Consider the following 56267-nt stretch of genomic DNA (forward strand, 5'->3'; position numbering starts at 1 on the left):
AGTGGTGACGAATGGACGGGTCGCTGCGGCAATGCCGACTCAGGCGACGGTTACGCAGCAGCCCGCGATCTGGACCACAGCCAGACCTTTGTCCAGAACGACCTCAAGACCTGGATCGGTACCCGGCTCAAGAACATCGGCTTCAAGGGCCTGCGCTTCGACTACTCCAAGGGCTACGGCGCGAACTACGCCAAGGTCTATCACGATGCGATGGCGCCAAGCTTTTGTGTCGGTGAAATCTGGACTGATCTCAACTTCAACAACGTGGATGCCCATCGCCAAGGCCTGATGAGCTTTGTGGACGGCACGGGCGGTACTTGTGGTGCCTTTGACTTCACCACCAAGGGTCTGCTGAACCAGGCACTGAGCGCCAACGAGTACTGGCGCCTCAAAGCCGCCGATGGCAAGCCGCAAGGCGGCATCGGCTGGTGGGCGCAGAAGATGGTGACCTTCGTGGACAACCACGATACCGGTCCGTCAGAAAGCTGCGGCAATGGCCAGAGTCACTGGCCAGTGCCGTGTGACAAGGTCATGCAGGGTTATGCCTACATCCTCAGCCACCCCGGCATCCCCACGGTTTACTACCCGCATGTGTACAACTGGGGCCTGAAGAACGACATCAAGGCGCTGATCGATGCCCGCAAGGCAGCAGGCATTACATCCACCTCCGCCGTCAGCATCCAGAAAGCCGAAACCGGCCTGTACGCCGCCATCATCACCGGCACGCAATACCAGCTGGCAATGAAGATCGGCCCCAATAGCTGGAGCCCCGGCGCAGGCTGGACCGTGGTGACCTCGGGCAGCAATTACAGCGTGTGGAAGAAAGGCGCGGCCGATACCTGTCTGGTCAATGTCAGCTTCAGCATCGCCAATGCCAACACCAGCTTTGGCGAGAACCTGTACGTGGTGGGCAATGACGCCGCGATTGGTGGCTGGGTTACCGGCTCCGCCTATCCGCTGACGATTCAGGGTACGGGCGCCAATGCCACCTGGAGCGGCACCACCAAACTGCCTTGCAGCACGGCCATCCAGTACAAGTACATCAAGCGCAACCCGCCGACGGGTGCCGTGATCTGGGAAAGCAACCAGGCCACCGCCAGTGGTAACCGCGAGTTCACCAGCGGTGCCAGCAATGGCAGCAGCCAGACGCGCAACGATGGCAGCTTCAAGTTCTAAGCCCGCCTGAGCGGCAAGACAACGGCCCCTGTGGGGCCGTTGTTGCTGGCGCATCCGCATGGCGCACAATGCGCCGCTGCACAGGATGTAACCCTGGTTTCATTGCAGCCCGCTTATCGTCATTGCCCATTCGCGGGCGCAGTCTTGCAGGCAATTGGCCGCATTGGATTGTGCTTTCTCGCTGGGGTATCGATCAGTCAGTGCGTGCAAATGAGTGAATCGATGCGCCAGTTCACCCCTGGCCGCCGTGTCGATATCCCCTGACAGCAACACGGCCGGCACCCCGCACGCAGCCGCATGCTGTGCGAGGCGCCAAGGCAGCTTGCCTTGCAGGGTTTGCGCATCGCTGCGGCCTTCGCCGGTAATCAGATAGTCCGCCCCCGTCAGCAGGGCATCGAGGCCCAGCAGATCAGCGAGCACCTCGGCACCCGGCTGGATTTCCGCACCCAGCAGGCGCAAGGCCCAACCCAGACCGCCGGCTGCGCCACTACCGGGCATCGTCCTCAAGGCACGGCCTGCCGATGCATCCCCCAGCGTGCCCAGATAAGCCACACTGCGATCCAGGGCTGCGGCATCTTCGGCGATCAGCCCCTTCTGCGGGCCGTATACCGCGGTGGCACCCTGCGGGCCACTGAGAGGATTGCTGACATCCGCCAAGGCCAGCAATCGGATTCGGGCCAGCCGGCTATCGAGACCCGTCAGGTCCAGTCGATATAGCCGATGCAACGTGGCCGGTGCCGGTGACAACAGCTTACCGGCGCGGTCGAGCAGGCGCGCGCCCAAGGCCACCAGCAGGCCCGCGCCACCATCATTGGTACCAGTACCGCCCAGGCCCACGATCACGCGCGGTGCGCCACTCGCCAGTGCGGCGCGCAGCAACTGGCCCAAACCCATGGTGTGGCGCTGCATCAGCGGGCTCTGCCCCACCAACCCCAACCCCACCACCTCGGCCGACTCGATCACGGCAGTACCATCGGCCAAGCTGAGCCATGCCGCACCGACCGGCTCGCCTTCCATGCCCCGCACCACGTCCGTATGCCAGTGCACACCCGGCAGCGATTCCAGCGCGGCCAGGGTGCCTTCGCCACCGTCGGCCATGGGCAGACAGTCGCACTGCGCCTCCGGGCAAGCCTGCCGGATACCCGCGGCGATAGCCTCGGCGGCGGCTTTGGCACTCAGGGTGCCCTTGAAGGAATCCGGTGAGATCAGAACGCGCATGCGCTCAGTGTAAAGCTTGGCAGGCCAGCTTGCCGCTCATCAACAAAGAGAACGAAAGTTCTCTGTTTGTATTTAGAATGGTGGCATGTCAGCACCTGTTCATGGCCGCGGTACGGGCGCCTTGCCCGACAACCGCTTTGCACAGCACCAGCGCGAAGCGGTCGATGACGGCTGGACCACGTTCGGCCAGGAAGACGACAAACCGCGCACGGTGATTCAACTTCACCCGGCCAAATCCATCATCAGCCACAACCAATCGCCCGATGTGCCCTTCAGCCAATCGATCAATCCCTATCAAGGTTGCGAGCATGGCTGCATTTATTGCTATGCGCGGCCCAGCCACGCCTATTGGGGCTATTCGCCAGGTCTGGATTTTGAAACGCAGATCATCGCCAAGCCCAACGCCGCAGCGCTATTGCGCACGGAGCTGGCCAAACCTACCTATCGCCCCTCACCCATCTGCATAGGTAGCAATACCGATTGCTACCAGCCCGCCGAGCGCGGGCTGGCGCTGACTCGTCGTTTGCTCGAAGTCATGGTTGAAACACGTCACCCTGTTCAGCTCCTGACCAAGAACGCCCTGATCGAGCGGGATATCGACCTGCTTGCGGATCTGGCCAGGGATGGACTGGTCCACGTGATGGTCAGCGTCACCACATTGGATCGGGATCTGGCGCGGCGCCTAGAGCCGCGCGCCAGTCAGCCGCTAAGGCGCCTCGATAGCATCTCGGCCCTGGCTCGCGCCGGCATCCCGGTAGGCGTGCTGGTGGCGCCCATCATCCCGGCGCTCAACGATCATGAGCTGGAGCGCATCCTGCAACATAGCCGCGACGCAGGTGCCTGCTCGGCAGGCTATGTGCTGTTGCGATTGCCGCGAGAGTTAGCTGATCTGTTCGATGACTGGCTGCAGCAACACTACCCGGATCGACGCCAGCATGTGCTGAGCCTGTTGCGACAATCACGCGAGGGGGCGTTGAATGATCCGGCGTTCGGCGGGCGCATGCGGGGCAGTGGTCTATTCGCCGAGCTGCTGCGGCAACGGTTCAGACTCGCCACGCAACGACTCGGCCTGGCCAAGCGTAGCCGGCCTCCCAGCAGTCAGCATTTCCGGCCACCGCGTAGCGATGGTCAGCTCGGGCTGTTTGATTGAGGACGCGGTCGTGGCGCCCGCGTGGTGTCCGCATTGTGCCCCTGCGCCACCGCCTCGCGCTGGGCGGCGTCCTGCGCCTGTGCTGGCTCACCATGCCGTTCCAGTTCCGCCAGCATGGCCACGCCGAACAGCGCTACCAGCCCCAATACCAGCGCCGGTTCCAGACCCAGATCAGTGCTTGGTTTCATGGACTGGGTATCCGCTCACGGCGAGGGTGCAGGCTGAGGGACACGTTTATCCGGCAAAGGCCGGACGCGAATGCGTGTGGTCGCCTGGCCAGCCACGGCAAAGTGTACGGCTACCTGGCGATCCTTGACCGATACGGGAGTCGGGCGGATCGGCGGGGACAGGTCACCACTATCGGCTTGGGTAAGCGGCCTTGGCTTGGCGGCAAGGCTGAAGAGTCCGAACATGGTCAGCCTCCTCAGAATTCGCCGCGAACCACGCGGTAGTTGAGCCGGGCATAGCGGGCGACACCAATCGCCAGCCATTTGGTCAGCCACACATCAATCGCCACCCACACCAAGCCCACGCAGAACACCCCGATCCCCGAGAGGCCCATGCTCAACGGCTGGGTCAGCTCGATGCCACCGAGGTCGACAGTAATGAACTGGGTCAGCCCGGAACCCGGCACGCTGGCCGCCACGAGCCCGACACCCGCCACCACCATCGACAAGCCGCCGGCAAAGAATCCCAGCAACAAACCGGCCACCAGCAGCAAGGGGATCAACAGCATCAGATTGACGAGGCCCAAGCCCACCACGGCAACAAACATCCGCGCAAAACTGCCGGGCGAACGGCTCTCTTCCCAGTCCTTGATGCGGGCTTCGGCACGCAGTTCACGGGCCAGTTGCCGCGGTGCGCCCAGCGAACGGGCAACATCTTCCTCGGTACGGCCTGCGGCCAGTGCGTCGCGGAAGTATTCCTCGTAATCGGCCAGGATCTCCTTGCACTCCTGGGCATCCATGACGCGCAGCTCATGCTTGAGCGTATTGAGAAACTGTTCGCGGTTCATGCTGCGGCCCCTTCGAGTATCTTGTTCACCTCTTCCAGGAATCCCGACCACTCGACCTTCATCTCGGCGAGTGCATCGGTGCCCTTGGCTTCCAGACGGTAGTACTTGCGCGGTGGCCCGGCATCAGATTCCACCAGATAGGTACTCACCAGACCATCGTTCTGCAGCCGGCGCATCAGCGGGTAGATGGTGCCTTCGCTCATGTCCACGCCATCGGCGAGGGTCGACACAATTTCATAGGCGTAACTGTCGTGGCGTGCAAGCAAGGCCAGCACGCACATTTCCAGTACACCTTTCTTCAGCTGCGTTTTCATCGGTTTGCCTCCATACATCCGTAAGCGGATGGGCTGATGCGAGCATGTCTGACGCAAATGTACTGCAAGGTACCTTTTTATGCAAGGTACCTTGCACAAGTTTGTACAGAGGCATTGCAAGGTAGTGCCTTGCCGGCTACTTGTGGGCAAAAGCCAAGGGCTGAGGAATCAAGAAATCAGGATATGGCGCGTCAAACCGATGGGTCCGGACGCGAGGGGTGGGCGGACCTAGGCCGGATTAAGCGTGTCGCCCGCCTGCAGGACTTCATAGTGATCACGGCCTGAGCGTTTGGCGGCATACAGGGCCTGATCGGCGCGGTGCAGCATGGATTCCACATTGGCATCGGTCTCATCGAGCACCGTCAGGCCCGCACTGAACGTCGGCGCCGGCCCGGCGGGCGCCCCCGGAGGACGAACCGCCGCGCGCTGCTGAGCCTGCAGCCGGGCCAGCACATGCTGTGCATCTTCCAGTGAGGTATGCGGCATCAACAGGACAAACTCTTCGCCGCCCCAGCGCCCCAGCCTGTCCTCGACCCTTACAGCCTGCCGCGCCAGCGAGGCGAATGCCTGGAGGACGGCATCACCGACATCATGCCCCCACTGGTCGTTGACCTGCTTGAAGTGGTCGATATCCAGAATGGCCACCGCCATGGGCAGGTGGTAACGCTGGCTGCGCACCCGCTCATCCTCCAGCATCTGCTGCAGGGCGCGGCGGTTGTAGAGGCCGGTCAGCGCATCGTGATTGGCCAGCTTTTCCATCAGATTGGCGTAGCGGCGGCGGCGCCACCATCCCACGCTGACCATGGTCAGCACCAGTACCAGACAGGCTCCGGCGGCCAGATAAAAGCGGTGGCGGCTGGCTTGTTCTGCCAGCTTGGCGTCCTTAAGAGCGCCTTCCCTTGCCAGCAAAAGATTCTGCTGGCGCGCCTGTTCAACCTCGAAGCGGGTCTGCATTTCTGCCACCACGCGGGCACTTTGTGCCTCCACATTGCGGTCATAGGCATCGTAAGACTCGGCAAGGTCGTCATAGGCCTTTGCCGGCTGTTTGAGATCGAGCCAGAGATAACTGCGGAATTCGTATATCTCGCGCAACAGCACATCATTCTTGTGCTGGATGGCCAGATCCACGACCAGATCGGCCAGCGCCATCGCCTGACGCAAGTCCTTGCCCGCATGTGCCACTCTGGCCAGGCCCAGATTCAGGTAGGACCAGGTCAAGGGATCACTGCCGTGTTCAAAGAAGGGCCGCGCCTCGGTGAAGTAGCGTTCGGCATCCGGATAGTCCTTGAGTGCCAGCGCCAGGTTACCCTGGCCATAGCGGGCATAGGCCATGCCTTGCGCGTCGCCGATCGCCTTGGCCGTGGCATGCGAGCGCTCGAACCACGACTTGGCCTCGGGATGGCGACCCGCCTGACGCAAACCGGATGCCTTGCGGAACTCGCCGATGCTGCGGCGCACACTCGGCGCCTGCCGCGCCATGGCCTTGAGCGCCTTGTCGAGATAGGCCTGCGACTCATCAGGCTGGTGCAGCAGTTGATAGGTGTAGGCCAGCGACAGATCCAGATCGGCCTGCTGCACCCGGATTGAGCCATCGTCCACGTTGCGTGTAAGCGGATAGGCACGGAACAACTGCTCCAGTGCGTCTCGATATCGGCCCAGGGTGATCAGGACATCGGCACGTGCAGCCAGGATATCGACCAGCCTGTGTGTATTCTCATCACCCTTGGGCAGGGTCTGCTCCATGCGTTGCAGCACCGGCAAGGAACGGCTTTCCTGGGATTCAGTAATCCCGCACACCTGCGCCAGATCCAGACGATGCGCTGCAGCCGAGCCCGGGGTGGCCAGTGCCAAACCCTCCTGTGCGGCGCGCAACGCCAAAGGGGGCTGGGATAGCAAACAATGGGCTTCTGCCTGCACCGCCAGCCATTCGGCCCGTTGCGGGTCTTTGGGGGGCAAGGCACGTAATGCCTTGACGGCCGACTCGATCGCCAAAGTGGGCTGGAACTGCAGGCGCGGCCACCAGCTCCGGGCTGTCTCACCCGCCTGCGCCGGCACCCAGAGCAGCGCGCACAGGGTGCCTCGCATCATGCTCGCGGCCATGCGCTGCCATGCCCAAGCGGCGCCATCAAGGGTCAGCATGGCCGACTCCGTATGATTGTTTGATCGCATCGAGCCGACCTGCCTTGAGCAAGGTCGCGGTTGCCGCACGCACACGGCGGATCTGGTCGAGCGGCACCTTGGGCGAGAAAACGATATACGCCCCCGCGCGGCGGGGATCCTTGCCGTAATCCAGTCGCCAGGGGATACGTTCCAGCATGCCCCGCGGGTCCAGCTCCGGCACGATGAACTGGCCGACTACCTCGTTGATGGCGATGAGATCGACCCGGCCGGCCAAGAGCTTGCGGATGTTCTCGGCGTCGTCCACGGCCAGATCTGTCAGCAGACGGCCCTCGGCCAGCGCATCCGTAAGCAGATCGCCGTAGCGGTCCCCCCGCACCACACCAAGACGCAGACCGGCCAGCTCCGCCAGCGTTTGGGGTGGCGGGCTAGCCTGCATGCGCCGGTAAAGTCGGGTCGCGCCGCCTTGGTCGTAGAGTATCTGTCGCGCCTCGGGGTAGTCGGGCATGAAGAAGTAGCTGCCGCCGACATCCAGCGCACCATGCAGCAACTCACGCTTTTGCCGCGCATGAGGCTTGAACCTGACATCCGCCTTGATCCCGGCCTGTGCGAGCACGGCAACAAGGAAGTCGACATCCACCCCCAGCCCCGGCACCGGTGTGATGCCTGGCTTCTCGGGGTCTAGCGCAAACGGCGGGAAATGACTGGCACCCACCCGCATGACCGGTGCGGCCAACACAACGCTGATCGCGCAACAACACAGCACGCAGAACCTGGCCATGACACGCACGATGACTTCCCCATCTCGCCCAGAATCAGGATTTTATGATACAGAATAGGCCATCAAGACAGCGTCGTCTGCCTGTGTCACCCGCAGGGCCGACAGCTCATGCCGCCCTAACCCACTCGGCGTGCGGCCATCGCCCGGCACAGCACGCGCCGTTGCCAATTGCCGCTCATGCCAGGAGCCACTGCATGGATAGTTTTCGCCACACCATCGAAGTCCGCTGGGCAGATTGCGATGCCAACCAGCATGTCCGTCACAGCGCCTATGCCGACTTCTGCACCCACGCGCGGATTGAATGGCTACGCAGCCATGGCTTTGCCTACGATCAGTTCCAGCAACGGGCATTCGGGCCGGTGATCTTCAAGGAATCGACCGAGTACTACAAAGAACTGAAGATGAGCGAGCGCGTGGAGATTGAAGTGCGGGTTGCCGCGCTCAACGCCGATGGCAGCCGCTTTACCATTCGCCACGATCTGTTCAAGCAGGATGGCCGGCTCGCTGCGCGCCACGAGATCAATGGCGCCTGGTTCGACCTCCGTGAGCGCAAACTGATTCCGCCGCCGGCCGAGCTGGCATCGATCTTTGCGGAGCTGGCGCGTACCGATGATTTCAGCGTGCTGGAGAGCAAGTCCTGAGTTCCTGCGGAGAGACGTCTATAACTGCTAAAGACGCCGCCGGAGCACATCATGAAAGTCCTGTCTGCGTGCCTGGTGCTCAGCCTGAGCCCGGCCGTCACTGCTGAAAACACCCTCACCTGGGCCGTCAGCCACCTGCCGCCGATCTATATCCAGGAGGGCCGGCCGGAACTACTGGGCACCGGCATCGGCGACCAGCTACTGGACGCACTGGCCGAACACATGCCGGGCTACCGGCATGTCAGGCAGAAAATGAACCTGCCCCGCCTGGTCGCCGAGTGGCAGGCCGGCAAGCCGGTCTGCTTTGCCAGCGGCATCCGCACGCCCGAACGTGATGCACTGACGGTGAGTACACCCAGTGCCATCTCACCGGGGCCCATGCTGGTCATACGCCGGGCCGACCGCGCCCGCTTTGGTGAGCTGCCAGTGGATCTTGCAACCCTGATGACGCGCAAGGACCTGCAAGGTGCCTACCAGCGAGGCGTGGCTTATTCACCCGACATCGCCGCGCTGCTTGAACAAACCGATGAGCAGGGCCCGTTCAAACCATCGGTAGTCAATGAAACGAACCTGATACGGATGCTCGAACTCCGCCGTATCGATTACACGCTGGGCCGGCCGCAGGTGCTGCGCTGGCTGGAGCGGGAAGGCACGATCAGCCCCGCACTGGAAAGCCTGCCACTGCGTCAATCCCAGCAGATGAGCGTTGCCTACGTACTCTGCACCCGCAACGAATGGGGGCGCAAAACCATACGCGATATCGATGCCGCCCTGCAGCGCATGGCCGCCAGCCCCATCTACCCGGCACTGTTCCAGGCCTGGCTACCCGAACAGGAATGGAAGCGCAGCCAGCCAGACATCCAGCGCTTTCTGAGCCAGCGCCGCACGCCACAGGTGCACGACCCGGACGACACGCTGCCGGATCCGGCGAAACGTGCTCAAGACACCAAGTAGCGCCAGGCAAAATAGACCACCATGCCGCCACCGATACCGGCAAGCAGATGGCGGAAGTACCAGACGATCAGGCCACTGCTGAGGCAACCGATCAGCCAGGGATTGCGCCAGTCGAGCTGCCAGTGCTGGCCATCGGGCAACAGCACCATGGGCACGGTGATGGCGGTCAGCACGGCCACAGGCACGTAGCGCAAGGCGCGCTGGACCCAGGGCGGAAATGCCACCTTGTCGCCCAGTGCATAAAACGCGTAGCGGATGGCAAAGGTCACCCCCGCCATGCCGGCAATCAGCAGCCACTCATCCCGGCTCATGGCGCCGTCTCCCTTGGCTGGGCGGCAAGGCAAAGACGCTCTACCAGCAAACCCGTGATCACACCGGCCAGTGCAGCCAGCATCAGGCCCAGTTTGTAGGGCAGTGAATGCGCCCACAGGGCAACCAGCCCCGCAGCCAGGGCGGCGGCCAGCATGGGACGTTGGCGCAAGAGGGGCACCACCATGCCGGTAAAGGTAGCTGCCATGGCAAATTCCAGCCCCAGCCCCTGTACGCCGGGTATCGCATGACCCAGCAGCAAGCCGGCCAGCGTCCAGCCAGCCCAGTTAACGTACATGGCCAGGCAGGAACCGAGGTAGTACCAGTGCTTGTAAGGCGAGGCATCGGCTGCGCCATACCGGTGCTGGACCACGGCATAGGTTTCATCGGTGAGCCAGAAAGCCAGCGGCAAACGCCAACGCTGCCCTAGCTGGCGGACATGCGGGAGCAATGAGGCCGAGTACAAGGCATGGCGCAGATTGACGATAAAGGTTGTCATGATGATCACTGCCATGCTGGCGCCCCCGCCGACCAGGGTCATGGCAATGAACTGGGATGAGCCGGCAAACACGAACAAAGACATGGTCAGTGTAGCCAGCGGCGACAGGCCGGCCGGGCCAGCCAGCGTGCCGAAGATCAGGCCGAAAGGCGCCGCGCCCACCAGCATGGGCAAACTGTCGCGTGCGCCATGCCAGCATTCGCGATAGGGATGATGAGACGGATGGGGTGCCATGCCGATATCCAGAAAGCCCCCCCTGGACCATCCCGCGGGGGCATGTCCAGCATCCCATTGGCACGGGGCAGGAGCAAGCCCCGGTGACGAGATGCGCAACGCCTTGCAAAGATATATCCGGGCACCCAGCCTCCGATCTGCCGGTTCATAAGCTAAAACAAGCACATGGGGTTCTGGCTGCGCTTCCTGTTGTTTGTGTTCGGTTTGCCGGCTGTGCTGGCTCAACCGCTTCTGCTGCTGGGCGCCGAGGATGACTGGTATCCCTATGCCGCACTGCGCGAAGGCCAGCCCGCCGGCATGGCGGTAGAGCTGGTCCGTGCCGCCTATGCCGAGGTCGGCATTCAGGTCAGGTTGCAGCCACTCCCGTACGCACGGTGCATGAAGCTGACCCAGGCGGGTAGACTGGCGGGGTGTTTCAACACCTTGCGTAACCCCTTGATCGAGCAGCAGTATCGCTGGCACGCGCAGCCGCTGTTTCGGGGCCGCATCGGCATTTATGCCCGTAACGGCATGCCGCAAGGCGAAGTGGATATCCACCGTCTGCGCGGCAAGCGCATCGCCATTACCAATGGCTACGACTACGGTGCGGCCTTTGATGGCGACCCAACCATGCGACGTGATGTCGGCCAGTCCGATCTGGACGCGCTCCGCAAGCTTGCCGCCGGCCGGGTGGATTACGCCCTGGTCTATGACCGCATCGTGGCGGCCATCCTGCGCGAGCATCCCGGCCTGCGTGGCCGCATCCATTTGGTGGGCACGCTGATCGAACCGGATATCTACGTATCGTTCTCGCGCAAGCACGCCGATGCCGCCCGCGCCAGCCAGCTGCTTGACGAGGGACTCACCCGCCTGCGCAAGCGCGGCGAGTACGCGCGGATTGAAGCGCGCTGGCAGTAGCACTACGGCAGCCGGTGGCATAATTGCGCCTTTGCCAACCGCTGATCGCGTCATGCCGCATATTGCCAGCCACCGCTGGAGTCATCCCGCCAGCCGGGCGCCACGCGCGCTGCACGACTGGCTGGTCCATCCGGGCTCACTCACGGCCCGCCTGATTGCCCGTTTTCCGGATTTCCGCGTGCGCCTGTTGCGCCAGCATTACGCCATGCCTTGCCGCGATGAGCTCAAGGCATTGGGCATGCCACGGCCGGCGCTCGCCGTGGTGCGTGAAGTGGTGCTTCTCAGTGGCGACACGCCGCTGGTCTTCGCCCACTCGGTGATGCCGCGCGAGGCCTTGATGCACGGCTTTGGCAGCATCCGCCGGCAAGGCACCAAGCCGCTTGGTGCCACCCTGTTTGCCAACCCCAGGGTGCAACGCAGTCAGCTCGCGTTTCGTGGCCTGGATCGCCGCCATACGCTGTACCGACGTGCCAGTGCTGCCGTTGGTCCCCTGCCCGCCCGCCTTTGGGCGCGCCGCTCGCGATTCGAGCTGTTCAACGCGCGTATCCTCGTGACTGAAGTCTTCCTGCCTGCGACCCTGCGATGAACCTCGATAAGCTCAAAGACCGCTTCGACGCCTATGAAAAGCTGATGCGGCTGGACAAACCCATCGGCATCCTGCTCCTGCTCTGGCCCACACTATGGGGTATCTGGATTGCCAGTCGCGGTCGCCCGGACCTGATGGTGCTGTGGATCTTCATCCTCGGCACGGTGCTGATGCGCTCGGCGGGCTGCGTGATCAATGACTATGCCGACCGTGATTTTGACGACAAGGTGGAGCGCACCCAGCACCGCCCCATGGCCACCGGCCGGGTCAGCAAGCGCGAAGCCCTGCTACTGGCCGGCGGCCTGGCCTTTTCGGCAGGTCTGCTGATCCTGCCCCTCAACCCCCTGGTCTGGTGGATGTCGGTGCCGGCACTGCTGCTGGCGGGCACCTACCCGTTCACCAAGCGCTTCCTGCCGATTCCCCAAGCGTATCTGGGGCTTGCTTTCAGCTTCGGCATTCCGATGGCTTTTGCCGCCTTCCAGAACACGGTACCGGCGTACGCCTGGTATCTGGTGGTTGCCAACCTGTTCTGGGTGGTGGCTTACGACACCGAATATGCGATGGTGGACAAGCCCGACGATCTGAAGATCGGCATCAAGACCAGCGCCATCACCTTTGGCCGCTTCGATGCCGAAGCCGTGATGATCTGTCATGGCCTGTTCCTGCTCGGTATGGGGCTGATCGGCTGGCTATTGCACCGCGGGGTCTTCTGGTACGTGGGGCTCACCGCCGCCGCCGTGCTGATTGCCCTGCAATACCGGATGATCCGCGGGCGGGATCGGGCGAAATGCTTTCAGGCTTTTCTGGACAATAACTGGGTGGGCGCCGCGACCTTTGCCGGCATTGCCATGGATTACTGGCTGGCTATCCCGTTCTGAGCCGGTTGGGTCGGAGAGTGGCCGGGCAGGCTTTGCTCCCGCGGCCACCCTGAGCTTGCCCGTGCTTATTCGAAGACGTGCAGCCACAAGTCGGTGCCACGACCGTTGTCGGTAATGACACGCTCGAAATTGCGCTTGCTGTATTTCAGGCCCTTGCCCGATACGCTGGTGTCGTAGCCGCCGAACTTCTTGCCATTCCACTGCCCGTAGGGATCATTGACGGTGTAGTTCTGGCCGTCATAACCCGTCACCACCAGAATATGTCCCGAAGCGGTAAACCAGCCGTGAATGATGGTGGGTTTGCCTGCCGCAGCGAGTTGCTGCAACTGCGTGATGGTGCCGTTGACATAGCCCTTGTCGCGCAGCGGGCTGCCCTTCTCCTGCGCAATGGTGTTGAACACGGCCGCCAGGCTGGCCACATCACCCCGCTTGCCAAAGCGCTCATACAGATAATCCGGCGTGCGCCGGTTCAGTTGTTCGGGATCTGTAAGGTTGAAAAAGTCCGTGATCATGGCCATGGATGTAATGCTGCACGTTGCCAGGGGTTCGTACTGGTTATCAAGCTGGGACCAGTAAGGCACATCGGCAGGGGGGGCGGCACGGACGGTCAGGGCGAGGGACAACAGGCACAGCAGCTTCACACAGCGTTGCAATAGCATCATGGTGTTGCTCCGATAGTCGTTGAAAGGCAGAAAGTCCTTTTGCTGGCCCGAGACGACAGGGAGGCAGCGCCATGGGCCAGACTGAGTATTGCCCTGCCCTTCCTGCCACCGACAGGCGAGAACGGCAAAACCGCGCTTTCCAAATACGACAGCGAAGCAATTTGCCATTCATGCGCGAAAACAACGGCTCGTCGCATGCAGCTCGGCCCCTTGCCCCATGCGGTCGTAGAATCGCCGCGGCGCTCGCCGGGGGAGATACCGCGCTCACCCTGATGTTGCGGGCCTGACACATTCTCAAACCAGGGAGACAACCCATGAGCCGAGCGCTATCCGCGCTGACCGCCTGCATGCTGGCGGTGACCACCGCCTACGCTGCCAATCAGCCCACACCGCCTGCTGCCGCCAAGTCTGCAGAAACCCTCAATGTCGCGACCGTCTGGAACCTCAAAGACTTGTATGCCGATGATGCAAGCTGGGAGACCGAGCGCAAGGCCATTGCCGCCGAGCTGCCTGCGCTGAAAGCCTACAAAGGCACGCTGGGCCGTGACGCCGCCGCCCTGCTCGCCGCGCTGGATTTCCGCTCCGGTATCCAGAAGCGCCTGATGCGCCTGTACAGCTACGCCAGCATGAAGTCGGACGAAGACACCCGCGTGGCCGAGAACCAGGCGCGCGATCAGCTCGCCACCAATCTGTACAACGATTACAACGAAGCCACCGCCTGGATCGCGCCCGAACTCAACGCGCTGGGGGCCGACAAGATCAATGGCTTTCTGGCTGCCGAACCCAAGCTGGGCGTTTACCGCCATACCCTGATGACCACGCTGCGTCTGGCACCGCATACGCTGGGCCAGAAGGAAGAGGCCATCCTGGCCGCGGCCAATGCCCCGCTGCAGGCCGCCAGCAATATCTACGGCCTGCTGGCCAATGCCGACATCCCCTGGCCCACGATCACCATCGAGGGCAAGAAGGTCACGCTGGATCAGGAAGGCTATGTGGCCTACCGCGATCACCGCGACCCCAAGGTGCGTAAGCAGGTATTCGATACCTTCTGGAAAGCCTTCCGGGTTTACGAGCGCACCTTCGGCGCCACCTACACCGGCCATCTGCAAGGCACGGTATTCCAGGCCAAGGCGCGCAACCATGGCAGCTCGCTGACCGCCGCGCTGTCCTTCGACAACACGCCCGAGTCGGTCTACCGCACCCTGGTCACCGAGACCAACGCCGGACTGCCCACGCTGCACCGCTACTTCAAGCTGCGCCAGAAGCTGCTGGGCCTCAAAGACCTGCGCTATTCGGACATCTACGTCCCGCTGGCCAAGCCGCCGCGCGAGTATTCGCTGAATGAAGCCGCCCAACTCACCCTCGATGGCGTGAAGCCGCTGGGTGAGGACTACGCCCGAGAGCTGCGCGCCGGCTTCAACGGTGGCTGGATGCACTCGCTGCCGCAGCGTGGCAAGCGCTCGGGTGCCTATATGAACGGCTCGGCCTACGATGTGCACCCGTTCGTACTGATGAGCTACAACGGCAGCTACGACAGCGTCTCCACGCTGGCCCACGAGTGGGGCCATGCGCTGCACAGCGTGTATTCGAACCGCGCACAGGCTTACCCGAACGCCGACTACGCCTTGTTCGTGGCCGAGATTCCCTCGACTACCAACGAAATGCTGCTGGCCGATTACATGATCGCCAACGCCAAGACGCGTGCCGAGAAAATCTTCGCCATCGGTCAGCAACTGGAAACCCTGCGCGGTACTTTCTTCCGCCAGGCCATGTTCGCCGAGTTCGAGTTGCTCTCGCACGAGGCCATCGAGCGTGGCGACGCCCTCACCGGCGACAAGCTCAGCGCGATGTACCTCGATCTGCTCAAGCGCTATCACGGCCACAAGGAAGGCGTGATGAAGATCGAAGATGCCTATGGCGTCGAGTGGGCTTACATCCCGCACTTCTACCGTGACTTCTACGTGTTCCAGTACGCCACCTCGATCAGCGCCGCGGCCTACTTTGCCGAAGGCATTGCCAAGGGCGATCTGGCAATGCGGGATCGTTACTTCGAGATGATTTCGGCAGGCGGCTCGGCCGATCCATACGAGATCGTCAAGAAGGCCGGCCTCGACATGGCCAAACCCGATCCTTACCGCGCCATCATCAAGCGCATGGATCGCCTGATGGACCAAATGGACGCCGTGCTCGCCAGCAAGTAAAAGCCAGCCAGCGCATCAAAAGGGCAGACCGCAGGGTCTGCCCTTTTTGTTTGCCCGCATCAAGGCGTGGCACAGGACTTGCTGAAGGTGATACCGGTTATATATACCCGGCCCGCGCATGCTCCGCATTTTGCTCGTCAACGACACCGAAAAGCCCATCGCTGAACTGCGCGAGGCCTTGCTGCAGCTGGGTTACGAGGTCATGGACAGCGTGGCTACGCCACAGGCGCTGCTGAAGGCCGTGGAAACGCAATGCCCCAATGTGGTGATCATCGATACCGAGTCCCCCACGCGCGATACGCTGGAACAGCTGGCGGTGATGAACAGCGAAGCGCCCCGTCCTGTGGTGATGTTCAGCCAGGATGGCGATCAGCAACTGATCCGCTCGGCCGTGCGCGCCGGCGTTACCGCCTACGTAGTGGATGGCATGAGCACAGCCCGACTGGCACCGGTCATCGAGGTGGCGCTGGCCCGTTTTGACGAAGAGCGCGCGCTGCGCACCCGCCTCGCCGAGGCCGAACAGAAGCTCGATGAGCGCAAGCTCATCGAACGCGCCAAGGGCTTGATCATGAAGCACAAACAGCTGGGCGAGGACGATGCCTACAACCTGCTTCGCAAGACCGCGATGGCGCGCGGGCAACGCCTGAGCGACGTTGCCAAGCAGTTCATTGCGGCGGCCGAACTGCTGGGCTGAGGTGTCCGACAAGGCGGTAATGCACCAGCTTGGTACGGCCTGATACAGCTTGGTGCATTGCAACAGAAGCAGATTGTGCCGAGCGAACGCCAGTCGCAGTCCGATGAAATGCGAAAATAGCCATACGCGTCAATGAATTAGCGTAAATCAGCAGCAAAATAGCCGTGCTGGCACGGTTGCTGCAACGCCAACAAGGCAAGCGCAGCCCAAGGTTGGGCGACGCCAGCAGTGAAAACCGGGCACAACGCCGTGCCCACAGAATCCGGACAACGACGTCCTTCGGTTTGCCCTCAGGCAACCGCAGGACGTCGTTTTTTTATGCCCACCGATTTTTGATTCAGCTATCGAGAGGATGTGCCGTATGAAAGACCAGAATCCCGCCATCGCCTCCAGCGGTCGTCGCCACTTCATGATGGGCGTCGGTGCCGCAAGCGCCACGCCGATCTTGTCGATGCTCTCTCCTGCCGTGCGTGCGGCCGGCAATACCAAGATGGGCGTGCCCGAAAAAACCGAGGTCAAGGTCGGCTTCATTCCGCTGACCGATTGCGCCTCCATCGTGATGGCCGCGGTGCTGGGCTTCGACAAGAAGTACGGCATCAAGATCATCCCCAGCAAGGAGGCGAGCTGGGCCGGTGTGCGCGACAAGCTGGTCAATGGCGAGCTCGATGCCGCCCATGTGCTCTACGGCCTGATCTATGGCGTGCAACTCGGTGTTGGCGGCCCCAAAAAGGACATGAATGTCCTGATGACGCTGAACAATAATGGCCAGGCGATCACGCTATCAAAACAGCTGCTCGACAAAGGCGTGAAGGATGGTGCCAGCCTCGCCAAACTGGTGAAGGCCGAGCCGCGCGAATACACGTTTGCGCAGACCTTCCCCACCGGCACGCATGCGATGTGGCTCTACTACTGGCTGGCCACGCAGGGCATTGATCCGCTCAAGGACGTGAAAACCATCGTCGTGCCGCCGCCGCAGATGGTGGCGAACATGCGCGTGGGCAATATGGATGGCTACTGCGTGGGCGAGCCGTGGAACAACCGCGCGGTAGCCGACGGCATCGGCTTCACTGCCGCCACCACGCAGGAAATCTGGACCGACCATCCCGAAAAGGTACTGGGCTGCACGGCCGAATTCACCGCCAAGTATCCCAATACCGCCCGCGCGCTGGTAATGGCCGTACTCGATGCCTCGCGCTGGATCGACGTGATGGCCAACCGCCAGAAAGTGGCCGAAACCATCGCCGACAAGAGCTATGTGAACTGCCCGGTCGACATCATCGACCAGCGCCTCGAAGGTAAATACGTGAGCGGCCACGGCCGCAACTGGAACGACCCCAACTACATGAAGTTCTTCAACGACGGCAAGGTCACCTTCCCGTATCTGTCGGACGGCATGTGGTTCCTCACCCAACACAAACGCTGGGGACTGTTGAAGACCGACCCCGATTACCTGGCGGTGGCAAAGGCCGTGAACCGGATCGACATTTACAGCGATGCGGCGCGGGCACTCGGCGTCAGCGTCCCCAAGGACCCGATGCGCAAGAGCACGCTGATTGACGGCACGGTGTGGGATGGCAAGAACCCGGCGGCTTATGCGGCGGGGTTCAAGATTCGCGGGGCTTGATGGCGGGTAGCACGAACCCGAAACGTCAATGGTTTGGAACCCTCTCCCCCTGGGAGAGGGCAGGGTGAGGGGGCGCCGGTTAAATGACCATCCGCGTAATAAACAAGCGCCGCTCCCTCACCCCAACCCCTCTCCCGTGAGGAGAGGGGCTAATACGTGCCTGAATTGAGGAGCTATCCATGCAAACCGCCGCAATGAATGCCGCACTGCCCGAAGCACCCGCAGCGGCCGCTTCACCCAAACGTCACCGCCCCACCCCCGCACCGCCCGAGCTCGAAGTCGTGCAGCCCGGCGCGGCGCGTAATCTCTGGCTACAGCAAGCTGGCCGCTGGCTGGCCTTTGAAGCCTTCCCGCCCGTCCTCGGCCTCGCGCTGTTCGTGCTGCTGTGGCAGGCCGTCTCGCTGTACAGTCCCGGCCTGCCCGGCCCAGCCAAGACCTGGGCTTCGGCTGTCGAGCTGTTTGCCCATCCGTTCTATGACAACGGCCCCAACGACCAGGGCATAGGCTGGAACATCCTCCATTCGCTGGCCCGCGTGGGCATGGGCTTCGGCATGGCGGCACTGATCGGGATTCCGGCCGGCTTCATCATTGGCCGCTTCGAGTTCATCAGCAAGATGCTCGCGCCCATCATCAGCCTGCTGCGGCCGGTCAGCCCGCTGGCCTGGCTGCCGATCGGCCTGATGGTGTTCAAGGCCGCCGGGCCGGCCTCGATCTGGGTGATCTTCATCTCCAGTATCTGGCCGATGATCCTCAACACAGCCGCCGGCGTATCGCAGGTACCCAAGGACTATCTGAACGTGGCGCGCGTACTGAACCTGCCCGAATCGAAAGTCTTCACCAAGATCCTGTTTCCGGCCGTGCTGCCGAGCATGATCACCGGCATCCGCCTTGCCATCGGCGTGGCCTGGCTGGTGATTGTGGCGGCCGAGATGCTGACCGGTGGCGTGGGCCTTGGCTTCTGGGTCTGGGATGAGTGGAACAACCTCAATGTCGAACACATCCTGATTGCGATCTTTGTGGTCGGCATAGTCGGTCTGCTGCTCGAACAGGCGCTGGTGCTGCTGGCCAAGCGCTTCCAGTACTGAGGCCACCACGGTTCAAGGCATTACAACAAGAAGTGGATGGAGCAACACGGGGTGGCGACGTCGCGGCGGCAGCCGGGAAGCTGACGCGGACGTCTCACCACCCTGCCTGACCTGTGAAGGGTCAGGCGTGGAGAGCGGGGCAACTCCCCAACGCAAGCCGCGAATACAGCCGCCAAGCGCCCTGCTCTCCACCCCTGACCCTTTATCGAGAGTTCCACCAGTAGTGGCTGCATAAGCTGCAGCGCCTCACCCGGCAAAGCCGGGTGCTCAACGACCAAGGCTGATTCAACGAACTATCGCTGATCGATCCCACTCCCCCCGCCCTCGCCGCCGCGAGGGAGCCTCGCTGAAGCGAGGAGCACCACAGGGACGACGTTTCACTTTCTGCATCAGGAGCGAAAACATGGACAAATTCGTGCAACTGCAAGACATCGGCATGCGTTTCGATACCCGCAAAGGCCCGTTCGTGGCGCTGCGCAATGTGAACCTCGACATCCGCGAGGGTGAGTTCGTTTCCATCATCGGCCACTCGGGCTGCGGCAAATCCACCGTGCTCAATCTGGTGGCTGGCCTGCTGCAGCCAACCTCGGGCGTGCTGCTGTGTAACAACCGCGAGATCGCTGGCCCCGGCCCCGATCGTGGCGTGGTGTTCCAGAACCATTCGCTGCTGCCCTGGCTCAGCTGCTTCGACAACATCTACCTGGCCGTGGAGCGCGTGTTCGGTGCCAAGGAAGGCAAGGCCAAGCTGCGCGAACGCACCCAGGCCGCGATCGAGATGGTGGGTCTCGCCCACGCCGCCAGCAAGATGCCGCACGAGGTCTCGGGCGGCATGAAGCAGCGCGTCGGTATTGCGCGTGCACTGGCCATCGAGCCCAAGGTGCTGCTGCTGGACGAACCCTTTGGTGCACTGGATGCGCTGACGCGCGCGCACCTGCAGGATGAACTGGTCAAGATCGTCGAACGTGCCGGCACCACCGCCATCATGGTTACGCACGATGTGGACGAGGCTGTGCTGCTGTCCGACCGTATCGTGATGATGACCAACGGCCCCGCCGCCACCATCGGCGAAATCCTCAGCGTGGACCTGCCCCGCCCGCGTGAACGTCTGGCCCTGGCAAACGACCCGGGTTACCACGCTTGCCGCAGCGCGGTGCTCGATTTCCTTTACCGCCGCGAAGTCCGCCAAGCGGCCTGATCTGGCCGTCGGGTCAGCGCCGACCATCCCCTGCAACCTGCTCACAGACCGGTGCCCGCGCCGGCCTGCGGGCCGCTGCGCGCCTGCGCAGCCCGTACCGGGAGACACACCATGCGCTTGTTGATAAGCCTGCTACTGGCGGGCACCCTCGCCAGCCCCGCCTTTGCCACCATCACCGATGCTGATGCTATCAACCAGGCCGGCCGCCAGCGCATGCTGAGTCAGCGCATGGCCAAGGCCTTTGCCCAGCTAGGCCAGAACATCGAGCCCTATCTTGCGCAGAAGGTGCTCGGCAGCTCCATGCAGGTGTTCGAACAGCAGCTACGCACCCTGAGCAGCCATGCGCCAACCAGCGAAATCCAGTCCCGCTATACCGAACTGGCCAGCCTGTGGACGCGCTACCGCGTGCTGCTGGGCAAGGCCAGCACACCCGATACCGGAAAGCAGGTACTCCAGCTGTCGGATCAGCTGCTCACCGTCGCCCACGCCGCCACCGTGGCCTGGCAGCAGCACGCGGGCACGGGCCAGGCCGAACTCGTCAACCTGGCCGGCCGCCAGCGCATGCTGAGCCAGCGTATGGCCAAGCTCTATATGTTCCGCAGCTGGGGGATGACCACGCAGCGTGAACTGGGCGCACTCAAGCAGGCGCAAGACGAATTCGTGGCCGGCCTGGGCCGGCTGGAAAGCGCCGAACTGACCACGCCACGCATCCGCCAGGAGCTTGATCTGGCACGCCAGCAATGGGTGTTCTTTGAAATGGCACTGGCCACCGAAGACAGTGAAACCAATCGGCGCAACGTGGCCACCACCAGTGAGCGCATTCTCGAAACCATGAACAACATCACGGCAATGTATGAAAAGCTACCCGCCACACGGCCCTGAGCGGCGACGGGCAGGCTGAGTGCGCCTTGTTGCGGTGCACGGCATGGTGCGGCGCACCAGAAACGTGCACCAACCAACCACCTCCGCGTGCGGCAATGCCTTGTACTGACAGGCTTTGCAGCCCGCTCCCTCTCTGGCATAGCCCTTGCTAACTATTCTCCCGCTACCGGCACGGCTGGGTACACAACGGCGTGTACCGATACCCTCGGCGGCACTTGGTGTGATGGCGCAGTACGGCCCGTAACACCCACCCACACAGTCCATGCGCAAGGCCGCGCTGGCAATGAATACCGGACAACGGCGTCCCTTCGGTGCAATGCACCGGACGGACGCCGTTTTTGTTTTCAGGCTTTCTGACTTTGGTATTGGAAACACGATGGCAAAGACCTCTTTTTGGCGCGCAGGGCACACCCCGACACTGCTGTCGGCCTTCCTGTACTTCGATCTGGCCTTCATGGTCTGGGTACTACTGGGTCCGCTGGCCGTGCACATCTCGCGTGATCTGGGCCTGAGCCCGGCGCAAAAGGGTTTGATGGTCGCCACGCCACTGCTGGCAGGCGCGCTATTGCGCCTGGTGATGGGCGTGCTCGTCGACCATCTCAAGCCCAAGATGGCCGGGGCGATTGGTCAGGTCATCGTGATTGCCGCTTTGGCCGTGGCCTGGCTGGCCGGCGTACACAGCTTCTCGCAGGTGATGGTGCTAGCGGTCTTTCTGGGTGTGGCCGGTGCCTCGTTCGCCGTGGCGTTGCCGCTGGCTTCGCGCTGGTATCCGCCCGAACACCAAGGTGCCGCCATGGGCATTGCCGGTGCGGGTAACTCGGGCACCGCCATCGCCGCCCTGTTCGCCCCCACGCTGGCCGGGATGTTCGGCTGGAATACGGTATTCGGCCTGGTACTGATCCCGCTGGTGCTGGTGTTCACCGTCTACCTGGCCTTCGCCAAGGACAGCCCGAACTGCCCGCCGCCGAAGAAGCTGGGCGAGTACCTGACCGTGCTCAAGGACAAGGACGCCTGGTGGTTCATGTTCTTCTACAGCGTGACCTTCGGCGGCTTCTCGGGTCTGGCTTCGTCGCTGACCGTCTACTTCAACGACCAGTACGGCCTGGAGCCGGTGCAGGCCGGTTTCTACACCGCCATGTGCGTCTTCGGCGGCTCGCTGATGCGGCCCATCGGCGGCATCGTCGCCGACCGCATCGGCGGCATCCGCTCGCTGACCGTGATGTACACGCTGGCAGCCGTCTGCCTGTATGGGGTGTCGCTGAACCTGTCGCAAGCCTGGATGGCACTGGGCGCCCTGGTCGCCGGCATGCTCTGGCTGGGCATGGGCAACGGCGCGGTGTTCCAGCTGGTGCCGCAACGCTTCCGCAAGGAAATCGGCGTGATGACTGGTCTCGTCGGCATGGCCGGCGGCATAGGCGGCTTCTGTCTGGCCACGGGCCTGGGTTACTCCAAACAGATGACAGGCGACTACAGCCTCGGCCTGACGATCTTCGCTGCACTGGCGCTGTTTGCCTGGGTAGGTCTGCTGTCGGTGAAACAACGCTGGCGCACGACTTGGGGTGCCGCGCATATCGCTGGCGCACGGGTTTAAGGTCAGGACATCGCCAGCATGCTCCAGCTCGCCATCGGCACCGCCACCGATACCGGACCCAAGCCGCGCAATGAAGATGCGCTGGTGGCCATCGAGCCGCCGGCGGGTCAGGCTGCGAGCAAGGGCTGGCTGCTGGCGCTGGCCGACGGCGTAAGCCAGTCGGGCGACGGCAAGCTGGCGGCGCAGGCCACGGTGCGCGGCTTGGCGGCGGATTACTACGCCACGCCCGATACCTGGGAGCCGGCGCATGCCATCGACCGCATCATCACCGCGCAGAACCTGTGGCTGAACAGCCAGTCGCGCGGTGGTGAGCCGGCGGCAACCACGTTGACCGCACTGGTGCTGCGCGGCCGCCGCTTTACCCTGGCCCATGTGGGCGACTGTCGGCTCTACCGCATGCAGGCCGACCGCTTCGAACAATTGTCCGAGGACCATGTGTGGCAGCACGAAGGCTTTCAGCATGTGCTCAAGCGCGCCGTGGGCCTCGACAAGCATGTGGTGCTCGATTTCCGTGATGGCGAATTGCTGGCTGGCGATGTGTTCGCCCTGCTCTGCGATGGCATCTGGGACAGCCTTGGCGATGTAGCCATCCACCGCCTGCTGCAACTGCACGACGAACCGCAGCGCGCCGCCGATGCGCTGGTGGCTGCGGCCCTGGCCGCGCAGGCTGGCGACAATGTCTCGGCCGTGGTCGTACGCGTGCTGCAAGTGCCCGAGAGCGAGTTGATCGACGAGCTGGCCGATGCAAGCAAGCTGGCAATTCCGCCGCGACTCAAGCCGGGCCAGCAGCTGGGCGGCTTCACCATTGAGAAGCTGCTGGCCGAAACCCGTGCCAGCCTGGTCTACCAGGCCGTCGATGCCCGCCAACAGCGCGTGGTCATCAAGACCCTGACCGAGCTGGCCGGCCAGGATGCCGAACTGATCCAGGGCTTGTTGCTGGAAACCTGGCTGCTGCAACGCGTGGGCAGCCACTACCTGCCCGAAGTGGTGGAAACCGGCGGGCGCAACTGGCTGATGCTGGCCATGCGCTGGTATCCGGGCGAAACCCTGGCCGACAAACTAACCCGTGGCGAGCGCATCAGCGCCATCGAAGCCGTCCGCCTAGGCCTGCGACTGAGCCGCGCGCTGGGCAGCCTGCATAGGCTCGATATCGTCCACCGCGACATCAAGCCTGAGAACCTGCATATCGATCTTGAGGGCCGCGTGCGCCTGCTGGATCTGGGCGTGGCCTACTGCCCCGGCATCACCCCCGAGCACGACGCCACGCCGGGCACACCGAGCTACCTGGCCCCGGAGTTGTTCGACGGCCAGCGCGCCAATGCGCAGACCGATCTGTATGCCCTGGGCGTAACGCTCTACCACGCGCTGACACGCCGCTACCCCTACGGCGAGATCGAGCCGTTCCAGACCCCCGCGTTTGGCGACCCGGTGCCGCCCACGCGCTACCGCCCCGATATTCCGCCCTGGTTCGAGAGCGTGCTGCTCAAGGCCGTGGCGCGTGACCCGTCTGCCCGTTTCGAAACCGCCGAGGAACTGCGCGTGGCGCTGGAACTGGGCGAAGCGCGGCCGCTCAACGTGGCCCGCCGCAGCCCGCTGGCCAAACGCTCGCCGGGACGGGTGTGGATGGCGGTGGCGCTGGGGTCGATTGGTCTGAATTTGCTGTTGTTGTTTGTGTTGTTGGTGAGTGGGGTGCCTGTGGCGACACAGACCAGCGGCGTCCCCTCATCACTTCCGCGTGAGGTGAAGGAGCCTGTCTCCCTTCTCCCGCGCGCGGGAGAAGGGCCGGGAATGAGGGCTGTGCCCACGCCCGATGCCCGTTCAAACGCCCTCACCCCAACCCCTCTCTCGCGCGCGGGAGAGGGGCTCAAAGCCAGGAGCTGAACCATGCAAAAACCCAAACTCGTCCTCATCGGCAACGGCATGGCCGGGGTCCGCACGCTTGAAGAGCTGCTGGCGCTGACGCCAGATCTCTACGACATCACCGTCTTCGGCGAGGAACCGCACCCCAACTACAACCGCATCCTGCTGAGCCCGGTGCTGGCCGGTGAGCAGACCGTGCAGGAAATCATCCTGAACCCGGTTGAGTGGTATGCCGAGCATGGCATCACCCTGCACCTGAAGAAGAAGATCACCAAGATCGACCGCCTCAAGCGCGTGGTCTACGCAGAAGACGGCACCGAGGCCGAATACGACCGCCTGCTGATCGCCACCGGCTCCAAGCCTTTCATCCTGCCGATTCCGGGCAAGGACCTGCCCGGTGTGATCAGCTACCGCGACATTTACGACACTGAACAGATGATCGAAGCGGCCAAGGTGCACCGGCACGCCGTGGTCATCGGCGGTGGCTTGCTGGGACTGGAAGCGGCCAACGGCCTCAAGCTGCGTGGCATGGACGTGACGGTGGTGCACATTGGTGACTGGCTGCTGGAACGTCAGCTGGATGAAACCGCCGCGCGCCTGCTGCAAAAATCGCTCGAAGCGCGCGGCCTGACCTTTGCGCTGAAGAAACAGACGGCCGAACTGATCGCCGGAGAGTCCGGCCGCGTCGCCGCCGTGCGCTTCAAGGATGGCGAAACGGTTCCGGCTGACCTCGTCGTCATGGCCGCCGGCATCCGCCCGAACACCGAACTGGCCGAATCGGCCGGCATCCATGTGAATCGCGGCATCGTGGTCAACGATCATATGCAGACCTTTGACCCGCGCATCTACTCGGTAGGCGAATGCGCCAACCACCGCGGCATTGCTTATGGCCTGGTCGCCCCGCTGTTCGAGCAGGCCAAGGTCTGCGCCAACCATCTGGCCCAGTTCGGCATTGGCCAGTACAAGGGTTCGGTGCTGTCTACCAAGCTCAAGGTCACCGGTATCGATCTGTTCAGCGCTGGCGAATTCATGGGTGGCGAAGGCACCGAGGACATCGTCCTCAGCGACCCGGCCGGCGGCGTGTACAAGAAGCTGGTCATCAAGGACGACAAGCTCGTCGGCGCCTGCCTGTATGGCGACACGGCCGACGGCGCCTGGTACTTCAAGCTGCTGCGCGAAGGCCGGCCGATTGGCGATCTGCGCGATCACATCATGTTCGGCGAAACCAATCTGGGCGATGTGGGCCACCAGGGCCAGAACAAGGCCGCCGCCATGCAGGACAGCGACGAGGTCTGCGGCTGCAACGGCGTGTGCAAGGGCACCATCGTCAAGGCCATCAACACCCAGGGCCTGTACACGGTGGACGATGTGAAGAAGCACACCAAGGCCGCCAGCTCTTGCGGATCGTGCACGGGCCTGGTCGAGCAGGTGCTGATGAACTGCCTCGGCTCCAACTTCCAGGAATCGCCCAAGACCAAGGCGATCTGCGGTTGTACCGACCATAACCACGGCGATATCCGCAAGACGATCCGCGAGCACAAGCTGCTGACCCACCGCGCGGTCTACGACTTCCTGCAATGGCGCACGCCCAATGGCTGCGCCACCTGCCGCCCGGCGATCAATTACTACCTGATCTCGACCTGGCCCAAGGAAGCGGTGGACGACCCGCAGAGCCGTTTCATCAACGAACGCGCCCACGCCAATATCCAGAAGGACGGCACCTTCTCGGTGATTCCGCAGATGAAGGGCGGCGTGACCAATGCCAGCGAACTGCGGCGCATTGCCGACGTGGCCGACAAGTACGCCGTGCCGATGGTCAAGGTCACCGGTGGCCAGCGTATCGACCTGCTAGGGGTGAAAAAGGAAGACCTAGTCAGTGTCTGGAAAGACCTAGGTATGAACTCCGGCCACGCCTACGGCAAGTCGATCCGCACGGTGAAGACCTGCGTGGGCAGCGAGTTCTGCCGCTTCGGCACGCAGAACAGCACGCAGATGGGCATTGATCTGGAAACCATGCTGGCCAATATGTGGAGCCCCCACAAGGTCAAGCTGGCCGTCTCCGGCTGCCCGCGCAACTGCGCCGAAGCCGGCATCAAGGACGTAGGCGTGATCGCCGTCGATAGCGGTTGGGAGCTGTATGTGGGTGGCAACGGCGGCATCAAGACCGAAGTCGCGCAGTTCCTGTGCAAGGTAAAGACGGCCGAAGAGGTCAAGGAATACAGCGGCGCCTTCCTGCAGCTGTATCGCGAGGAGGCCTACTACCTCGACCGCACCGTGCACTACCTCGACCGCGTGGGCCTCGATTACATCAAGCAGAAGGTGGTGGAAGACGCTTCCAACCGCAAAGCCCTGTACGAGCGTTTGCTGTACGCCCTCGAAGGCCTGCCCGACCCTTGGGCCGCCCGCATTGCCGGTGCGCAGGCCAAGGAATTCATCCCCTTGAAACTCGTTCCCCAAGGAGCCCCGGCATGAACGCGCCCGTCACCGCTCAACACTGGTTCCCACTCTGCCAGGTCGACGATATCCCGCGCCTAGGCAGCCGCGTGGTTGAACGCGAAGCCGGCAATATCGCCGTGTTCCGCACCGCCACCGACACGGTCTTCGCTCTGCTGGACCGCTGCCCGCACAAGGCCGGGCCGTTATCGCAGGGGATCGTGCATGGCGAAACCGTTACCTGCCCGCTGCATAGCTGGAACATTGATCTGACTTCGGGCGAAGCGAAAGCACCCGATGTGGGCTGCGCCCGGCGCTTTCCGGTCAAGGTCGAAGGCGGGGCGGTGTTTTTGGGGCTGGTGGACTGATTTAGCAGAACGGCAGGGGTAAGCCATGGAACAACCCAACCATTACGTAGGGTGCAATAAGCGCAGCGCATTGCACCAGACTCCCCTCGCCGCAAATCCATACGGTGCAATGCGCTGCGCTTATTGCACCCTACGTATCGCATCCAGACCGTGAGGCCCGCACCATGACCACCCTCACCAAATCCACCTGCTGCTACTGCGGCGTAGGTTGCGGCGTCATCATCGAAAGCGACCAGGGCCGCATCACCGGCGTACGAGGCGATCCCGACCACCCGGCCAACTACGGCCGCCTGTGCACCAAGGGCCTCAATCTCGCCAACAGCGCCGCCAGTCATACCGGCCGCGCGCTGTACCCCGAGCTGCGCACCCAGCGCGACCAAGCCCGCCAGCGCACCGACTGGGACACCGCACTCGACACCGCCGCCGACCGCTTCGCCGCCATCATCCGCGAGCACGGTCCCGATGCGGTGGCCTTTTACGTATCCGGCCAGCTGTTGACCGAGGACTACTACGTCTTCAACAAGCTCGCCAAGGGCCTGATCGGCACCAACAATATCGATACCAACTCACGCCTGTGCATGAGCAGCGCCGTGGCGGCCTACAAGCAATCGCTCGGTGCCGATGGCCCGCCCACCTGCTACGAAGACCTGGAGCTGGCCGATTGTGTGCTGCTGGTTGGCAGCAATATGGCCTACGCCCACCCGGTGCTGTTCCGCCGGCTCGAAGCCGCCAAGCTGGAACGCGGTGCCAAGTGGATCGTGGTCGATCCACGCCGTACCGATACGGCCGCCATGGCCGATCTGCACCTGCAAATCCAGCCCGGCACCGATGTGGCGCTGTTCAACGGCATGCTGCACCACCTGATCTGGGAAGGGCTGATCGATACCGATTACATCGCCGCCCATACCGAAGGCTTTGCCGAACTCAAGCAACTGGTGCGCGATTACACGCCGCGCATGGCTGCCGAGCTGTGCGGCATTCCCGAAGCGCAGCTGATTGCCGCTGCCGAGCTGTTCGGCCGCAGCGCGGCGTCCTTGTCGTTGTACTGCATGGGCCTGAATCAGTCCGCACACGGCACGCACAAGAATCTGGCGCTGATCAATCTGCATCTGGCCACACGCCAGATCGGCCGCCCCGGTGCCGGCCCGTTCAGCCTGACCGGCCAGCCCAATGCCATGGGCGGCCGTGAGGTTGGCGGCATGGCCACCATGCTGGCCGCGCACCGCGATATAGCCAATGCCGCGCACCGCGATGAAATCGCCCAGCTCTGGGGTATTCCCAGCGTCAGCGAGCGCCCCGGCCTGCCAGCCGTGGCCATGTTCGATGCGCTCAAAAACGGCCGGATCAAAGCCATCTGGATTGCCTGTACGAATCCGGCCCACTCGATGCCCGACCTGCCCGCCGTGCGCGCCGCGCTGGAAACCGCCGAGTTCGTGGTGGTGCAAGAAGCCTTCGCCAACACCGATACGGTGGCCTATGCCGACCTGCTGCTGCCGGCCACCAGCTGGGGCGAAAAGGACGGCACCGTCACCAACTCCGAACGCCGCATCTCGCGCGTGCGGCCAGCCGTGGTGGGGCCCGGCGAAACACGTAACGACTGGCTCATCGCCAACGATTTCGCCCAGCGCCTACAAGCCCGCCTCGCGCCCGCACAAGCTGCACTGTTCGCCTTTGACACGCCTGAGCAGGTGTTCAACGAACACCGCCTGCTCACCGAAGGCCGTGATCTCGATATCGGCGGGCTCAGCTACACCATGCTGGAACAAAGCGGCCCGCAGCAATGGCCGCTGCCGACCACGGCCGATACCGGTCAGGCACGCCGTTACACCGATGGCACCTTCGCCACGCTGAACGGCCGCGCCCGCTTCATCGTCACGCCGTTCAAGCCGGTGGCCGAAGCCACCAATGCGCGTTACCCCTTCCACCTGCTCACGGGCCGCTTGCGCGACCAGTGGCACGGCATGAGCCGCACCGGTCGCGTGCCGGCGCTGTGGTCACACAGCCCCGAACCCAGCCTGACCATGCACCCCAAGGATGCCGAGCGCCGTGGCTTCAAGGCCGGCGATCTGGTCGAAATCGCTAGCAAGCGCGGCAAGCTAGTGCTGCCGCTAGCCATCGGCGACGACGTGCCCAGCGGCAGCGTGTTCGCCGCCATGCACTGGAACGGCCAGACGCTGAACAGCACCGGCATCAACGAGACTTTGGCCGGCGTGGTCGACCCGTCCTCCTTCCAGCCCGAACTCAAGCACGCCGCCGTGCGCGTGGTGGCAACTGAGCTGCCCTGGCGCGCGGTGATCGCCTGCTGCAGCGACGATGTGCTGTCGCTCAAGGACCAGCTCCAGCCCCTGCTGGCCGAATGCGCCTACGCCTCGCTGACGCTGGCCGGCAACGACGTAGTCCTGCTGCGCGCCGCCGCCCCGGCCGCGATGGACGACTGGCTGAACCGTATCTTCGCCCTGCTGGCCCTGCACCCCGGCCCCGACGTACTCGAATACCGCGATGCACGCCGTGGCGTGGTCAAGCGCGTGGGCTGGGCCGGCGAGCAGTTCAGCGGCTTTGTGTTTGCCGGCGACACGCAAGGCGCAGAAACCCTGCTGGCCCACCTGTCCGACCGCCAAGCCTGGTCATCACCCCGGCTGGCCGTGTTCTCCCCCCGCCTCGCCAACGCCGCACCGCGCGACAAGGTGGTCTGCAACTGCAAACAGGTACGCGCCTCGCAAATCGAAGGCCTGATCAAGACCGGCGCAGAGCTGGAAGAACTGAAATCCACGCTGGGCTGCGGCACGGTGTGCGGTTCGTGCGTGCCGGAATTGCGGCGGATGTGTGTGGTGGGGGTGGTAGCGTGAGTGCCCATCTCGGCATCGCCGCATTTAGCCCCTCTCCCACGCGTGGGAGAGGGGTTGGGGTGAGGGCTGCATCCACTTGCACCGAACGTTCAGCTATCCACTACAGGTTCAGCGGCTGCGCCGCGAAATGCGCTGCGCGCTTTGGGAGCGAGAGTGCGTCTCGCACCCGCCTCACTTTCTTTGCTTCGCCAAAGAAAGTAAGCAAAGAAAGGCGACCCGACGAAGCCGCCCTGCTACGCAGGGTTCCTTGCGCTCCTCAACCGGCGTGGCCGGCGCAGAACTCGCCTTGCCTGCGGCAAGACTCAGACATGCTGCGCCGGACTGCCCCACGCCGGTCTGCGGTGCTCAGCGCGCTTCGACGGGACCTAGGTGGTTTGCCACCGTTTGCGCACTTGGTTTCTTGCTCCTTGTATTCCACCGTTGCCCCTCACCCAACCCTCTCCCGGTGGGAGAGGGCTCAAATCACCAAGCCCGCGAGGACCGCGTCATGACCACGCCCCCTACCGTCACCCTGCTCGGCGCCGGCCCCGGTGATCTCGACCTGCTCACACTCAAGGCCGTCAAAGCCCTCGCCAAGGCCGAAATCCTGCTGCTGGATGACCTCGCCAATCCCGACATCATCGAACTCGCCCCCAACGCCCGTGTCATCAAGGTCGGCAAACGTGGCGGCTGCAAATCCACGCCGCAGGATTTCATCCAGCGGCTCATGCGCCGCTATGCGCTGCAGGGCAAGCACGTGGTCCGCGTCAAAGGGGGTGAAGTGCTGCTGTTTGGCCGAGCCGGTGAGGAGATCCGTTTTCTGCAAGTGGCGGGTATAGCAGTCGAGATCATCAACGGCATCAGCTCGGGCCTCGCAGCCGCGGCCAGCCTGGGCATCTCGCTGACGCACCGCGATCACTGCCAAGGCGTGACCTTTGTCACCGCGCATGACCGCGACGATGGCGAGCCTGACTGGGCGACACTGGCCGCTACCGGCACCACTCTGGTCATCTACATGGGTATGAGCCGTATCGACTCGCTGTGCGCCGGTCTGCAGCGCCATCTGCCGGCCAGCACGCCTGCGGCCGTGGTGCAGTGGGCCAGCACCACGCGCGAGAAACGTCTCGTCAGCCGCATCGACAGTCTGGCCAGCGATGCCCGCAATGCCGGCATGGGCAGCCCTGCGATCATACTGATCGGCAATGCCATCGGCGAAGCGGATCGGCAACGCAGCACACAGGAAGCCGAGGCATGGGCAGCCTGAACCGCTCCCTGCCAGACGCCGTCATCCTGTGCGGCGGCCAAGGCAGCCGCATGGGTGGTGCCGACAAAGGGCTGGTCGACTACCAAGGCCAGCCGCTGTACCAGCACTTGCAAGCACAGCTGCCGGCGCAGGCTTTCGGGCAGGTCTGGCTGTCTGCCAATCGCCATCATCGCCAATACGCGTGTAGCGGATTGCCGGTGCTGGCCGACCAACGTACAGGCTACCCCGGCCCACTCGCCGGTATCGAGGCCGCGCTGCTGGCCAGCCAGGCCGACTGGCTGCTGGTGGTGCCCTGCGACACGCCGGCACTCCCGCCCGATTTGCTGGTCAGACTATGGGCCGCGCGCCAGCAAGCGCCGATTGTCCGCGCACTGGCGGCGGGGCGGGTGCAGCCACTACACTGCTTGCTGAACCGTAGCGTGATGCCGGCGCTGCAACAGGCACTCGATGCCGGCCAGCAGGCAGTGATGCGCTGGCAGAACGACGTCGGCGTGGCCGATGTCTGTTTTGATGCCGCAATCCCTAACCTGAACACGCTCAACGCCCTGAACCACGAGACTTGCCTTGTTTGAGTCGCCCGCCCCAATGCCGCCAAGCGTCGCTGCCACGCCATCGCACGATCAGCCCCTGATCGATCGCTTCGGCCGCCGCATCGACTACCTGCGCCTGTCGGTCACCGACCGCTGCGATCTGCGCTGCAGTTACTGCCTGCCGCGCGGCTTCGATGGATACGCCGAACCCGAGCACTGGCTGACCTTTGACGAGATCGAACGCGTGGTCGGCCTGTTTGCGAAACTGGGCGTCCGCCGTGTGCGACTCACCGGCGGCGAACCACTGCTGCGTCGCAACCTGCCCCTGCTCGCCGGCCGCCTCGCCGCCCTGCCCGGCCTGACAGATCTATCGCTCTCCACCAATGCTACCCAACTGGCCCGTCATGCAGACGCCCTGCATGCCGCGGGTGTGCGTCGCCTCAATATCAGCCTCGACAGCCTCAAGCGTGATTGCGTTACCCAGCTGAGCGGCCGCGACAGCCTGCCCGCCGTGCTAGACGGCCTTGCCGCTGCCGATGCCGCCGGCTTTGCGCCGATCAAGCTCAATATGGTGGCACTCAAAGGCGTGAACGAGGACGAGATCGACGCCATGGCCGCCTTCTGCATTGAACGCGGCTATATTCTGCGCCTGATCGAAACCATGCCCATGGGCGATACTGGTCGCAACGCGCAGTATCTCGATCTGGGCCCTGTGCGCGAGCAACTGGTGCAACGCTTCGGTCTGGTGCCACAGGCACAGGAGCTCGGTGGCGGCCCGGCACGCTACTGGCAGACGGCAGATGGTCGAGGCCAGATCGGCTTCATCACCCCCATCAGTCAGCATTTCTGCGCCAGCTGCAACCGCGTGCGCCTGTCAGTCGAAGGCACCCTCTACCTGTGTCTGGGTAATGAAGACAAACTCGAACTGCGCCCGCTGCTGCGTGGCGGCGCGAGCGATGCCGACTTGATTGCCGCACTGCGCGGGGCCATTGAACTCAAGCCCGAGCGCCATGAGTTTGTGACACAACCCGGCAAGGTCGTCCGCTTCATGTCGATGACAGGCGGCTGAGCGCACGGCACCGTTGCCACGCGCCAAGCAACAGCTGGGTCATACAACCGCTTTTCACACTCCCACCACCATGTTCGAGACCTCGCTCAACAGCAGCAGCGACCCCGTTGCCGATAAGGTCAGCTGGGAACCCGCCCGCGGCGGCGGCGCCAACTTCCGTACCCAAAAGCTGGTGCGGCAAGGCCAGCAGGCCGTCATCTCTCCCTCGCTGGGTGGCAAAGCCTTTGCGCTGGCCTTCCTGCTGCCGGGCCTTGGCGTGCTGTTCGGTCTGGCCCCCTGGCTACTGCTCAAGGGAGAGTACTTCCCGGGTGCTTTTCTGGTGGTGTGGGGCCTGGGCTTTGCCGGTGGTGGCTGGCTGATCCTGCATACCACCACCCGCACCACCTTCGACAAGCAGCGCGGCATGTACTTCATGGGCAAGGCACCCCAAGCCGGCGGCAGCCGGGTGGCGGGCAAGCAGGGTTTGTTGATGGATATTCATGCCTTGCAGTGCTTAAGCGAGCGCATCACTGGCAACAAAGGTGGCAGCTATCGCAGCTACGAACTCAATCTGGTCTTTCACGATGGCACCCGGCTCAACGTGATGGACCACGGCGCCAAAATGGTGGTGGAACTGGCTGCCGAGGAGCTGAGCCAGTTCCTGAATGTGCCGGTCTGGCACGCGCGGGATCGTGCCTCAGTCTAACGCCGCAATCTTGCGCAATGCCTGCTCGAAAGCCTCGACCGGCTGGCCGCCCTGAATCAGGTACTGCTCGTTCACAATCACCGCCGGCACCGAGTTGATGCCATTGCGCAGGAAAAACTGCTCCTGCGCGCGCACCGCATCGGCATAGTCATCCGACGCCAAAATCTCCCGCGCCCGTTCCGGGTTCAGGCCCACTTCGTCGGCCACGCGCAGCAATACATCGTGATTGGCCGGGCTTTCGCCATCGGTGAAATAAGCGGTGAACAGCGCGCGCTTGAGCGGCAACTGCAAGCCTTCTTCGGCCGCCCAATGCAGCAGGCGGTGGGCATCAAACGTGTTGTAGATACGATCGCGCTTGCCCGGCGTGAAGGTGAAGCCCAGCTCGGCACCTCGCTGGCGGATCATCTCGCGTGTTTGCGCCAGTTGCTCGGGGCTGGCGCCGTATTTGCGGCTCAGGTGTTCGGTGATGTCTTCGCCTTCGGGCGCCATATCGGGGTTCAGCTCGAAGGGCTGGAACTCGATGGCAACCTGGGCTTCATCGCCAATATTGGCGATGGCTTGCTCCAGGGCGCTCAGGCCGATGGCGCACCAAGGGCAGGACACATCAGAAACAAAGTCGATACGGATCAGTGCAGGCATGAAGATACTCCCTGGCCGACATAGGCGACGGCCTCTTGGCTTTCAGTTGGGCATATCCTGTCAGACTTCAAGGTCCATGTTCCCTATACTCGAAGGAGTCCAGTCCTGCACCGAAGCCATGCGCCTGCGTTCCCGTCATCTTTTCTGCCTGACCACGCTGCTGCCGCTGCTAGCCACCGCGGCGGACACGCTCACGGTCGCGATGAGCGACTCATGGGGCATGCCACTGGCCGGTTATCAACATACACCGCAAGGCATGGTGATTGATCGCGGCATCATGCACGACTGGTATGCGGCGTTGGGCAAGGTACTCGGCCGCGATATCCGGCTGACAGTGGTGCCGCCGCAGCGGGTCAGCCTGATGACCAGGCAGGCGCAGATCGATCTACGCTGTTTCGGCTCCCCGCAATGGGATGCCAATATCATCAAGCAGCAATTCCAGTGGTCACCGCATGTGCTGCTTAGTGTGGAGGAGCGGCTGGTCAGTACGCCAGGCAAACCGCTTGTTACTGATATCTCGCAATTGCAGAAATTGCGCATTGGCACCGTAAGCGGCTATCGCTATCCACTGCTGGAGCCTCTGTTCGAGGTCGGTACGCTGATACGTGACAATGCGCCCGGTGAGCACCAGCTACTGGAAAAACAGCTGGTTGGCCGTACCGACTACAGCGTGATCCGGTTGATGACCCTGCACTACCTGCAAAAGCAGAATACGCGCTGGCAGGCGCTGCGCCCGTCGCCACTGCGTATATCGCAGACCGATCTCTACTGCGCTGTCCACAAGCGCGCCAGCCTGACGCTCGACGCCCTGAATCAGGCCATGCAGACACTGGAAAAGCAGCAAGTCATGGCCACCATCCTGCGCCGCCACACAGGCCGGTAAACCAAAGCGGTTGCGGAATGCAGCCGCTGAAACTACGACGCAAGCTTCCCTTACACTGGCACCCAAACCGATAAACCGGCCGGCACGACCGCGCCCGTACCCTCCCCGGAGTGCCCATGTATTTCCACAAGATCGAAACCCCGCGCAACTTCCGCTTCGATACACAAGCAGCCGCGCTGACCGTGCACGACTGCGGCAGCAATGTGTTCCGCGTACAGGCGCAGAGCCAGCGCTGGCCACAGGGTAGCCAGAGTATCGCCACCCTGACTGCCGATGAGTTCGCGGGTCAGCCCTCCAGCGCCGCGCTGAATCTGGGCGCGGGCGGCGAGCTGCTGTTGAGCTTGAACGGCCATCCTGTACTGCAATCGGCCAGCGGCCGCGGCTTTGGTGTGTGCGGCAAGAAGTGGCTGTGGGCCCTGCCCTACGACGAAGGCCACCGCTTTTACGGCATGGGCGAAAAGAACCTCGGTTTCGAACTCTCGCAAAAGCGCACCCGCTTCTGGAACACCGATGTGTTCGGCGATTTCTACTGGGACAAGATCCGCGACAGCAGCACCGATCCCATGTACGCGAGCTTCCCGGTACTGATCATCAAAACCGCCAAGGCCTGGGTCGGCATCGTCATCGACAACCCGTTTGGCGTGTTCATGAACACGGGTGCCGGCGAGGCCATCTTCCAGCCCGGCGCCGGCCCCTTCATCCCCGAGCTGTTTTTCGGCTCCACCGATGGCGCGCCCGATGTGTGGATCATGGTCGATGAACGCCCCGATGCGCTGGTGCGCAAGCTGCAGGCACTGCAGGGCCGCACGCCGCTGCCCCCGCTGTGGGCACTGGGTCACCAGCAGTGCCGCTGGGGTTATAAATCGTTCGATGACCTGACGCGCATTGCCGACGGCTACAGCCAGCACCAGATTCCCAACGACGGCATCTGGCTCGATATCGATTACATGGATGGCTATCGGGTCTTCACGGTCGATCCGCAGCATTTCAGCGCACCGGCCGAGCAAGTCGCGGCCATTACCGCGCGCGGCCACCGTGTGGTACCGATTCTCGACCCCGGCCTGCGCCAGGACCCGGCATACCGGCCCTATGCTGAGGCGCAAACGCGCCAGATCCTGTGCCGGACCATCGAGGGCACCGAATACGTGGGCTATGTGTGGCCCGGCTACACGGTCTTCCCCGATTACTCCCTGAGTGAAGGCCGCGCGTTCTGGAAGGAACAAGTCGAAGCCTTTACCAGCCTGGGCTTTGGCGGCTACTGGATCGACATGAACGACCCGTCAACCGGCTCGGCCAATCTCGACGACATGCGCTTTGGCCGCGGCGAGCAACCGCACGAGAGCTTCCACAACCAGTACGCTCTCGGCATGGCCATCGCTACACGCGAAGGCCTGCTGGCCGCAAGGCCCGATGAGCGCCCCTTCATCATCTCGCGCAGCGGCTTTCTGTCGCAGGCGCGGCATTCGGCGCTGTGGACCGGCGACAATATGTCGAACGAACACCATATGAAGGGCAGCATCGCGCTATCGCTGAACCTGTCGGTATCGGGCCTGCCGTTCAACGGTCCCGATGTACCCGGCTTTGCGCTCGACGCCAGCAACGAGCTGATGCGCGCCTGGTACAAGCTGGGCTTTCTGTTCCCCTTCCTGCGCAATCACAAGATCAGCGGTGCGATGGATCAGGAACCGTGGACGCGCGACGCCGCCACCTTGAACGTGGTGCGCGATTACATCCGCCTGCGCTACACGCTGCTGCCCTATCTGTACCAGAGCTTCATCGCTCAGGCCGAACACGGCGAGCCCATGCTGCGGCCGCTGTGGTACCACGACCCGGATGGCGGTTTTGATTACTGCGACGACCAGTTCTTTGTCGGCCCCGCCGTGCTGCAAGCGCCGTTCGTATCACTGGCCGCCACCGAACGCACGGTGCAACTGCCGCGCCATGCCACCGGCACACGCTGGTACGCAGTGCAAAGCGGCGACTTCCACAGCGCTGGGGCCGAGTTGAAGGTTCAGCACGACGAGGCCAGCACGCCCATCTATCTGGCCAGCCCTTCGGCCATTGCGCTGCAACCGGGCCTGCGCACCAGCAACCAGACCGATCTGCTTACCGTCGATGTGCTGCTGACCATTGAACCCGGCCAGCAAGTCGAAGCGACTTACCACGCGGACGACGGCATCAGCTTTGGCTGGCAGCGCGGCGAGCGCAGCACGCTGGTGGTGAAGGCAGACTGGTCGGCTAGCGGGCTCAACATCTCGGTGCAGCAAAGCGCCGATGGCTATGGTGTGATCAAGGCGCGCGTGCTGATCCTGTCGCCGCAGGCACCGGCCGACGTGCAGCTCAACGGACAGCCAAGTACGCCCGCTAATGCAACCCTCCCGTTCGCGGGCCGCGAGCTGACTGTTCTGCTACTTGCCTGACCGTAGGGTGCAATCAGGCCTCAAGGCCGCATTGCACCTTACGGGGTTCGGCTTTTGGTGTTTGGAACCCTCTCCCACTGGGAGAGGGCTAAGCCTTGCTCGCTCCCGCTTTGCATGATGCTTGCCGGGGATAACAAGTATCTACGTAACAATGCTTCTCGAACCCATGAGGATTTACCCATGCGCTTCGCCCCTTTGCTCGCCCTGTTTACCTTGCTGCCCGCCTTGGCCGCCAGCCCCGAACCCGCTCCCGCACCCACCGGCAAACTCGAACTGATCGAGAAGTTCGCCTCGCCCCAACTGGGCAACACACGCACGCTGCGGCTCTATCTGCCACCGGGCTACGCCACCAACCCCGAGCGCCGTTACCCGGTGCTCTACATGCACGACGGCCAGAACCTCTACGACCCCAAGCTCTCGTACAGCGGCGTGCCCTGGGGCGTGGATAAAACCATCGATACGCTGATCCACAAGGGCGAAATGCAGCCCGTGATCGTCGTGGGCATCGACAACACACCCGAGCGTATGGCCGAGTACTCGCCCGATGCCGACCCGCAGCACAAAGGCGGCAAGGGCGATGCCTATGCCGACTTTGTCATCAAGACCATCAAGCCCTATATCGACAGCCACTACCGCACGCTGCCCGACAAGGCCAACACGGTCGTCATGGGTTCATCCATGGGTGGCCTCGTATCGTTCCATATCGCCATGCGCTACCCCGACGTGGTGGGCTCGGCAGCATCGCTGTCGGGTTCGTTCTGGTGGAATGGCGGCGCGATGATCAAGGCGGTGCAGGCGCGTAAAACCCGCTGGCCCGTGCGTTTGTATCTGGATGCCGGCACCGGCAACGATGGCCTGCTGGATTCCGCGCGCATGCTCAGTGCACTGGTGCGCGCCGGTTACGAATTGGGCGATGATCTGCACTATGTCGCCGTGCCGGGGGCCGATCACCACGAGCGCGCCTGGGCTGCCCGGCTGGCCGAGCCCCTGAGCTGGCTGTTCCCGCCACCCACCCGGCCCGCAAGGCCTTGAAACAGGCCGTCACGAATCTTTTACCCAGCGCCGGGTCAAGCACACAATGCCCACCCGATCCACCCGCTACCCACAAGGAAGCCGCCTGATGCTCTATCGCAAAGCCCTGCTCGCCCCTGCCATGATCAGCTTGCTCTGCCTGCCCGCACTGGCGGGCGAGGGTTCGGTGGGCATTTCGGTATCGGTGAGTGTGGACGGCATTTTCAGCCCCACGCTCAAGGCGGCCACCATCAAGGAAGTCAAACCCGGCTCGCCGGCCGAGGATGCCGGGGTGAAGGCCGGTGACCTGATCCGCAAGATCGACGACTGCGCCATCCCCGGTTGCCCCGGCAGCCGTGCCAAGACGCTGATGGACAAGGCACCCGGCGAGATCCTGCGGCTTACGCTGGAGCGCGCCGACAAGCGCGTTGAAGAAGTCAGCATCAAGGTAGGCCGCAAGCCCGGCGCGTAAGCCGGTATTTCAGCGATCCCACAGCCGGGAAAACATGCATGACGCTCAAGCTCGCCACCTGGTGGCTGCGCCCGCTATTACATTGAGCTGCATGTTCCCGCCGCGCGACACTCGCTCAATACAGCCGTGAGCGCGCTGGCTGGATAGTGGTCGCAGTGCTAGCTTGGCCGGGGTCGACCTCAGCAAGGAACCCTATGGCTTGGCTGCATTTGTTCATCGCTATTGTGGCGGAAGTGATCGCCACCACCGCACTGAAAGCCTCTGATGGCTTCAGCCGGCTGGTGCCATCGACTATCGTGGTACTCGGCTATTGCATCGCTTTCTATTTTCTTTCGCTGACTTTGCGTACCTTACCCATCGGTGTGGCCTATGCCGTGTGGTCGGGTGTGGGCATTGTCCTGGTATCGGTGGCGGCCTTCGTGCTGTACCAGCAAAAGCTGGATCTGGCGGCGGTGATCGGTATCGCGCTCATCCTGGCCGGCGTACTGGTGTTGAACCTGTTTTCCCGTGCAACAGCACACTGAACCTCGCCACAAGAACCTGCCCGCAAGCTGATCCAGCGCAACGCGGCTGTTGCGATTCTGCGGTCTGCTTGTGTCTGTAACACCGGCCCCAAGGACAACCCGTGAAACGAACGCTTTTGTACTGGCTGATACCCGCGACGGTTGTACTGGCCGTCGGCGCTTTCTGGTTGAGCAGACCCGGCAGCGTGGCCGTTGTCAGCCCCACCGTCGGTGAGGCAATCGAGGCCATCTACGCCAGCGGCCAGATCGAACCCGGCGTGCAATTGCCGATTGCCCCACGCAATGCGGGCTATGTAGCCGCCGTGTTGGCGCGCGAGGGCGATGCCGTCAAACGTGGTCAGGTATTGATTCGTTTGCAGGATGATGACTTGGCCAATGGTGAAGCCGAACTCGCCGCCCGCGCCGATCTGGCCCGCCGCCAATGGCTGCGTGCGCAGGATTTGCGCAAGCAGGGTTTTGTGTCGCAGGCCGAACTTGATCGCAGCCGCAGCGAACAGGACGCCGCCCAGGCCGCCCTGGCCCGCAGCCAGAGCCAGCGCCGCTTCCTGCAACTAACTGCCCCCGCCGACGGGCTGATCCTCAAGCGGGATGTGGAGGTGGGGCAGTTCGTCAACGTGGGGCAGCCGCTGCTGTACCTGTCGTGCTGCGCGCCTTTGCGCGTATCGGCCGAAGTGGATGAAGAAGACATCAGCCGCGTGCAGATCGGCCAGCCGGTCTTGCTGCGCGCCGATGCGCTGGGCGATGCGGTCATCCAGGCCGAAGTGGCCGAGATCACCCCCAAGGGCGATCCGGTGAGCCGCAGCTACCGCGTGCGCATGAAAATCGCCGAGCCTGATCGCTTTCGCGTGGGCATGACGGTGGATGCCAACATCGTGCTCGCGCGCCGCCAGCAAGCCCTGCTGCTGCCACGCACCGCCGTGAGCGATCAGCAGGTTTGGCGGGTGCAAGATGGCAAGTTGCTGCGCAGCAAGGTAGTCACCGGTGCCACAACGGCCGACAAGATCGAAATCCGCAGCGGCATCGGCGCGCAGGATCAGATCGTGGTCAAACCGCTCGATACCTTCAAACCCGGCCAGCGCGTGCGCACCACCCCCGCAGCATGATCGCCGCCGGCATCGCCTTTACCCACCTGACCAGCCGCAAGCGCCAGACCGCGGTTTCGTTGATCGGCGTGATTCTGGGCGTGGCGTTCTTTCTGGCCGTGTCGGCGCTGATGCGCGGCTCGGAAATGGACTTCATCCGCCGTCTCATCGACAACAGCCCGCATATCACGGTATCCGACGAATACCGCAGTGCTCGCCCGCAGCCCGCGCAATTGCACTGGCCCAAGGCACTGGTCGAGATACGCGGCCTCAAGCCACAGACCGAGACCCGTGGCATTCGCGGCTGGCGCGCCAAGCTGGCGCAGATTGAAGCCGTAGGCGGCTTGCGGGTCGCCCCCGTGCTCACCGGATCGGCCGTGCTGGTGTTTGCCGGCCAGCAGCAGGGGGTAAGCCTTTCGGGCATCGTGCCGGCGCAGATGCGCGGCGTGAGTACGATTGAAGACAAGCTCGTCGAAGGCCGGCTGGATCAGCTATCGGCCAATACCAACGGCGTGATCATCGGCGCGGGGCTGGCCGACAAATTCAAGCTGCGCATAGGCAGCACGCTGAGCGTGATTGCCGCGGGCGGGGTGAACCGCACGCTCACGGTAGTGGGCATTTTCCGCACCGGCAACGCCAATTACGACGAGAGCCAGACCTATGTGCTGCTCAAACGCGCGCAACTGCTGCTGGACCGGCCAGACCGCGTGAACCGCTTCATCATCAAGCTTGACGACGCCAACGCCGCCCGCGCCACCGCCAGCCGTATCGAAGCGCAGATCGGCTACAAATCGGTGAGCTGGGCCGAGGCATCGGAAGACATCCTCAACGTGCTGTTCGTGCGTAACGTGATCATGTATTCGGTGGTCTCGGCCATCCTTATCGTCGCCTCTTTCGGCATCTACAACACCATCTCCACCATCGTGATGGAGAAGACGCGCGATATTGCCATCCTCAAATCCATGGGCTTTCTGGCTGGTGATATCAAACGCATCTTCCTGCTCGAAGGCTTGATCGTCGGCGCCATCGGCAGCGTGCTGGGTTTGCTGTGCGGGCTGGGTCTGATGCAATTGCTCGCCAGCATCCGCATCCGCCCACCGGGCGGCAGCGAGATGGTGAACCTGCCGATCTGGTGGGGCAGCGAGCAGTTTCTGATGGCCGCCGGTTTTGCATTGGCATCGTGCCTGCTGGCCGCCTGGCTGCCTGCGCGCAAAGCCGGCAACCTGCATCCGGTCGATATCTTGCGGGGTGCGACATGAGCACCGTGCTGCGCGCCCGCGAGCTGGTGCGCATCCTCCCTGGCGAGGTGCCGACCACCTTGGTCAACGGTATTGATCTGAGCATCGAAGCCGGTGAATTCGTCTGCATCATGGGCCCGTCAGGCTCGGGCAAGTCATCCCTGCTCTACTTGCTGGGCCTGCTCGATATCCCCACCAGCGGCACGGTGGAACTCGACGGCATCGATACACGCGGCTTCAGCGACGACCAGCTCACCGCCACACGTCTGGCCAAGCTGGGCTTTGTGTTCCAGTTCCACTTCCTGCTGGCGGAATTCACCGTGCTGGATAACGTGCTGCTGCCCATGCGCCGCTTGGGCAAGCTGAGCGACGCTGCCGCTCAGGCACGCGGCATGCAGCTGCTGGACCGCTTGGGTGTGGCCGAACACGCCCACAAACTGCCCAGCCAGCTATCAGGCGGCCAACGCCAGCGCATCGCCATTGCCCGCGCACTCGCCAACGACCCGCTGGTACTGCTGGCCGACGAACCCACGGGCAATCTGGATACGGTATCCAGCGCCAACGTCCGCCAGATTCTCCATGACCTCACGCGCGAGATGGGCAAGTCTGTCGTTGCGGTGACCCACGATCCACGCTTTGCCGCCCTGGCAGACAGGCGTATCAATGTGGTGGATGGCAGACTGGACCCGGATTGGCAGCCGGTTTAAATGAGGACATCGGTGGTGTGTTGATGCCGCAATGCGGCCTTGGGCCTTATGACACCCTACGCAGGTTGACCTGCCAGCGCAGGCAGGGCTGCCGCCAGTACCGGGCTGATATCGATGCCATTGGTGGCGTGGGCAACCGTATTGCAAGTCACCACCCGTGCCGGGCCGGCAGCCATGAGCACGTCGAGTGCATCACCCACCAGTAACGCATGCACCGCCACGCAGACCGGTGGCGGCATGCCGGTCTCCCGCAGCTGGCCTACCACTACGGCCATGGTGCGTGCGGTGGAGAGGATGTCATCCAGTATCACCGGGGTGTGGTCACGATATTGCGCGAGTTCGGGAGGTGTAATGACCACGGATTTATCGCCGTGGCGCTCCTTGCGCAGCACGGTGAACGGCGCGCCGATCTGTGCGGCCACAGCGGCGATCCATTGCTCGCTCTCGCTGTCGGGGCCGATCAGTACGGGTTTAACTACCTCGCGGCGCAGCCAGTCGGCCATCGCACTCATAGCGCTCACATGCACGGCCTGGTTGCGATAGATCTCGCTCAAGCTGGCGTAGCGGTGCAGATGCGGGTCTACCGTGAGCAAGAAATCAAACCGGGTGGACATCACATCCGCAAACGTGCGCGAGGTAATCGCCTCGCCGGGGTGAAAACGCGTGTCTTGCCGCATATAGCCCAGATAAGGGGCCAGCAGCCCTATCCGGCGCACACCGGTATCGCGCAGCGCATCGGCTGCAAACAGCAGCGCCCACGCTTTCTGATCGGGCTGATCCAGACCGGCGACCAGCACCACGCATGCCCCCGCCAAGTCCGGCGGTACGCTGACCAGGGTTTCGCCATCCGGGAAATGGTGCACGGTCAATCGGGCGTTGGGCCAGCCTAGCTGCGCGGACAGTGCCTCGGTCAGGGATTCATAACCGGGGTAGGCCAGGAGCACGGCGGCAGCGTCAGTCATTATCGAGTCCGATCACTTGCTCATGCTCGGCCGCATAGTGCGCCGCATAACGCAGCTCACCGGGCGCTTCGGCATGAAGGGTATAGAGGGGTTGGCCGGCAAGCACGGTATCGCCCAGCTTCACATGCAGATCCACACCTGCCGAACAGGCTTGGGGGGCGCCGGCCAGCTTGGCAATCTGGGCGAGGATGCGGTTGTCGATCTCGCGCACACGGCCTGCACGGCTGGCGCAAACGATCTCGGTGAGTGGCGCCTTGGGCAGGGTACGCAAGCCCCCCTGCGCTGCACAGATGCGCAGGAACTGCTGCCAGGCGGCACCGCTATCGAGCAGGGCGCTGGCCTGCGTCTTGCCGTTTCCGGCTGAGGCCACCTCACCCATTTCGAGCAGCAAGCCGGCGAGCAGCAAGGCGCGGTCGCGTAGATCCTGCGGGGCGTGGGCATCGCACTGCAATACCTGCACCAGATCGCGGGCTTCGAGCGCCGGGCCAATGCCGCGCCCTACGGGTTGGGTGCCATCGGTGATCACGGTCTGTACCTGCAGGCCCAGTGCATCGCCCACGGCTCGCAGGCGGCGCGACAAGCGCTCGGCGGTGTGGACATTACGCACCTTGGCCGTGGGGCCAACCGGCAGATCAATCAGCACCCGCTCCGAACCCGCCGCGAGCTTCTTGGAAAGGATGGAAGCCACCAGCTGGCCATCGCTGTCGAGATTAAGGGGCCGCTCGATACGGATCAGGATGTCATCAGCCGGGCTCAGGCGCATGCCGCCGCCCCAGACGATGCAGCCACCCGTTTCATCGACCACGCGGCGGATATCGACCGGGCTCAGATCCACCGGCGCCAGGGTTTCCATGGTGTCGGCGGTGCCGGCAGGCGAGGTGATCGCCCGCGAGGAAGTCTTGGGCATGGTGAGCCCGGCGGCGGTGACGATGGCGACCACGATGGGGGTGGTCCGGTTACCGGGCAAGCCGCCCACGCAGTGTTTATCGACCACCGGGCTGCGCGACCACTGCAAGCGTTCGCCCGCATTCACCATGGCTCGGGTAAGCGCGATGGTTTCGTCCAGATCCAGCCTGTCGCCCGCGCAGGCCGTCACAAAAGCAGCGAGGTGCAGATCGGAGAGGCGGCCGGCAACCGTGTCAGCGATGATATCGCCGAGCTGCGCATCGGTAAGGCGCTCGCCGAATATCTTGCCGCGCAGATGATGCTCGGAAAGCAGCACCGGCATATGCGAGAAATGCAGTGTCTCGCCCGCCAGTACACCCAGTGCATGCTGGGCCGAGACGCTGAGCGAAGCTTCATCGATCCCCAGCAGATCCGAGTTCACCGTGTTGAGCGTGGCGATCAGCGAGCGGCCGTTGCTGGCTACCAGCACACGCGTCTGTGCGGCAAAGCCCTCGGCGCGGCAGATATGGCAGCCGGCACTCATGTAGACCACATGGTCGTGCGCTGTATCAATGCCCAGCGGCTTGAACCGCAGCGTGGCGCGTTGCGGGTTCATGCACGAGGCCTGTTCGCACCCGCTTCATGGGGCGCACCATCGAGCCGCACGCGATCCAGGTAATCCGGCACGCTGACCGACCAACCCAGCTCGGTGGCGATGCGCCTGCGCAGGGTGTCGGCAGCATCCGGCTCGCCATGGATCACAAAGGTCTGCTTGGGCGGCTGGCTGAAACCGCGTAGCCAGGTCAGGATTTCATCGGCATCGGCGTGCGCTGAGAAGTTGGGGATGTTCTCGACGTGGGCACGGATCGGCACCTCTTCGCCAAACATGCGGACGGTGCGCGCCCCCCCCAGTATCGCCGCACCGCGTGTGCCGCCGGCCTGGTAACCCGTGAACAGGATGGTGTTGCGCGGATCGGGCGCAAACGCACGCAGGTGATGCAGCACGCGCCCGCCCGTGGCCATGCCGCTGGCCGAGAGGATGATCATCGGCCCGGCGTGCTCGTTGAGCGCCATCGATTCCTCGGGCGACTGCACCGCCACCGCCATCTTGCACATGGCCGCGCACTGGTCATGGTTGAGCCGGTGTTCGCCCTGGTGGCGGACGAATATCTCGGTGGCATCAATCGCCATCGGGCTGTTGAGGTAAGTCGGCACATGGGGAATCTCGCCCGAGCGGCGCAGCGCTTCCAGATGGTGCATCAGCACCTGCGCACGCCCCACCGCAAAGGTCGGGATCACCAGCACCCCACCCCGCGCCACGGTAGATCGAACGATCTCGCCCAGGCGCACGCGCGGGTCATCCTGCCCGTGCTGGCGATTGCCATAGGTGGATTCAATCAGCAGCCAGTCGGCATGCTGCACGCTGGCCGGCGGACGCATGACCGGATCATGCAGCCGGCCCAGATCGCCCGAGAACACCAGATGCTGACCCGCCGCCTCAATCTCCACCACGGCGGAACCCAGAATGTGCCCCGCGGGCCGGAAGCGCAGCTGGATATCGCCATCAAGGGTCACCGTCTTGTCGAAAGGATGAGTAACCAGCGCCGGCAGACAGCCGCGGGCGTCCTGTTCGGTGTACAGCGGCAAGGCCGGATCATGGCGCGAGGAATGGCGCAGATTTGCCCAACGGGCCTCCTCTTCCAGCAGGTGGCCGCTATCGGGCAGCAGAATGCCGCACAAATCCGCAGTGGCATGGGTGCAGTGCACGCGCCCCTTGAAGCCGTTGCGTACCAGCAGCGGCAGATAGCCACTGTGGTCCAGATGCGCGTGGGTCAGGATCACGGCGTCGATGCTGTCTGGTGCCACCGGCAAATCCGCCCAGTTGCGCACCCGTAGCGTTTTGTACCCCTGGAAGAGTCCGCAGTCGATCAGCAGCCGCTTGCCCGCAATCTCCAGCAGGTATTTGGACCCGGTCACCGTACCGGTGGCACCAAGAAACTGTAGGAATGCATGCATGAGACGGACTCCATCGAAAAGGATGCCCAAGGGCAGCAGACCATCGGCCCACCCACCCAGTGTAGCGACCGTGAGAGCTTATGCCCGAACCCCGCCCGCAGCTTTGAGGCAGCGCAAGCCCGCGCGCCGGGTCAGTCGCCGCCCAGACCGTTCTCCACTGCATAAATGGCAACCTGCACGCGGCAGGAAATTCGGCGCTTGTAGAGTCTCAGGCTGTCAATTGTGCGCTCGGCGGCGGGGAGAAGCATTCGCTGGAGGCATGCTCCCGATTGGTCATACGCAGGCCTAATCGCCATTCGTCGCTTTACAAGGCAATTCTGATATACAAATGTACAATACAAAACGAAACTAAACAAAAGGAAACGGCGATGACACAGACCAGTTCGATGCGTATCGGTAATCGACTCCTGCTGGGCTTTGGCTTGGTGCTCTCCCTGCTGGTGGTCATCACCATCATCGCGATCTACAAGGTCAACTACATCAACGATGTGCTTCGCGAGGTGGCCGAGGTCAATGCGGTGAAACAGCGCTACGCCATCAACTTCCGTGGCAGCGTGCACGACCGGGCGATTGCCGTGCGGGATGTGGTGCTGGTGGGCAGCGATGCCGAACTCAACACCACCCTCACCACCATCGACAAACTGGCCGCGTTCTATGCGGAATCGGAAACCGCGCTGGAAAAGATGATCGCCAACGGCCAGATCACGCCCGAGGAACAAACGATCATCGATGGCATCAAGGACATTCAGGCGCGCACCCTGCCCCTCGTCAAACAGATCATCGATCTGCGCCGTGCCGGTGATGCAGCGGGCGCACAAGCCCTGCTGCTCAAGGACGCCAGCCCGGCGTTCGTGGAATGGCTCAAGCGTATCAACCAGCTGATCGATCATGAAGAAGCCAAGAACCAGACGGCAACGCCGCAAGTACGCAGCGTAGCCAGCAGCTTTCAGGAACTGATGATCGGGCTGTGTGTTGCCGCCATTGCGATCGGTACCACCCTGGCCATCCTGATCACTCGCCACCTGACCCGCGCACTGGGCGGCGAGCCTGCGGATGCCGCCCGCATCATCAGCCGTATCGCCACCGGCGACCTGACCGGCCAGATCAAGCCCTCCCATCCGGACAGCATGCTCGCGGCGGTGGCGCAGATGCAGGACAAGCTGAGGCTGATTGTCAGCGATATCGTCAAAGCCGCCGATGAAGTGGGTAGCGGCGCCGGTAACGTGGCCCAAGCCTCGCAACTGGCCCGCAACGCCGCCGAGACGCAGGCCAACTCATCGTCGGAAACGGCGGCCCGCATTGGTGAAATGACGGTCAGCGTCAACGATATCTCGCAGATTGCCCGTCAGACCGAGGACAACTCGGCCAAAACCGCGACGCTATCGGAAACGGGCAGCGAGGCGGTCCGTACTGCCACACTGGAAATCGAACGGATTGCCGAAACCGTGCAGTCATCGTCACAGCAAATCCGCCTGCTACAGCAACGATCCCAAGAGATTGGCGGCATTGCCGGCGTGATCAAGGAAATTGCCGACCAGACCAACCTGCTCGCACTCAACGCAGCCATTGAAGCCGCCCGTGCCGGCGAAACCGGACGCGGCTTTGCCGTGGTGGCTGACGAAGTACGCAAGCTGGCCGAGCGTACCGGCACGGCCACCGCCGAAATCGCCAAGATGATCAGCCTGATCCAGAGCGAGACCCAGCAAGCCGTGGCCGCCATGGATGCGGCAGTACCGCAAGTGAAGAACGGCCTGGAACTGGCCAATGAAGCGTCCACTGTCCTGCGCGACATTCATCACCAGGCACTGGATTCGCTGGCCAAGGTGCGGGATGTGGTACAGGCCACGGCGCAGCAGGTGAACACCATTTCCGGCATTACCCGAAATGTGGAACAGATCGCGGAAATCTCGGGGCAGACCAACGAAGCGATGCGGCACAACGCCGAACAAGGCGTGATGCTGGAGCATGTTTCCGGCTCGCTACGCAAACAGATCAGCTACTTCCGCATCCAGTAAACCGCCGCGCGCCAAGCCCTGCCACGTTAAGCGCCGGCAGGGCTTGGCGCGATGGCGTTCAACGTACTGGTACATACGCTGCGCGAACAGACCCGTTCGTGCCAGTACATCGACTATTCCCCACCTTGCAATGCTGGCCAACGCAAAGCAGGTGGCCGGCCCAGGACGAGCCGCGCTACGCCATCTACCCGCCGGATAAGCGCGAAGCTCAAGCACCTGTACCAAGACCAATGCAGTCAAGGCGCTGACTACAAGGATCGCTAACGGCCCTGAAAGATCATGTCACCCTGAAGGCAATTGCGACACCCAGCGCCCAAGCACATCCGGCAACACTGCGCTTGCTCACCGCCACTTGGCTTCGATTTCCTTGTACTTGCCGTTCTTCATGATGGTTTCCAGCCCTTGGCTGAACCTGGCAGCAAACTTGGCGCCATCGGGGTTGGCCTTGGTGAAGGCAATGTAAAGCTCTGGCTCTGCCGTCATCCCCACCGCTTTGAACTTGCCCGCAAACTCTGCCTTGTTCTTCTCGAAGATGCTGTTGGCTACCTTTTCATAGGCCACCGCATACTGGACCCGCCCTGCCGCCAGCTTGCGAAAGCCAAGCACATCCTGATTATTCACACTGCGCTTGATTCTGGGGTTGGTGTCAAAGGCCTCTCCATACTCATAGCCATTGGTCACCGCCACATCCTTGCCTTCCAGATCCTTCACGCCCAGATCGGACTGCGGCGAGTTGGCCTGTGCATAGATGCTGATCTTGGCCTTGAACAGCGCCGGCTTGTGCCAGACATAATCCTGCTCCAGCGCACTGTTGCGCGCCGCATCGAAGCACCCTGCTACCTGCCCCGCCTTGGCCTGCGCCATGCAGCGCGCATAAGGCATCACCTCCAGCTTGAGATTGACCCCGGCCGCCTTGAAGGCCTCGCGCACGATATCCACCGCCATGCCTTTTGCCTCATTGCCCACCTTGGCGCAGTAGGGATACCAGTCATCCTCCGCGGCAATGGTCACCGTATCGGCCAGTGCAGGCGTTGCCAGCATTGCCACCAACAACAAACCGTGTCTCATGATTTACCCCATATGGATGATATGAGTACCACTCATCCCATAGAGATAGACCATGACAGCCGGCGATCGAACGTTATCCGGATAGGCGGTCATGGAACACATGCAAGAGGAAAATCGGGAGATATCAGCCGCCGCCGGGGCACGGCAAGCGGGGCGACGGAGGTCATCTTGATCGCTGCTCACGCACGAGCGACTAAGCTGTAGGCAATGGCAGAGCACACCGGCAGGCCCGACCAGAACCCATGGACGACGCAAGCGGCAGGCTGCAGCAAGGTGGCGCCCGTCCAGGGCGCCAAAAGCAAACAAGGGCTCACGCGTTAACGTAAGCCCTTGCTTTTGATTGTGGTGCCCAGGGTCGGACTCGAACCGACACGCCTTGCAGCGGGGGATTTTGAGTCCCCTGCGTCTACCATTTCGCCACCTGGGCAGGTGAGGGGCGCGATTATCGCCGCGTCACGGCCTGCGGTCAATCTGCCTTGAGTTCCAGTGCCCTTTCATACAGCGCATTGCGGTTGCCGCCGCTGATTTCGGCAGCCAGCTTTACGGCCTGTTTGGTGGGGAGTTCGCGCAGTAGCGGGATCAGCAGATGATCGTGCGCGTTGCTCGCATCGTCGGCTTTGGCGGGGGCGGATTCGATCAGGACCACCAGTTCGCCACGCTGCTGATTGGCGTCGGCGGCTACCCAGGCTGCCAGTTCGCTCAAGGGGGCGCGGCGGATGGTTTCGAAGGTTTTGGTCAGCTCGCGGCAGACCACGCCGATGCGGTCGGCGCCGAATACCTCGGCCATATCGACCAAACTATCGGCAATGCGGTGAGGTGCTTCAAAGAAGGCAACGGTGTGCGGCAAGTTGGCCAGCGCGGCAAGCTCCTTCTTTCGCGCGCCCGATTTGGGTTCGAGAAAGCCGTAAAACTGGAAGCGCGGCGATTGCATGCCGGCACCGGCCAAAGCCGCCAGCAGCGCAGATGCGCCGGGGATGGGGATGACCTTGAAGCCTGCGGCATGCACGGCTTCAACCAGGCGCGCGCCGGGATCGCTGACGGCGGGGGTGCCGGCGTCGGATACCTGGGCGATGGTTTCGCCGGCTTGCAGGCGTTCGATCAGCTTGGCGGCGGCTTCGCGTTCGTTATGCTCGCGCAGCGAGATCATCCGCGTGGTGATGCCGAAGTGCTTGAGCAACTGGCCGGTCACGCGCGTGTCTTCGGCGGCGATCAGGTCGCAGGCGGCCAGCACGGCGCGGGCGCGCGGTGTGAAATCCTGCAAATTCCCGATGGGCGTAGCCACCACATATAATGCCGGACGCTCAACTGCATAAGGCTCGTCATGCACGACGTCTTTACCTCTCACTGGTTGCCGCGATTTGCGGCGGCGCTACTCTACCTTGGCACCGTGGTGCCTGCCAGCGCCGAGGATACGCCTGCGCCGCCTGCGGAGGACGAATCCGGCCCGCATATTGCGCTGATCCTGCCCACCAAGTCCAAGGGATTGGCCGGTGCGGCCGAGGTGGTTCAGGCCGGGGTGCTGGCCGCGCAGCTCAAGCTCGGCGACGAGAGCGTGCCCAAGATTCGCCTATACCCCACAGGTGACCGCGATGAAGAAGCGCTGATGGCCTACCGTCAGGCGGCGGTGCGGGGCGCGGTGGGCGTGATCGGTCCGCTTACGCGCGGTGCCATCGGCAAGCTCGCCGGCTTTGGCAAGCTCGATATCCCGGTGCTGGCGCTCAATAGCCTGGAGTCTGCCAAGCCGCCTACCAATCTGTTCGTGCTGGGCCTGTCGGTGGAAACCGAAGCCCGCCAGATTGCACGCCAGATGAAGCGCGATGGCATCAAGCAACCCTTGGTGCTCGAAGCCGAGGGCGCGCTGCATCAGCGCATGCGCGATGCGTTTGTGGCCGAGTGGAAAACCTTGGGAGGCACGCCGCCCCAGCAGCTCGCCCTGCCCGCTGATCCGAACGCGCTGTGGAAACTGCGCGATGCCGTCAACGCCCAGACGGCCGATGCCCTGTTTCTGGCGGCTGATCTCAAACGCGCACGCATGGCGCGGCCGTTTCTGAGCGCCGACCGTCCCCAATACGCCACCTCGCAGGTCTGGGGCGGCAAGTTCGGCAAGACCAGCGGCGCCAATATCGACATGCTGGGCGTGAAGTTTGTGGACATGCCCTGGCTGCTGGAGCCGCATCATCCCGATATCGCCGCATTCAAGCGCTCGGAGCGCCCGCTCTCGGCCGAGCTTGAGCGTCTCTATGCCTTGGGGATTGATGCCTACCGGCTGACCATGCTGCTGCTCGTCTCGGCACCCGGCGCAACGATCGAAGTACAGGGCGTGACCGGCACGCTCAAGCTGGCGGAAGGTCGCCAGTTCAGCCGTGAATTGATGGCCGGCATCGTGGGGGGCCAACCCAGCATTGCCGCCCCCAAACCCGAAGTGAGCGATCCCGCGCCTGCCGAGGCAACGGCCGAGAGCGCTACCCAGTAATGTCAATCAGCAAGGGGGCGGCGGCTGAAAGCCTGGCAGCAGATTTCCTCGCTGCCCAGGGTTTGCGCCTGCTGGGTCGTAACTGGCGTTGCCGCCAGGGCGAGCTGGACCTGATTGCCGACGACCGTGGCACCTTGGTGTTTGTGGAAGTCCGCAGCCGCAAGGGCGGCCGATTTGGCGATGCAGCAGACAGCATCACCGCCAGCAAGCAGGCCAAGCTCGTTGCCGCCGCCCAGCACTACCTCGCCACCCTGTCCCGCGTGCCGCCCTGCCGCTTCGATGCCGTGCTGCTCGATGGCGATGCGGCGCCGCGCTGGCTGCGCAACATTATCGAACTCTGAATGGAACTCCCTGCCTCATGGACCTTATAGACCGCGTCAACCGCCAGTTTCTCGAATGCCTCACGGTGATGGAAGACGCCCGCGAGCTGCTGGCTGCGCCCACTGCTGTGGCGGCGGAGCGCATGGTGGCGGCGCTGATGAGTGATCGCAAGATTCTCGCCTGCGGTAATGGTGGTTCGGCCGCCGATGCACAGCGCTTTGCCGCCGAAATGGTCGGCCGCTTCGAAAAGGAACGCCCAGGCCTTGCGGCGATCTCACTCACCACCGATACCTCGGCCATCACCGCCATTGCCAACGATTACGACTACGACATGGTGTTTTCCAAGCAGATACGCGCACTGGGCCAGCCCGGCGATGTGCTGCTGGCAATTTCCACCTCGGGGAACTCCGTCAACGTGATCGAGGCCGTACACGCAGCGCATGAGCGGCAGATGACCGTGGTCGCCCTCACGGGCTTCGAGGGCGGCAAGCTGACCGAGCTGATGACCGGCGACGATATCCAGCTCAACGTGCCTGCCAGCCGTACCGCGCGCATCCAGGAAGTGCATACCCTTTTGATCCACGGCATCTGCGATGCCATCGACTGTATTTTGCTAGACGGAGAGTGACCCTCATGACCCAACGCCTGTCCGCCCTGTTGATTGCCCTGCTGGCCACCACCCAGCTCACCGCCTGCTTCCCGCTGCTGGTTGCCGGTGCCACAACCGGTGTGGTGGTATCGCAGGATCGCCGCAGCTCATCCGTGGTGGTCAACGACGAGCAGATCGAAATGCGCGTCGCCAAGAACCTGGGCGCCCGTTTCGGCTCGCTGACCCACGCCAACATCACCAGCTACAACCGCGCCGTACTGCTCAGTGGCGAAGTGCCTGATGAAGCCACCCGTACCGAGGCCGGCCGCATTGCGCGCGAAACGCAGGATGTGAAACAGGTCCACAACGAACTCGTCATCGCCCCGCCATCGGGCATCTCCGGCCGCGCCAGCGATACCAGCCTGACCACCCGTGTCAAAGCCCGCATGATCGACGCCAACAAGTTCTCGCCCGTGCACGTCAAGGTCGTGAGCGAGCGCAAGCTGGTGTACCTGATGGGTCTGGTGAAACAGCAGGAAGGCCGCGATGCGGCGCAGATTGCCGCGCAGACACCGGGTGTAGAGAAGGTGGTAACGCTGTTTGAGTATCTGGACTAAAGCCTGCCGGGGCTAAAGGTCCATCGCTAGTCCGTCGGGCTGGTGTGTGCGAGCCTCGCTCGCGTACACCAGCCCGTTTTCACAATTACTGGAAGGTATGCAACCAGAGGTCGTCGCCCTTGCCGTTATCGGTGAGGACAGCTTCGAAGGCCGCCTTGGGGTACTGGATGCCCTGCCCACTCGCAGCACGATCATAGCTGCCGTACTTTTGCAGGCTCCACTTGCCGTAAGGATCATTGACCGTATAGCGCTCGCCATCGTAACCGGTCACCACCAAGATATGCCCCGGTGCGGTAAACCAGCCATGCACTATGGTGGGGTCCCCCACGCTGGCGCGCGCGCGCAACTCAGCCAGGGTGCCGTTGCGTTTGACCGTATCGCGCACGGCAGCACCTTGCTTGCTCGCCAGATCATTGAAAATGGCCGCCATCGCATCTGGGTCACCCGTCTTGCCGTACTGCTCGTATAACCAGTCCGGCAGGCGCTTGCCCACCTTCTGGCTATTGCTGATGCCCCACGTGTCCAACACCATGGCCAGCGAGGTCAGATTACAGGTGTTGGTGGGCTCATAAGCATTCTCGTTCTGGTTGAAATACGCGACCGGGCGCGCTGCAACCCGGCTTACGCTGTATGCACCCTGATTGCATGGGGTCTGCAGATAACTGGTACGAGCCCAGTCCACCTGTTTCCAGTCCGCCTCGATCAGGCTGGCTGCCAGCGTTTGCTGGGCGCGGTTGACCGTACTCTTCCCGGGAATCCGCCAGATCGAGGAATTGGGGCCCGCGTGCTGGATGAACTCGTTCAGCTGCGCCGGACTGATTTCATCGTACTCGGTGGACACAATGTGCCAGATCGGCTTCTTGGCACCCAATTCACGGTACTCGCAGCTTCCGGCCTCGATCCATTTGGGAATCGCGTTCATATAGCTGCTGCCCCATACCTCGACATAGGTCTGCGGCATGTGGAAGTCGACGTACTGATCCACGATATCAATCCGGAAACCATGGTCCTTGGGATTGCCCCAAGTCGTCACGCCAAAGGGAAAATCACTGGCGATCCACTTCTCCTGGCTAGCCTTGGCTTGTGCCGCACGGAAGGCCTTCAGCAGGCTCTCCAGCTCGACACTCTTCCGATCAAACTCGACCTCCAGATCGCTGATGTAGCCGACATAGCCAACTTTGGCAGCCTGATACAAGGCATCCGCCTGCTCGGCGTCATAAGTGGCGCCTTTGGCGGCATCGGTCGGGTAATTGTAAGACCAGGCCCAAGGCTCAATCCCACGGGATTTGTAGGCAGCCAGCGTTCGAGTGTCGCAGGCGTCCTTGAACAGGCTGCACGCCTGCTTGCCATCGGCAATCTTGATGAACACCCGTTTGACACCCATTACCGCCAGCTCATCGGCGACCTGATCGTGTGTCTTGCCGATCTCATCGATATACCAAAGCCAGGCGCCCAGCTTGTTGCTGCTCACCGTCACAGGCGTCGGCGCGGGGGTGGTAACCGGTGGATTGCTTACAGGTGGGGTATTGCCTGTGGGCGGGCTGGTAGTTGCCGAACCACCACCACAAGCCACCAGCAAAATGCCCGAAAGCAGTGAAGCGAGCAGACGAGAGAAGCGAGGAAGCATCGATAGATCCTGTTTGGGCCAAAACGTACGACCCTAGAGCCCCCGCTACATCAGCTCAAGCGACACCTGTGCAAACCATCCTTTCCACTGCGGAATGCAGGCTATGCGGTTCAGGTATTCAGTGCAGTACCGACCAAGGGAATCGCGTCACTGATGACCGCCGTTACCAGCAGCAACGATACCAATACAAAACAAACCGCCTCACCGACCTGCAGGCTCGTATCGGGAGAAAAGTGAACAGGTTTCATGGCGCAGACATCCGTGGTTTTGATGCAGCGCAGCATACGCAGCGCGGATGACAAGCCCATGAGAAGTCGGTGACAACGCCGTGACAAGCGATCAAGCCGCGCGCGCGCGCCGCTGCGCCAGCAAGCCCAGCTCCACAGCCACAATCGCCTTGGCCTGATTCAGATCGTCCACATAGCCCACGCCGTACAGGCAACAAGCAAGCTGGTTCACGATGGGGGTAGGCAAGCTGGCGTCACCCGCCAGCGCGGCTTCAATCCAGCGCGCGGTGGCACGGGCATCCAGACCCGGCGGAAGTGGCGTGCTCGGGGCAAACGCACGGGTTTCGGCACCGAATAGCAGCGAGGGCTGGCCGCCGCGCGTGAGAACCAGTTCGGGGCGGTGCATCGGGTCGGCCACGGGTTCGCCTTCGGTACTGGCCAACAGCAAGGCGCGGCGCTGGTCGTCCACACACAGGCGACGCAGGCGATCCAGCCGTGCAGGATGGCTGGCGGCCAGTACGGTCAGCACGGCCCCGCCAGTGGCGGCGCGCAGCAGTTTCACCACCTGATGACCCAGATGGCGCACGCCCAGACGACCACGTAGCGAGAGCAGATCCGCCAGGCCTGGCGCGAGTACGCCCGTCGGCACAAACACCATGCGCTCATTGCGCAGACTTTGCTCGGCCTGCGCGCGCGTAGCAACAGGCAGGATGCCGAGTTCACGGAGCACCTGTGCGGTAGCAACGCGGCCAT

53 protein-coding genes, 1 tRNA gene and 2 pseudogenes (2 of these 56 cut by a window edge) are annotated in these 56267 nt (G+C 63.0%); 36 read left to right on the forward strand and 20 right to left on the reverse strand.

What is annotated here, in order from left to right:
• On the forward strand, positions 1 to 1176 hold the 3' portion of the coding sequence (locus O9X62_RS00265) for a glucan 1,4-alpha-maltotetraohydrolase domain-containing protein (protein ID WP_269530769.1). The gene continues 432 nt to the left of window position 1, outside the view; only the last 1176 of its 1608 coding nucleotides appear in the window; the start codon falls outside the window, past its left edge; it ends in the stop codon at positions 1174 to 1176.
• Between the two features lie 99 nt (positions 1177 to 1275).
• Here O9X62_RS00265 and O9X62_RS00270 read toward each other — a convergent pair whose 3' ends face one another.
• Positions 1276 to 2394, reverse strand: a complete 1119-nt coding sequence (locus tag O9X62_RS00270) for a glycerate kinase (RefSeq protein ID WP_269530770.1) — start codon at positions 2392 to 2394, stop codon at positions 1276 to 1278.
• 85 nt (positions 2395 to 2479) lie between these two features.
• On the opposite strand from O9X62_RS00270, the gene O9X62_RS00275 reads away from it, so the two are divergent.
• Positions 2480 to 3544, forward strand: a complete 1065-nt coding sequence (locus O9X62_RS00275; protein WP_269530771.1) for a PA0069 family radical SAM protein — start codon at positions 2480 to 2482, stop codon at positions 3542 to 3544.
• Here the strand turns inward: O9X62_RS00275 and O9X62_RS00280 are convergent.
• The 6 genes from O9X62_RS00280 to O9X62_RS00305 all read right to left on the reverse strand — a co-directional run bounded on the left by O9X62_RS00280 (position 3523) and on the right by O9X62_RS00305 (position 7772).
• Positions 3523 to 3732, reverse strand: coding sequence for a hypothetical protein (locus O9X62_RS00280; RefSeq protein ID WP_269530772.1), 210 nt, complete (start codon positions 3730 to 3732; stop codon positions 3523 to 3525). The two genes, O9X62_RS00275 and O9X62_RS00280, sit on opposite strands and share 22 nt — an antisense overlap.
• Positions 3733 to 3747: 15 nt before the next feature.
• Positions 3748 to 3957, reverse strand: a complete 210-nt coding sequence (locus tag O9X62_RS00285) for a hypothetical protein (protein ID WP_269530773.1) — start codon at positions 3955 to 3957, stop codon at positions 3748 to 3750.
• An 11-nt stretch (positions 3958 to 3968) separates the two neighbouring features.
• Positions 3969 to 4559 carry a DUF1700 domain-containing protein gene (locus tag O9X62_RS00290; protein WP_269530774.1) on the reverse strand — a complete coding sequence of 197 codons (591 nt, stop codon included), beginning with the start codon at positions 4557 to 4559 and terminating at the stop codon, positions 3969 to 3971.
• Positions 4556 to 4873, reverse strand: a complete 318-nt coding sequence (locus O9X62_RS00295) for a PadR family transcriptional regulator (RefSeq protein WP_269530775.1) — start codon at positions 4871 to 4873, stop codon at positions 4556 to 4558. The genes O9X62_RS00290 and O9X62_RS00295 overlap by 4 nt, the downstream gene beginning before the upstream one ends.
• A 228-nt stretch (positions 4874 to 5101) precedes the next feature.
• Positions 5102 to 7012 (reverse strand): diguanylate cyclase, encoded by a 1911-nt coding sequence (locus O9X62_RS00300; RefSeq protein WP_269530776.1) that lies wholly within the window; start codon positions 7010 to 7012, stop codon positions 5102 to 5104.
• On the reverse strand, positions 6999 to 7772 hold the full coding sequence (locus O9X62_RS00305) for an ABC transporter substrate-binding protein (RefSeq protein ID WP_269530777.1): 774 nt from the start codon (positions 7770 to 7772) through the stop codon (positions 6999 to 7001). Before O9X62_RS00305 ends, O9X62_RS00300 begins: the two co-directional genes overlap by 14 nt.
• A gap of 194 nt (positions 7773 to 7966) precedes the next feature.
• Here O9X62_RS00305 and O9X62_RS00310 point away from each other — a divergent pair, with 194 nt between their 5' ends.
• Together O9X62_RS00310 and O9X62_RS00315 are read left to right on the forward strand one after the other, a co-directional pair.
• Positions 7967 to 8413 carry a thioesterase family protein gene (locus O9X62_RS00310; protein WP_269530778.1) on the forward strand — a complete coding sequence of 149 codons (447 nt, stop codon included), beginning with the start codon at positions 7967 to 7969 and terminating at the stop codon, positions 8411 to 8413.
• 51 nt (positions 8414 to 8464) lie between these two features.
• On the forward strand, positions 8465 to 9367 hold the full coding sequence (locus O9X62_RS00315; RefSeq protein WP_269530779.1) for a hypothetical protein: 903 nt from the start codon (positions 8465 to 8467) through the stop codon (positions 9365 to 9367).
• On the opposite strand, the gene O9X62_RS00320 is transcribed toward O9X62_RS00315, so the two are convergent.
• Together O9X62_RS00320 and O9X62_RS00325 are read right to left on the reverse strand one after the other, a co-directional pair.
• Positions 9352 to 9678 (reverse strand): AzlD domain-containing protein, encoded by a 327-nt coding sequence (locus O9X62_RS00320; protein ID WP_269530780.1) that lies wholly within the window; start codon positions 9676 to 9678, stop codon positions 9352 to 9354. The two genes, O9X62_RS00315 and O9X62_RS00320, sit on opposite strands and share 16 nt — an antisense overlap.
• Positions 9675 to 10409 carry an AzlC family ABC transporter permease gene (locus tag O9X62_RS00325; protein ID WP_269530781.1) on the reverse strand — a complete coding sequence of 245 codons (735 nt, stop codon included), beginning with the start codon at positions 10407 to 10409 and terminating at the stop codon, positions 9675 to 9677. Before O9X62_RS00325 ends, O9X62_RS00320 begins: the two co-directional genes overlap by 4 nt.
• A gap of 165 nt (positions 10410 to 10574) precedes the next feature.
• Here O9X62_RS00325 and O9X62_RS00330 point away from each other — a divergent pair, with 165 nt between their 5' ends.
• Genes O9X62_RS00330 through ubiA form a run of 3 tightly spaced genes read left to right on the forward strand, consistent with a single transcriptional unit; the run spans position 10575 to position 12770 of the window.
• Positions 10575 to 11306, forward strand: coding sequence for an ABC transporter substrate-binding protein (locus O9X62_RS00330; protein ID WP_269530782.1), 732 nt, complete (start codon positions 10575 to 10577; stop codon positions 11304 to 11306).
• A 52-nt stretch (positions 11307 to 11358) separates the two neighbouring features.
• Positions 11359 to 11892, forward strand: a complete 534-nt coding sequence (locus tag O9X62_RS00335) for a chorismate lyase (protein WP_269530783.1) — start codon at positions 11359 to 11361, stop codon at positions 11890 to 11892.
• Positions 11889 to 12770 (forward strand): 4-hydroxybenzoate octaprenyltransferase, encoded by an 882-nt coding sequence (gene ubiA, locus O9X62_RS00340; RefSeq protein ID WP_269530784.1) that lies wholly within the window; start codon positions 11889 to 11891, stop codon positions 12768 to 12770. Before O9X62_RS00335 ends, ubiA begins: the two co-directional genes overlap by 4 nt.
• Before the next feature lie 65 nt (positions 12771 to 12835).
• Here ubiA and O9X62_RS00345 read toward each other — a convergent pair whose 3' ends face one another.
• Entirely contained in the window at positions 12836 to 13432 is a 597-nt protein-coding gene (locus O9X62_RS00345; RefSeq protein ID WP_269530785.1) for a C39 family peptidase, read from the reverse strand.
• Between the two features lie 314 nt (positions 13433 to 13746).
• Here O9X62_RS00345 and pepF point away from each other — a divergent pair, with 314 nt between their 5' ends.
• The 15 genes and pseudogenes from pepF to O9X62_RS00420 all read left to right on the forward strand — a co-directional run bounded on the left by pepF (position 13747) and on the right by O9X62_RS00420 (position 33738).
• Positions 13747 to 15633, forward strand: a complete 1887-nt coding sequence (gene pepF, locus O9X62_RS00350) for an oligoendopeptidase F (protein ID WP_269530786.1) — start codon at positions 13747 to 13749, stop codon at positions 15631 to 15633.
• 118 nt (positions 15634 to 15751) lie between these two features.
• Positions 15752 to 16327 carry an ANTAR domain-containing response regulator gene (locus tag O9X62_RS00355; RefSeq protein ID WP_269530787.1) on the forward strand — a complete coding sequence of 192 codons (576 nt, stop codon included), beginning with the start codon at positions 15752 to 15754 and terminating at the stop codon, positions 16325 to 16327.
• A gap of 361 nt (positions 16328 to 16688) precedes the next feature.
• On the forward strand, positions 16689 to 17951 hold the full coding sequence (locus O9X62_RS00360) for a CmpA/NrtA family ABC transporter substrate-binding protein (protein ID WP_308446399.1): 1263 nt from the start codon (positions 16689 to 16691) through the stop codon (positions 17949 to 17951).
• A 179-nt stretch (positions 17952 to 18130) separates the two neighbouring features.
• A complete protein-coding gene (gene ntrB, locus O9X62_RS00365; RefSeq protein ID WP_269530788.1) occupies positions 18131 to 19036 on the forward strand; it encodes a nitrate ABC transporter permease in 906 nt (301 codons plus the stop codon).
• Positions 19037 to 19439: 403 nt separating this feature from the next.
• A complete protein-coding gene (locus O9X62_RS00370; protein WP_269530789.1) occupies positions 19440 to 20231 on the forward strand; it encodes an ABC transporter ATP-binding protein in 792 nt (263 codons plus the stop codon).
• A gap of 111 nt (positions 20232 to 20342) precedes the next feature.
• Positions 20343 to 21113, forward strand: a complete 771-nt coding sequence (locus O9X62_RS00375) for a type IV pili methyl-accepting chemotaxis transducer N-terminal domain-containing protein (RefSeq protein WP_269530790.1) — start codon at positions 20343 to 20345, stop codon at positions 21111 to 21113.
• Positions 21114 to 21489: 376 nt separating this feature from the next.
• Positions 21490 to 22704, forward strand: a complete 1215-nt coding sequence (locus O9X62_RS00380; RefSeq protein WP_269530791.1) for a NarK/NasA family nitrate transporter — start codon at positions 21490 to 21492, stop codon at positions 22702 to 22704.
• Between the two features lie 18 nt (positions 22705 to 22722).
• Entirely contained in the window at positions 22723 to 24585 is a 1863-nt protein-coding gene (locus tag O9X62_RS00385) for a bifunctional protein-serine/threonine kinase/phosphatase (RefSeq protein WP_269530792.1), read from the forward strand.
• 3 nt (positions 24586 to 24588) lie between these two features.
• A pseudogene (gene nirB, locus O9X62_RS00390) lies at positions 24589 to 26952 on the forward strand (nitrite reductase large subunit NirB); the annotation flags it as partial.
• Positions 26953 to 27032: 80 nt separating this feature from the next.
• Positions 27033 to 27365, forward strand: coding sequence for a nitrite reductase small subunit NirD (nirD, locus tag O9X62_RS00395; RefSeq protein WP_269530794.1), 333 nt, complete (start codon positions 27033 to 27035; stop codon positions 27363 to 27365).
• A gap of 164 nt (positions 27366 to 27529) precedes the next feature.
• Positions 27530 to 30211, forward strand: coding sequence for a nitrate reductase (locus O9X62_RS00400; protein ID WP_269530795.1), 2682 nt, complete (start codon positions 27530 to 27532; stop codon positions 30209 to 30211).
• Between the two features lie 487 nt (positions 30212 to 30698).
• Positions 30699 to 31454: a uroporphyrinogen-III C-methyltransferase gene (gene cobA / locus O9X62_RS00405; RefSeq protein WP_269530796.1), complete on the forward strand. Its 756-nt coding sequence runs from the start codon at positions 30699 to 30701 to the stop codon at positions 31452 to 31454.
• Positions 31442 to 32026, forward strand: a complete 585-nt coding sequence (gene mobA / locus O9X62_RS00410; protein ID WP_269530797.1) for a molybdenum cofactor guanylyltransferase MobA — start codon at positions 31442 to 31444, stop codon at positions 32024 to 32026. Before cobA ends, mobA begins: the two co-directional genes overlap by 13 nt.
• Before the next feature lie 13 nt (positions 32027 to 32039).
• A complete protein-coding gene (gene moaA / locus O9X62_RS00415; RefSeq protein WP_269531826.1) occupies positions 32040 to 33053 on the forward strand; it encodes a GTP 3',8-cyclase MoaA in 1014 nt (337 codons plus the stop codon).
• A gap of 70 nt (positions 33054 to 33123) precedes the next feature.
• The gene (locus O9X62_RS00420; RefSeq protein ID WP_269530798.1) at positions 33124 to 33738 is read left to right on the forward strand and encodes a hypothetical protein; all 615 of its coding nucleotides are present in this window, start codon (positions 33124 to 33126) and stop codon (positions 33736 to 33738) included.
• Here O9X62_RS00420 and O9X62_RS00425 read toward each other — a convergent pair.
• Positions 33730 to 34377, reverse strand: a complete 648-nt coding sequence (locus O9X62_RS00425; RefSeq protein WP_269530799.1) for a DsbA family oxidoreductase — start codon at positions 34375 to 34377, stop codon at positions 33730 to 33732. The two genes, O9X62_RS00420 and O9X62_RS00425, sit on opposite strands and share 9 nt — an antisense overlap.
• A 118-nt stretch (positions 34378 to 34495) precedes the next feature.
• On the opposite strand from O9X62_RS00425, the gene O9X62_RS00430 reads away from it, so the two are divergent.
• The 9 genes and pseudogenes from O9X62_RS00430 to O9X62_RS00465 all read left to right on the forward strand — a co-directional run bounded on the left by O9X62_RS00430 (position 34496) and on the right by O9X62_RS00465 (position 42714).
• A complete protein-coding gene (locus O9X62_RS00430) occupies positions 34496 to 35260 on the forward strand; it encodes an ABC transporter substrate-binding protein (RefSeq protein WP_269530800.1) in 765 nt (254 codons plus the stop codon).
• A 116-nt stretch (positions 35261 to 35376) separates the two neighbouring features.
• Entirely contained in the window at positions 35377 to 37680 is a 2304-nt protein-coding gene (locus tag O9X62_RS00435; RefSeq protein ID WP_269530801.1) for a glycoside hydrolase family 31 protein, read from the forward strand.
• Positions 37681 to 37860: 180 nt separating this feature from the next.
• Positions 37861 to 38712, forward strand: coding sequence for an alpha/beta hydrolase (locus O9X62_RS00440; protein ID WP_269530802.1), 852 nt, complete (start codon positions 37861 to 37863; stop codon positions 38710 to 38712).
• 88 nt (positions 38713 to 38800) lie between these two features.
• The gene (locus O9X62_RS00445) at positions 38801 to 39163 is read left to right on the forward strand and encodes a PDZ domain-containing protein (RefSeq protein ID WP_269530804.1); all 363 of its coding nucleotides are present in this window, start codon (positions 38801 to 38803) and stop codon (positions 39161 to 39163) included.
• 194 nt (positions 39164 to 39357) lie between these two features.
• Positions 39358 to 39687 carry a multidrug efflux SMR transporter gene (locus O9X62_RS00450; protein WP_269530805.1) on the forward strand — a complete coding sequence of 110 codons (330 nt, stop codon included), beginning with the start codon at positions 39358 to 39360 and terminating at the stop codon, positions 39685 to 39687.
• Between the two features lie 101 nt (positions 39688 to 39788).
• A complete protein-coding gene (locus O9X62_RS00455) occupies positions 39789 to 40790 on the forward strand; it encodes an efflux RND transporter periplasmic adaptor subunit (RefSeq protein WP_269530806.1) in 1002 nt (333 codons plus the stop codon).
• Positions 40787 to 41533 (forward strand): annotated as a pseudogene (locus tag O9X62_RS16005) (ABC transporter permease); the annotation flags it as partial. The gene O9X62_RS00455 and the pseudogene O9X62_RS16005, both read left to right, overlap by 4 nt.
• Before the next feature lie 90 nt (positions 41534 to 41623).
• A complete protein-coding gene (locus tag O9X62_RS16010; RefSeq protein ID WP_374708381.1) occupies positions 41624 to 42028 on the forward strand; it encodes an ABC transporter permease in 405 nt (134 codons plus the stop codon).
• Positions 42025 to 42714 carry an ABC transporter ATP-binding protein gene (locus tag O9X62_RS00465; protein WP_269530808.1) on the forward strand — a complete coding sequence of 230 codons (690 nt, stop codon included), beginning with the start codon at positions 42025 to 42027 and terminating at the stop codon, positions 42712 to 42714. The genes O9X62_RS16010 and O9X62_RS00465 overlap by 4 nt, the downstream gene beginning before the upstream one ends.
• Positions 42715 to 42770: 56 nt before the next feature.
• Here O9X62_RS00465 and O9X62_RS00470 read toward each other — a convergent pair whose 3' ends face one another.
• Genes O9X62_RS00470 through O9X62_RS00480 form a run of 3 tightly spaced genes read right to left on the reverse strand, consistent with a single transcriptional unit; the run spans position 42771 to position 46577 of the window.
• The gene (locus O9X62_RS00470) at positions 42771 to 43676 is read right to left on the reverse strand and encodes a ribose-phosphate pyrophosphokinase (protein ID WP_269530809.1); all 906 of its coding nucleotides are present in this window, start codon (positions 43674 to 43676) and stop codon (positions 42771 to 42773) included.
• Positions 43669 to 45177, reverse strand: a complete 1509-nt coding sequence (locus O9X62_RS00475) for a thymidine phosphorylase family protein (RefSeq protein WP_269530810.1) — start codon at positions 45175 to 45177, stop codon at positions 43669 to 43671. The genes O9X62_RS00470 and O9X62_RS00475 overlap by 8 nt, the downstream gene beginning before the upstream one ends.
• Complete coding sequence (locus tag O9X62_RS00480; protein ID WP_269530811.1) at positions 45174 to 46577, reverse strand: MBL fold metallo-hydrolase RNA specificity domain-containing protein; 1404 nt, start codon at positions 46575 to 46577, stop codon at positions 45174 to 45176. Before O9X62_RS00480 ends, O9X62_RS00475 begins: the two co-directional genes overlap by 4 nt.
• A 368-nt stretch (positions 46578 to 46945) precedes the next feature.
• Here O9X62_RS00480 and O9X62_RS00485 point away from each other — a divergent pair, with 368 nt between their 5' ends.
• On the forward strand, positions 46946 to 48592 hold the full coding sequence (locus O9X62_RS00485; RefSeq protein WP_269530812.1) for a methyl-accepting chemotaxis protein: 1647 nt from the start codon (positions 46946 to 46948) through the stop codon (positions 48590 to 48592).
• 342 nt (positions 48593 to 48934) lie between these two features.
• Here O9X62_RS00485 and O9X62_RS00490 read toward each other — a convergent pair whose 3' ends face one another.
• The 3 genes from O9X62_RS00490 to rsmI form a co-directional block, all read right to left on the reverse strand.
• Complete coding sequence (locus O9X62_RS00490) at positions 48935 to 49660, reverse strand: ABC transporter substrate-binding protein (protein WP_269530813.1); 726 nt, start codon at positions 49658 to 49660, stop codon at positions 48935 to 48937.
• A gap of 343 nt (positions 49661 to 50003) precedes the next feature.
• A tRNA-Leu gene (locus tag O9X62_RS00495) sits at positions 50004 to 50087 on the reverse strand.
• Positions 50088 to 50126: 39 nt separating this feature from the next.
• Positions 50127 to 50987 (reverse strand): 16S rRNA (cytidine(1402)-2'-O)-methyltransferase, encoded by an 861-nt coding sequence (rsmI, locus tag O9X62_RS00500; protein WP_269530814.1) that lies wholly within the window; start codon positions 50985 to 50987, stop codon positions 50127 to 50129.
• Between rsmI and O9X62_RS00505 the strand changes: the two genes are divergently transcribed.
• From O9X62_RS00505 to O9X62_RS00520, 4 genes are read left to right on the forward strand one after another with little or no spacing between them, the layout of a single operon-like run.
• Positions 50982 to 52133 (forward strand): penicillin-binding protein activator, encoded by a 1152-nt coding sequence (locus O9X62_RS00505; RefSeq protein ID WP_269530815.1) that lies wholly within the window; start codon positions 50982 to 50984, stop codon positions 52131 to 52133. The genes rsmI and O9X62_RS00505 overlap by 6 nt on opposite strands.
• Positions 52133 to 52474 (forward strand): YraN family protein, encoded by a 342-nt coding sequence (locus O9X62_RS00510; protein ID WP_269530816.1) that lies wholly within the window; start codon positions 52133 to 52135, stop codon positions 52472 to 52474. The genes O9X62_RS00505 and O9X62_RS00510 overlap by 1 nt, the downstream gene beginning before the upstream one ends.
• Positions 52475 to 52491: 17 nt before the next feature.
• Positions 52492 to 53082 carry a phosphoheptose isomerase gene (locus O9X62_RS00515; protein WP_269530817.1) on the forward strand — a complete coding sequence of 197 codons (591 nt, stop codon included), beginning with the start codon at positions 52492 to 52494 and terminating at the stop codon, positions 53080 to 53082.
• Between the two features lie 5 nt (positions 53083 to 53087).
• Positions 53088 to 53660: a BON domain-containing protein gene (locus O9X62_RS00520; RefSeq protein ID WP_269530818.1), complete on the forward strand. Its 573-nt coding sequence runs from the start codon at positions 53088 to 53090 to the stop codon at positions 53658 to 53660.
• A gap of 85 nt (positions 53661 to 53745) precedes the next feature.
• Here O9X62_RS00520 and O9X62_RS00525 read toward each other — a convergent pair whose 3' ends face one another.
• The 3 genes from O9X62_RS00525 to ybiB all read right to left on the reverse strand — a co-directional run.
• Complete coding sequence (locus O9X62_RS00525) at positions 53746 to 55287, reverse strand: C39 family peptidase (protein ID WP_269530819.1); 1542 nt, start codon at positions 55285 to 55287, stop codon at positions 53746 to 53748.
• Between the two features lie 110 nt (positions 55288 to 55397).
• Positions 55398 to 55535 (reverse strand): hypothetical protein, encoded by a 138-nt coding sequence (locus tag O9X62_RS00530; protein ID WP_269530820.1) that lies wholly within the window; start codon positions 55533 to 55535, stop codon positions 55398 to 55400.
• A gap of 91 nt (positions 55536 to 55626) precedes the next feature.
• A protein-coding gene (gene ybiB / locus O9X62_RS00535; protein WP_269530821.1) for a DNA-binding protein YbiB crosses the window boundary here: on the reverse strand, positions 55627 to 56267 show its 3' portion. 349 nt of this gene lie beyond the right edge of the window; the window shows 641 of its 990 coding nt (coding positions 350-990); the start codon falls outside the window, past its right edge; its stop codon occupies positions 55627 to 55629.

This window comes from Chitinimonas sp. BJYL2 (assembly GCF_027257935.1).
Lineage (GTDB): Bacteria > Pseudomonadota > Gammaproteobacteria > Burkholderiales > Chitinimonadaceae > Chitinimonas.

Bases quoted from the DNA above. Each gene is read 5' to 3' on its own strand.
- O9X62_RS00320 (WP_269530780.1), bottom strand. From the start codon at position 9,678: ATGAGCCGGGATGAGTGGCTGCTGATTGCCGGCATGGCGGGGGTGACC.
- O9X62_RS16010 (WP_374708381.1), top strand. From the start codon at position 41,624: ATGTATTCGGTGGTCTCGGCCATCCTTATCGTCGCCTCTTTCGGCATC.
- O9X62_RS00285 (WP_269530773.1), bottom strand. From the start codon at position 3,957: ATGTTCGGACTCTTCAGCCTTGCCGCCAAGCCAAGGCCGCTTACCCAA.
- mobA (WP_269530797.1), top strand. From the start codon at position 31,442: ATGGGCAGCCTGAACCGCTCCCTGCCAGACGCCGTCATCCTGTGCGGC.
- O9X62_RS00335 (WP_269530783.1), top strand. From the start codon at position 11,359: ATGCCGCATATTGCCAGCCACCGCTGGAGTCATCCCGCCAGCCGGGCG.
- O9X62_RS00360 (WP_308446399.1), top strand. From the start codon at position 16,689: ATGAAAGACCAGAATCCCGCCATCGCCTCCAGCGGTCGTCGCCACTTC.
- O9X62_RS00490 (WP_269530813.1), bottom strand. From the start codon at position 49,660: ATGAGACACGGTTTGTTGTTGGTGGCAATGCTGGCAACGCCTGCACTG.
- nirD (WP_269530794.1), top strand. From the start codon at position 27,033: ATGAACGCGCCCGTCACCGCTCAACACTGGTTCCCACTCTGCCAGGTC.
- O9X62_RS00345 (WP_269530785.1), bottom strand. From the start codon at position 13,432: ATGATGCTATTGCAACGCTGTGTGAAGCTGCTGTGCCTGTTGTCCCTC.
- O9X62_RS00305 (WP_269530777.1), bottom strand. From the start codon at position 7,772: ATGGCCAGGTTCTGCGTGCTGTGTTGTTGCGCGATCAGCGTTGTGTTG.
- O9X62_RS00520 (WP_269530818.1), top strand. From the start codon at position 53,088: ATGACCCAACGCCTGTCCGCCCTGTTGATTGCCCTGCTGGCCACCACC.
- O9X62_RS00485 (WP_269530812.1), top strand. From the start codon at position 46,946: ATGACACAGACCAGTTCGATGCGTATCGGTAATCGACTCCTGCTGGGC.
- O9X62_RS00280 (WP_269530772.1), bottom strand. From the start codon at position 3,732: ATGAAACCAAGCACTGATCTGGGTCTGGAACCGGCGCTGGTATTGGGG.
- O9X62_RS00450 (WP_269530805.1), top strand. From the start codon at position 39,358: ATGGCTTGGCTGCATTTGTTCATCGCTATTGTGGCGGAAGTGATCGCC.
- O9X62_RS00385 (WP_269530792.1), top strand. From the start codon at position 22,723: ATGCTCCAGCTCGCCATCGGCACCGCCACCGATACCGGACCCAAGCCG.
- O9X62_RS00275 (WP_269530771.1), top strand. From the start codon at position 2,480: ATGTCAGCACCTGTTCATGGCCGCGGTACGGGCGCCTTGCCCGACAAC.
- O9X62_RS00530 (WP_269530820.1), bottom strand. From the start codon at position 55,535: ATGAAACCTGTTCACTTTTCTCCCGATACGAGCCTGCAGGTCGGTGAG.
- ubiA (WP_269530784.1), top strand. From the start codon at position 11,889: ATGAACCTCGATAAGCTCAAAGACCGCTTCGACGCCTATGAAAAGCTG.
- O9X62_RS00445 (WP_269530804.1), top strand. From the start codon at position 38,801: ATGCTCTATCGCAAAGCCCTGCTCGCCCCTGCCATGATCAGCTTGCTC.
- O9X62_RS00330 (WP_269530782.1), top strand. From the start codon at position 10,575: ATGGGGTTCTGGCTGCGCTTCCTGTTGTTTGTGTTCGGTTTGCCGGCT.
- O9X62_RS00380 (WP_269530791.1), top strand. From the start codon at position 21,490: ATGGCAAAGACCTCTTTTTGGCGCGCAGGGCACACCCCGACACTGCTG.
- O9X62_RS00510 (WP_269530816.1), top strand. From the start codon at position 52,133: ATGTCAATCAGCAAGGGGGCGGCGGCTGAAAGCCTGGCAGCAGATTTC.
- O9X62_RS00425 (WP_269530799.1), bottom strand. From the start codon at position 34,377: ATGCCTGCACTGATCCGTATCGACTTTGTTTCTGATGTGTCCTGCCCT.
- ntrB (WP_269530788.1), top strand. From the start codon at position 18,131: ATGCAAACCGCCGCAATGAATGCCGCACTGCCCGAAGCACCCGCAGCG.
- O9X62_RS00370 (WP_269530789.1), top strand. From the start codon at position 19,440: ATGGACAAATTCGTGCAACTGCAAGACATCGGCATGCGTTTCGATACC.
- O9X62_RS00430 (WP_269530800.1), top strand. From the start codon at position 34,496: ATGCGCCTGCGTTCCCGTCATCTTTTCTGCCTGACCACGCTGCTGCCG.
- O9X62_RS00315 (WP_269530779.1), top strand. From the start codon at position 8,465: ATGAAAGTCCTGTCTGCGTGCCTGGTGCTCAGCCTGAGCCCGGCCGTC.
- O9X62_RS00290 (WP_269530774.1), bottom strand. From the start codon at position 4,559: ATGAACCGCGAACAGTTTCTCAATACGCTCAAGCATGAGCTGCGCGTC.
- O9X62_RS00270 (WP_269530770.1), bottom strand. From the start codon at position 2,394: ATGCGCGTTCTGATCTCACCGGATTCCTTCAAGGGCACCCTGAGTGCC.
- O9X62_RS00325 (WP_269530781.1), bottom strand. From the start codon at position 10,409: ATGGCACCCCATCCGTCTCATCATCCCTATCGCGAATGCTGGCATGGC.
- O9X62_RS00435 (WP_269530801.1), top strand. From the start codon at position 35,377: ATGTATTTCCACAAGATCGAAACCCCGCGCAACTTCCGCTTCGATACA.
- O9X62_RS00295 (WP_269530775.1), bottom strand. From the start codon at position 4,873: ATGAAAACGCAGCTGAAGAAAGGTGTACTGGAAATGTGCGTGCTGGCC.
- O9X62_RS00480 (WP_269530811.1), bottom strand. From the start codon at position 46,577: ATGCATGCATTCCTACAGTTTCTTGGTGCCACCGGTACGGTGACCGGG.
- O9X62_RS00440 (WP_269530802.1), top strand. From the start codon at position 37,861: ATGCGCTTCGCCCCTTTGCTCGCCCTGTTTACCTTGCTGCCCGCCTTG.
- O9X62_RS00505 (WP_269530815.1), top strand. From the start codon at position 50,982: ATGCACGACGTCTTTACCTCTCACTGGTTGCCGCGATTTGCGGCGGCG.
- O9X62_RS00355 (WP_269530787.1), top strand. From the start codon at position 15,752: ATGCTCCGCATTTTGCTCGTCAACGACACCGAAAAGCCCATCGCTGAA.
- O9X62_RS00525 (WP_269530819.1), bottom strand. From the start codon at position 55,287: ATGCTTCCTCGCTTCTCTCGTCTGCTCGCTTCACTGCTTTCGGGCATT.
- O9X62_RS00420 (WP_269530798.1), top strand. From the start codon at position 33,124: ATGTTCGAGACCTCGCTCAACAGCAGCAGCGACCCCGTTGCCGATAAG.
- O9X62_RS00515 (WP_269530817.1), top strand. From the start codon at position 52,492: ATGGACCTTATAGACCGCGTCAACCGCCAGTTTCTCGAATGCCTCACG.
- moaA (WP_269531826.1), top strand. From the start codon at position 32,040: ATGCCGCCAAGCGTCGCTGCCACGCCATCGCACGATCAGCCCCTGATC.
- O9X62_RS00475 (WP_269530810.1), bottom strand. From the start codon at position 45,177: ATGAACCCGCAACGCGCCACGCTGCGGTTCAAGCCGCTGGGCATTGAT.
- O9X62_RS00400 (WP_269530795.1), top strand. From the start codon at position 27,530: ATGACCACCCTCACCAAATCCACCTGCTGCTACTGCGGCGTAGGTTGC.
- O9X62_RS00300 (WP_269530776.1), bottom strand. From the start codon at position 7,012: ATGCTGACCCTTGATGGCGCCGCTTGGGCATGGCAGCGCATGGCCGCG.
- O9X62_RS00310 (WP_269530778.1), top strand. From the start codon at position 7,967: ATGGATAGTTTTCGCCACACCATCGAAGTCCGCTGGGCAGATTGCGAT.
- cobA (WP_269530796.1), top strand. From the start codon at position 30,699: ATGACCACGCCCCCTACCGTCACCCTGCTCGGCGCCGGCCCCGGTGAT.
- pepF (WP_269530786.1), top strand. From the start codon at position 13,747: ATGAGCCGAGCGCTATCCGCGCTGACCGCCTGCATGCTGGCGGTGACC.
- O9X62_RS00470 (WP_269530809.1), bottom strand. From the start codon at position 43,676: ATGACTGACGCTGCCGCCGTGCTCCTGGCCTACCCCGGTTATGAATCC.
- O9X62_RS00375 (WP_269530790.1), top strand. From the start codon at position 20,343: ATGCGCTTGTTGATAAGCCTGCTACTGGCGGGCACCCTCGCCAGCCCC.
- O9X62_RS00465 (WP_269530808.1), top strand. From the start codon at position 42,025: ATGAGCACCGTGCTGCGCGCCCGCGAGCTGGTGCGCATCCTCCCTGGC.